Source organism: Skermania sp. ID1734 (genome assembly GCF_007489285.1).
Taxonomy (GTDB): Bacteria; Actinomycetota; Actinomycetes; order Mycobacteriales; family Mycobacteriaceae; genus ID1734.
The window spans coordinates 1-55,800 of record NZ_VLIY01000015.1 but is presented as its reverse complement, the minus strand read 5'-3'; the positions used below and the strand labels follow the sequence as shown (position 1 = coordinate 55,800).

The 55,800-nt window shown below is 65.6% G+C and carries 63 protein-coding genes and 2 pseudogenes (1 of these 65 only partly in view); 25 read left to right on the top strand and 40 right to left on the bottom strand.

The window, feature by feature from the left end; all coding sequences use genetic code 11:
• On the top strand, positions 1-133 hold the end of the coding sequence (locus FOS14_RS18405) for an SRPBCC family protein (RefSeq protein WP_143772276.1). It extends 332 nt beyond the left edge of the window; the window shows 133 of its 465 coding nt (coding positions 333-465); its start codon lies off the left edge, out of view; it ends in the stop codon at positions 131-133.
• Between the two features lie 3 nt (positions 134-136).
• Here FOS14_RS18405 and FOS14_RS18400 read toward each other — a convergent pair whose 3' ends face one another.
• Positions 137-934 carry an ABC transporter ATP-binding protein gene (locus FOS14_RS18400; RefSeq protein WP_143772275.1) on the bottom strand — a complete coding sequence of 266 codons (798 nt, stop codon included), beginning with the start codon at positions 932-934 and terminating at the stop codon, positions 137-139.
• Positions 931-1,605: a FadR/GntR family transcriptional regulator gene (locus tag FOS14_RS18395; protein WP_143772274.1), complete on the bottom strand. Its 675-nt coding sequence runs from the start codon at positions 1,603-1,605 to the stop codon at positions 931-933. The genes FOS14_RS18400 and FOS14_RS18395 overlap by 4 nt, the downstream gene beginning before the upstream one ends.
• 237 nt (positions 1,606-1,842) lie before the next feature.
• Here FOS14_RS18395 and FOS14_RS18390 point away from each other — a divergent pair, with 237 nt between their 5' ends.
• Positions 1,843-2,349 (top strand): hypothetical protein, encoded by a 507-nt coding sequence (locus FOS14_RS18390; protein ID WP_143772273.1) that lies wholly within the window; start codon positions 1,843-1,845, stop codon positions 2,347-2,349.
• On the opposite strand, the gene FOS14_RS18385 is transcribed toward FOS14_RS18390, so the two are convergent.
• The 7 genes from FOS14_RS18385 to FOS14_RS18355 are packed head-to-tail and all read right to left on the bottom strand — an operon-like array spanning position 2,346 to position 8,718.
• Positions 2,346-2,690 (bottom strand): metal-sulfur cluster assembly factor, encoded by a 345-nt coding sequence (locus tag FOS14_RS18385; RefSeq protein WP_143772272.1) that lies wholly within the window; start codon positions 2,688-2,690, stop codon positions 2,346-2,348. The two genes, FOS14_RS18390 and FOS14_RS18385, sit on opposite strands and share 4 nt — an antisense overlap.
• Positions 2,687-3,118 (bottom strand): Fe-S cluster assembly sulfur transfer protein SufU, encoded by a 432-nt coding sequence (gene sufU, locus FOS14_RS18380; RefSeq protein ID WP_143772271.1) that lies wholly within the window; start codon positions 3,116-3,118, stop codon positions 2,687-2,689. The genes FOS14_RS18385 and sufU overlap by 4 nt, the downstream gene beginning before the upstream one ends.
• A 5-nt stretch (positions 3,119-3,123) precedes the next feature.
• Complete coding sequence (locus tag FOS14_RS18375) at positions 3,124-4,392, bottom strand: cysteine desulfurase (protein WP_143772270.1); 1,269 nt, start codon at positions 4,390-4,392, stop codon at positions 3,124-3,126.
• A gap of 5 nt (positions 4,393-4,397) precedes the next feature.
• Entirely contained in the window at positions 4,398-5,174 is a 777-nt protein-coding gene (sufC, locus tag FOS14_RS18370) for a Fe-S cluster assembly ATPase SufC (protein ID WP_143772269.1), read from the bottom strand.
• 5 nt (positions 5,175-5,179) lie between these two features.
• Positions 5,180-6,388, bottom strand: a complete 1,209-nt coding sequence (sufD, locus tag FOS14_RS18365) for a Fe-S cluster assembly protein SufD (protein WP_143772268.1) — start codon at positions 6,386-6,388, stop codon at positions 5,180-5,182.
• Positions 6,389-7,843: a Fe-S cluster assembly protein SufB gene (sufB, locus tag FOS14_RS18360; protein WP_143772267.1), complete on the bottom strand. Its 1,455-nt coding sequence runs from the start codon at positions 7,841-7,843 to the stop codon at positions 6,389-6,391.
• Positions 7,840-8,718, bottom strand: a complete 879-nt coding sequence (locus FOS14_RS18355) for a metalloregulator ArsR/SmtB family transcription factor (RefSeq protein ID WP_143772266.1) — start codon at positions 8,716-8,718, stop codon at positions 7,840-7,842. Before FOS14_RS18355 ends, sufB begins: the two co-directional genes overlap by 4 nt.
• On the opposite strand from FOS14_RS18355, the gene FOS14_RS18350 reads away from it, so the two are divergent.
• Positions 8,717-8,941: a hypothetical protein gene (locus FOS14_RS18350; RefSeq protein WP_143772265.1), complete on the top strand. Its 225-nt coding sequence runs from the start codon at positions 8,717-8,719 to the stop codon at positions 8,939-8,941. The genes FOS14_RS18355 and FOS14_RS18350 overlap by 2 nt on opposite strands.
• Complete coding sequence (locus tag FOS14_RS18345; RefSeq protein WP_143772264.1) at positions 8,938-10,122, top strand: hypothetical protein; 1,185 nt, start codon at positions 8,938-8,940, stop codon at positions 10,120-10,122. Before FOS14_RS18350 ends, FOS14_RS18345 begins: the two co-directional genes overlap by 4 nt.
• Here FOS14_RS18345 and FOS14_RS18340 read toward each other — a convergent pair.
• Entirely contained in the window at positions 10,119-11,933 is a 1,815-nt protein-coding gene (locus FOS14_RS18340) for a patatin-like phospholipase family protein (protein WP_143772263.1), read from the bottom strand. The two genes, FOS14_RS18345 and FOS14_RS18340, sit on opposite strands and share 4 nt — an antisense overlap.
• 134 nt (positions 11,934-12,067) lie before the next feature.
• On the opposite strand from FOS14_RS18340, the gene mptB reads away from it, so the two are divergent.
• Genes mptB through FOS14_RS18320 form a run of 4 tightly spaced genes read left to right on the top strand, consistent with a single transcriptional unit; the run spans position 12,068 to position 16,467 of the window.
• A complete protein-coding gene (gene mptB / locus FOS14_RS18335) occupies positions 12,068-13,732 on the top strand; it encodes a polyprenol phosphomannose-dependent alpha 1,6 mannosyltransferase MptB (protein ID WP_370512260.1) in 1,665 nt (554 codons plus the stop codon).
• Positions 13,729-14,682 carry an ABC transporter ATP-binding protein gene (locus tag FOS14_RS18330; protein WP_143772262.1) on the top strand — a complete coding sequence of 318 codons (954 nt, stop codon included), beginning with the start codon at positions 13,729-13,731 and terminating at the stop codon, positions 14,680-14,682. The genes mptB and FOS14_RS18330 overlap by 4 nt, the downstream gene beginning before the upstream one ends.
• Complete coding sequence (locus tag FOS14_RS18325) at positions 14,679-15,455, top strand: ABC transporter permease (protein ID WP_143772261.1); 777 nt, start codon at positions 14,679-14,681, stop codon at positions 15,453-15,455. The genes FOS14_RS18330 and FOS14_RS18325 overlap by 4 nt, the downstream gene beginning before the upstream one ends.
• A gap of 25 nt (positions 15,456-15,480) precedes the next feature.
• Complete coding sequence (locus tag FOS14_RS18320; protein ID WP_143772260.1) at positions 15,481-16,467, top strand: heme A synthase; 987 nt, start codon at positions 15,481-15,483, stop codon at positions 16,465-16,467.
• A gap of 39 nt (positions 16,468-16,506) precedes the next feature.
• Here FOS14_RS18320 and FOS14_RS18315 read toward each other — a convergent pair whose 3' ends face one another.
• On the bottom strand, positions 16,507-16,836 hold the full coding sequence (locus tag FOS14_RS18315) for a hypothetical protein (protein WP_143772259.1): 330 nt from the start codon (positions 16,834-16,836) through the stop codon (positions 16,507-16,509).
• Between the two features lie 116 nt (positions 16,837-16,952).
• Here FOS14_RS18315 and FOS14_RS18310 point away from each other — a divergent pair, with 116 nt between their 5' ends.
• A complete protein-coding gene (locus FOS14_RS18310) occupies positions 16,953-17,918 on the top strand; it encodes a quinone oxidoreductase (RefSeq protein WP_143772258.1) in 966 nt (321 codons plus the stop codon).
• A gap of 17 nt (positions 17,919-17,935) precedes the next feature.
• Here the strand turns inward: FOS14_RS18310 and tkt (FOS14_RS18305) are convergent, their stop codons facing one another.
• Positions 17,936-19,996, bottom strand: a complete 2,061-nt coding sequence (gene tkt / locus FOS14_RS18305) for a transketolase (protein WP_143772257.1) — start codon at positions 19,994-19,996, stop codon at positions 17,936-17,938.
• A 219-nt stretch (positions 19,997-20,215) separates the two neighbouring features.
• On the bottom strand, positions 20,216-21,184 hold the full coding sequence (locus tag FOS14_RS18300) for a heme o synthase (protein WP_143772256.1): 969 nt from the start codon (positions 21,182-21,184) through the stop codon (positions 20,216-20,218).
• Between the two features lie 263 nt (positions 21,185-21,447).
• On the opposite strand from FOS14_RS18300, the gene tkt (FOS14_RS18295) reads away from it, so the two are divergent.
• From tkt (FOS14_RS18295) to pgl, 5 genes are read left to right on the top strand one after another with little or no spacing between them, the layout of a single operon-like run.
• The gene (gene tkt / locus FOS14_RS18295) at positions 21,448-23,556 is read left to right on the top strand and encodes a transketolase (protein ID WP_143772255.1); all 2,109 of its coding nucleotides are present in this window, start codon (positions 21,448-21,450) and stop codon (positions 23,554-23,556) included.
• Positions 23,557-23,562: 6 nt separating this feature from the next.
• Positions 23,563-24,681 carry a transaldolase gene (gene tal / locus FOS14_RS18290; RefSeq protein WP_143772254.1) on the top strand — a complete coding sequence of 373 codons (1,119 nt, stop codon included), beginning with the start codon at positions 23,563-23,565 and terminating at the stop codon, positions 24,679-24,681.
• Positions 24,682-26,232, top strand: coding sequence for a glucose-6-phosphate dehydrogenase (zwf, locus tag FOS14_RS18285; protein ID WP_143772253.1), 1,551 nt, complete (start codon positions 24,682-24,684; stop codon positions 26,230-26,232).
• An 18-nt stretch (positions 26,233-26,250) separates the two neighbouring features.
• Positions 26,251-27,159 (top strand): glucose-6-phosphate dehydrogenase assembly protein OpcA, encoded by a 909-nt coding sequence (opcA, locus tag FOS14_RS18280; protein WP_143772252.1) that lies wholly within the window; start codon positions 26,251-26,253, stop codon positions 27,157-27,159.
• Between the two features lies 1 nt (position 27,160).
• Complete coding sequence (pgl, locus tag FOS14_RS18275; protein WP_370512257.1) at positions 27,161-27,922, top strand: 6-phosphogluconolactonase; 762 nt, start codon at positions 27,161-27,163, stop codon at positions 27,920-27,922.
• Between the two features lie 6 nt (positions 27,923-27,928).
• Here the strand turns inward: pgl and FOS14_RS18270 are convergent, their stop codons facing one another.
• Together FOS14_RS18270 and FOS14_RS18265 are read right to left on the bottom strand one after the other, a co-directional pair.
• A complete protein-coding gene (locus tag FOS14_RS18270; protein ID WP_255450447.1) occupies positions 27,929-28,330 on the bottom strand; it encodes a type II toxin-antitoxin system VapC family toxin in 402 nt (133 codons plus the stop codon).
• Positions 28,331-28,343: 13 nt separating this feature from the next.
• Positions 28,344-28,592 (bottom strand): type II toxin-antitoxin system VapB family antitoxin, encoded by a 249-nt coding sequence (locus tag FOS14_RS18265; RefSeq protein WP_143772249.1) that lies wholly within the window; start codon positions 28,590-28,592, stop codon positions 28,344-28,346.
• A 319-nt stretch (positions 28,593-28,911) separates the two neighbouring features.
• On the opposite strand from FOS14_RS18265, the gene FOS14_RS18260 reads away from it, so the two are divergent.
• Complete coding sequence (locus tag FOS14_RS18260; RefSeq protein WP_143772248.1) at positions 28,912-29,421, top strand: hypothetical protein; 510 nt, start codon at positions 28,912-28,914, stop codon at positions 29,419-29,421.
• Here the strand turns inward: FOS14_RS18260 and ppc are convergent.
• The 8 genes from ppc to rapZ all read right to left on the bottom strand — a co-directional run bounded on the left by ppc (position 29,418) and on the right by rapZ (position 39,047).
• A complete protein-coding gene (gene ppc / locus FOS14_RS18255; protein WP_143772247.1) occupies positions 29,418-32,183 on the bottom strand; it encodes a phosphoenolpyruvate carboxylase in 2,766 nt (921 codons plus the stop codon). The genes FOS14_RS18260 and ppc overlap by 4 nt on opposite strands.
• 62 nt (positions 32,184-32,245) lie before the next feature.
• A complete protein-coding gene (gene secG / locus FOS14_RS18250; protein WP_143772246.1) occupies positions 32,246-32,482 on the bottom strand; it encodes a preprotein translocase subunit SecG in 237 nt (78 codons plus the stop codon).
• Positions 32,483-32,822: 340 nt separating this feature from the next.
• Positions 32,823-33,605: a triose-phosphate isomerase gene (tpiA, locus tag FOS14_RS18245; protein WP_143772245.1), complete on the bottom strand. Its 783-nt coding sequence runs from the start codon at positions 33,603-33,605 to the stop codon at positions 32,823-32,825.
• A gap of 147 nt (positions 33,606-33,752) precedes the next feature.
• Entirely contained in the window at positions 33,753-34,967 is a 1,215-nt protein-coding gene (pgk, locus tag FOS14_RS18240) for a phosphoglycerate kinase (RefSeq protein WP_143772244.1), read from the bottom strand.
• Between the two features lie 13 nt (positions 34,968-34,980).
• Positions 34,981-36,000: a type I glyceraldehyde-3-phosphate dehydrogenase gene (gene gap / locus FOS14_RS18235; protein WP_143772243.1), complete on the bottom strand. Its 1,020-nt coding sequence runs from the start codon at positions 35,998-36,000 to the stop codon at positions 34,981-34,983.
• 110 nt (positions 36,001-36,110) lie between these two features.
• On the bottom strand, positions 36,111-37,094 hold the full coding sequence (whiA, locus tag FOS14_RS18230) for a DNA-binding protein WhiA (protein WP_143772242.1): 984 nt from the start codon (positions 37,092-37,094) through the stop codon (positions 36,111-36,113).
• Complete coding sequence (gene yvcK / locus FOS14_RS18225; RefSeq protein WP_143772241.1) at positions 37,078-38,145, bottom strand: uridine diphosphate-N-acetylglucosamine-binding protein YvcK; 1,068 nt, start codon at positions 38,143-38,145, stop codon at positions 37,078-37,080. Before yvcK ends, whiA begins: the two co-directional genes overlap by 17 nt.
• The gene (gene rapZ, locus FOS14_RS18220) at positions 38,142-39,047 is read right to left on the bottom strand and encodes an RNase adapter RapZ (RefSeq protein WP_143772240.1); all 906 of its coding nucleotides are present in this window, start codon (positions 39,045-39,047) and stop codon (positions 38,142-38,144) included. The genes yvcK and rapZ overlap by 4 nt, the downstream gene beginning before the upstream one ends.
• 410 nt (positions 39,048-39,457) lie before the next feature.
• Between rapZ and FOS14_RS25305 the strand changes: the two genes are divergently transcribed.
• Positions 39,458-40,039, top strand: coding sequence for a hypothetical protein (locus tag FOS14_RS25305; RefSeq protein WP_255450446.1), 582 nt, complete (start codon positions 39,458-39,460; stop codon positions 40,037-40,039).
• Here the strand turns inward: FOS14_RS25305 and uvrC are convergent.
• The 3 genes from uvrC to FOS14_RS18200 all read right to left on the bottom strand — a co-directional run bounded on the left by uvrC (position 40,026) and on the right by FOS14_RS18200 (position 43,837).
• Positions 40,026-41,984 (bottom strand): excinuclease ABC subunit UvrC, encoded by a 1,959-nt coding sequence (gene uvrC / locus FOS14_RS18210; protein ID WP_143772239.1) that lies wholly within the window; start codon positions 41,982-41,984, stop codon positions 40,026-40,028. The two genes, FOS14_RS25305 and uvrC, sit on opposite strands and share 14 nt — an antisense overlap.
• Positions 41,985-42,128: 144 nt before the next feature.
• Positions 42,129-43,478: a permease prefix domain 1-containing protein gene (locus FOS14_RS18205; protein ID WP_143772238.1), complete on the bottom strand. Its 1,350-nt coding sequence runs from the start codon at positions 43,476-43,478 to the stop codon at positions 42,129-42,131.
• A complete protein-coding gene (locus tag FOS14_RS18200; protein ID WP_143772237.1) occupies positions 43,475-43,837 on the bottom strand; it encodes a PadR family transcriptional regulator in 363 nt (120 codons plus the stop codon). Before FOS14_RS18200 ends, FOS14_RS18205 begins: the two co-directional genes overlap by 4 nt.
• A 146-nt stretch (positions 43,838-43,983) precedes the next feature.
• On the opposite strand from FOS14_RS18200, the gene ggt reads away from it, so the two are divergent.
• A complete protein-coding gene (gene ggt, locus FOS14_RS18195) occupies positions 43,984-45,909 on the top strand; it encodes a gamma-glutamyltransferase (RefSeq protein ID WP_143772353.1) in 1,926 nt (641 codons plus the stop codon).
• A 5-nt stretch (positions 45,910-45,914) separates the two neighbouring features.
• A complete protein-coding gene (locus tag FOS14_RS18190) occupies positions 45,915-46,562 on the top strand; it encodes a hypothetical protein (protein WP_143772236.1) in 648 nt (215 codons plus the stop codon).
• A gap of 25 nt (positions 46,563-46,587) precedes the next feature.
• On the opposite strand, the gene FOS14_RS18185 is transcribed toward FOS14_RS18190, so the two are convergent.
• The 4 genes from FOS14_RS18185 to FOS14_RS18170 are packed head-to-tail and all read right to left on the bottom strand — an operon-like array spanning position 46,588 to position 49,621.
• Complete coding sequence (locus FOS14_RS18185) at positions 46,588-47,403, bottom strand: methyltransferase domain-containing protein (RefSeq protein WP_143772235.1); 816 nt, start codon at positions 47,401-47,403, stop codon at positions 46,588-46,590.
• Between the two features lie 9 nt (positions 47,404-47,412).
• Positions 47,413-47,874, bottom strand: coding sequence for a PH domain-containing protein (locus FOS14_RS18180; protein WP_143772351.1), 462 nt, complete (start codon positions 47,872-47,874; stop codon positions 47,413-47,415).
• A 5-nt stretch (positions 47,875-47,879) separates the two neighbouring features.
• Entirely contained in the window at positions 47,880-48,356 is a 477-nt protein-coding gene (ribH, locus tag FOS14_RS18175) for a 6,7-dimethyl-8-ribityllumazine synthase (protein WP_143772234.1), read from the bottom strand.
• Positions 48,353-49,621: a bifunctional 3,4-dihydroxy-2-butanone-4-phosphate synthase/GTP cyclohydrolase II gene (locus FOS14_RS18170; protein WP_304944901.1), complete on the bottom strand. Its 1,269-nt coding sequence runs from the start codon at positions 49,619-49,621 to the stop codon at positions 48,353-48,355. The genes ribH and FOS14_RS18170 overlap by 4 nt, the downstream gene beginning before the upstream one ends.
• 276 nt (positions 49,622-49,897) lie before the next feature.
• On the opposite strand from FOS14_RS18170, the gene FOS14_RS18165 reads away from it, so the two are divergent.
• From FOS14_RS18165 to FOS14_RS25550, 6 genes and pseudogenes are all read left to right on the top strand, one after another.
• Positions 49,898-50,101, top strand: a complete 204-nt coding sequence (locus FOS14_RS18165; RefSeq protein ID WP_143772233.1) for a hypothetical protein — start codon at positions 49,898-49,900, stop codon at positions 50,099-50,101.
• Positions 50,076-50,291, top strand: coding sequence for a hypothetical protein (locus FOS14_RS18160; protein ID WP_143772232.1), 216 nt, complete (start codon positions 50,076-50,078; stop codon positions 50,289-50,291). Before FOS14_RS18165 ends, FOS14_RS18160 begins: the two co-directional genes overlap by 26 nt.
• Before the next feature lie 328 nt (positions 50,292-50,619).
• Positions 50,620-51,471 (top strand): annotated as a pseudogene (locus tag FOS14_RS18155) (tyrosine-type recombinase/integrase).
• Between the two features lie 56 nt (positions 51,472-51,527).
• Entirely contained in the window at positions 51,528-51,683 is a 156-nt protein-coding gene (locus FOS14_RS25555; RefSeq protein ID WP_185981824.1) for a hypothetical protein, read from the top strand.
• Positions 51,620-52,057, top strand: coding sequence for a hypothetical protein (locus FOS14_RS18150; RefSeq protein ID WP_143772231.1), 438 nt, complete (start codon positions 51,620-51,622; stop codon positions 52,055-52,057). Before FOS14_RS25555 ends, FOS14_RS18150 begins: the two co-directional genes overlap by 64 nt.
• Positions 51,955-52,335 carry a tyrosine-type recombinase/integrase gene (locus FOS14_RS25550; protein WP_143772230.1) on the top strand — a complete coding sequence of 127 codons (381 nt, stop codon included), beginning with the start codon at positions 51,955-51,957 and terminating at the stop codon, positions 52,333-52,335. Before FOS14_RS18150 ends, FOS14_RS25550 begins: the two co-directional genes overlap by 103 nt.
• On the opposite strand, the gene FOS14_RS24805 is transcribed toward FOS14_RS25550, so the two are convergent.
• The 10 genes from FOS14_RS24805 to FOS14_RS18105 all read right to left on the bottom strand — a co-directional run bounded on the left by FOS14_RS24805 (position 52,332) and on the right by FOS14_RS18105 (position 55,556).
• The gene (locus tag FOS14_RS24805) at positions 52,332-52,481 is read right to left on the bottom strand and encodes a hypothetical protein (RefSeq protein WP_185981823.1); all 150 of its coding nucleotides are present in this window, start codon (positions 52,479-52,481) and stop codon (positions 52,332-52,334) included. The genes FOS14_RS25550 and FOS14_RS24805 overlap by 4 nt on opposite strands.
• A gap of 18 nt (positions 52,482-52,499) precedes the next feature.
• Positions 52,500-53,120 carry a hypothetical protein gene (locus FOS14_RS18140; protein ID WP_143772229.1) on the bottom strand — a complete coding sequence of 207 codons (621 nt, stop codon included), beginning with the start codon at positions 53,118-53,120 and terminating at the stop codon, positions 52,500-52,502.
• A gap of 340 nt (positions 53,121-53,460) precedes the next feature.
• Positions 53,461-53,595, bottom strand: coding sequence for a hypothetical protein (locus FOS14_RS25300; protein WP_255450445.1), 135 nt, complete (start codon positions 53,593-53,595; stop codon positions 53,461-53,463).
• Between the two features lie 13 nt (positions 53,596-53,608).
• Positions 53,609-53,827 carry a hypothetical protein gene (locus FOS14_RS18135; protein WP_143772228.1) on the bottom strand — a complete coding sequence of 73 codons (219 nt, stop codon included), beginning with the start codon at positions 53,825-53,827 and terminating at the stop codon, positions 53,609-53,611.
• Positions 53,828-53,831: 4 nt separating this feature from the next.
• A complete protein-coding gene (locus FOS14_RS18130) occupies positions 53,832-54,350 on the bottom strand; it encodes a hypothetical protein (RefSeq protein WP_143772227.1) in 519 nt (172 codons plus the stop codon).
• A complete protein-coding gene (locus FOS14_RS18125) occupies positions 54,347-54,535 on the bottom strand; it encodes a hypothetical protein (RefSeq protein WP_143772226.1) in 189 nt (62 codons plus the stop codon). The genes FOS14_RS18130 and FOS14_RS18125 overlap by 4 nt, the downstream gene beginning before the upstream one ends.
• Positions 54,536-54,559: 24 nt before the next feature.
• A complete protein-coding gene (locus tag FOS14_RS18120) occupies positions 54,560-54,784 on the bottom strand; it encodes a hypothetical protein (protein WP_143772225.1) in 225 nt (74 codons plus the stop codon).
• Between the two features lie 3 nt (positions 54,785-54,787).
• Positions 54,788-55,111 (bottom strand): hypothetical protein, encoded by a 324-nt coding sequence (locus FOS14_RS18115; protein ID WP_143772224.1) that lies wholly within the window; start codon positions 55,109-55,111, stop codon positions 54,788-54,790.
• A complete protein-coding gene (locus FOS14_RS18110) occupies positions 55,108-55,353 on the bottom strand; it encodes a hypothetical protein (RefSeq protein ID WP_143772223.1) in 246 nt (81 codons plus the stop codon). Before FOS14_RS18110 ends, FOS14_RS18115 begins: the two co-directional genes overlap by 4 nt.
• The gene (locus FOS14_RS18105) at positions 55,350-55,556 is read right to left on the bottom strand and encodes a hypothetical protein (RefSeq protein ID WP_143772222.1); all 207 of its coding nucleotides are present in this window, start codon (positions 55,554-55,556) and stop codon (positions 55,350-55,352) included. The genes FOS14_RS18110 and FOS14_RS18105 overlap by 4 nt, the downstream gene beginning before the upstream one ends.
• Positions 55,557-55,637: 81 nt before the next feature.
• On the opposite strand from FOS14_RS18105, the pseudogene FOS14_RS18100 reads away from it, so the two are divergent.
• Positions 55,638-55,800 (top strand): annotated as a pseudogene (locus tag FOS14_RS18100) (IS256 family transposase); the annotation flags it as partial.

Here is a 55,800-nt window from a genome sequence, read left to right as displayed (position 1 = left end):
TCGGCTGCACAACCTGCTGCCGCTGCGGCTGTACTGGCTGGTGGCCGGTTGGACGCGCGGAAAGACCAACCGCGACAACATGGCGGCCACGCTGAATCGCATCAAGTCAGTGGTCGAGACTGCCGAGCAATGAATTTCACACCCGAGCAGGTTCGGCGCCGGTAGCCGACCAGCGACCGTTTCGCCGTTCGATCCGAATCGGGTGGCCGAATGCCTGCGATACCGTCTCGGAGGTCAACGCCTCGGCCACCGGACCCGCAGCAACGGTGCGGCCCCCGGCGAGTACAACAGCATGCGTGGTCGATGCCGGCAGCTCTTCCAGATGATGGGTGACCAGCACCGACGACAGCTCGGGCCGCAATGACCGCACGTCGGCAAGGATGCCGAGCAGGATTTCCCGCGCGGCGAGGTCGAGCCCGGTGGTCGGCTCGTCGAGCAGCAACAGCCTGGGTTCGGTGATCAACGCGCGGGCGATCAGTGCGCGACCGCGCTCCCCTTGCGACAGCACAGACCACAGGCTCGATGCACGCGCCGCCAATCCCAACGCCTCGATCAGCTCATCGGCGCGGCAGCTCTCGGCTGCAGTCGGCGACCACCGCTTCGGCAAATCGGCCGCGGCGAGCAACCCGGTGAGCACCGCCTCCCGCACGGAGAGGTACGGCTCGATCCGGGTACGCGGATCGACGTGGCCGATATGCGTTCGCAGCCAACGCATATCGACCCTGCCGAGCCGATGCCCCAGCACTGCTACGGTGCCTTTGGTCGGGTGGAGCCGGGCACCACACAGCGCAAGCAGTGTGGACTTGCCGGCACCGTTGGGACCCAACAGCGCCCACTGCTCGCCGGGGCGCACGTCGACGCTGACCGCCTCGATGAGCGAACGGCCTTGCCGCACAACGGTCACCTCACATACCGACAGCACCGTGTCACTCATGGCAGCGACTCCAATTCGTTGGCGACACCGAGCAGGTGATCGCGCGCCAGCGCCTCGGCGCGGTGGGAATCGCCGGCGAGGATCACCTCGACGAGCGCCGCGTGCGCGTCCGCGTCCTGCTGGGTGGCTGGCATCAACTCGAGTAATTCGGTCATCGCCTCGACAAGCCGTGGCTGCAGACTGTCGAAAAGCGCAAGCAGCAGCGAGTTGTGCGCGGCCTGGACAACCTCGCGGTGAAAGCGGATGTCGGCGCCCGCCAGTTCCGCGGGAGCCGCGGTGACGAGTCCGTTTCGGACGACCAGCGCGCGGCGGATCCGCGCTGCGTCGTCCCGGTGGTGGCAGGCTGCGGCAAGCGCGGCGGCGCGCGACTCGATGGCCACGCGCACCTGGACCAGTTCGGTAATGGCGCTGATCTCGGCAAGCCGATTCCACCCGTCGATCCCGGTCGTCGACGACACGAACACGCCGATCCCCTGCCGTGAGCTGAGCACGCCGCGGGCAGCCAACTGACGGATTGCTTCCCGGATGGTGGATCGCCCCACGTTCAACTCGGCCGCGAGGGCCAGCTCACCAGGGATCTGGTCCCCCACTTCCCAGCGACCATTGCGGATCTCATCAAGCAGTGCTTGGGCCGCCTGCTGCGAAAGCGGTACCCGCGTCAGCGCTTCCATCTTAACTCCTCAGGTTGTCTGACAAGTTACGGCAGGTAGCTACCGTTGGCAATTTCGCGGCGCTATTGCAGGCCGTATCCAGGCGGAATACCGTTCATTCATGCGTGGCCGAGGCCGGGACCGATGGCGCCGGTTTACGCGCCGATTCCATGCGCATCGCGCGCATGTCGGGGGTTTCGCTGTCGAATCGGCTTGCGGTATGTGCAACCGCAGCTCACCACACCCCAGGAGTCCGAAATGAACGTTTCGAAGCGGTTCCTGCAGTTGTTGCTGGCGACGGCGCTCGCCGGCCTCTACTTCCTTGCCCTGCCGGTCGCCCAGGCCGATCCTGCCAATGACTTGACCGGGATGATTCCGACCGGCTACAGCAGCGATTCCTGCAAGACCGTCGATCCGCCCGCCTCCCGCGCCGTCGCCACCGTTGACTGCTTCAACAACAGCGATCCGGGCGGCGCTGCGGCAGCACGGTATTCGCTGTATCAAAACACCGCAGACGTCGCCTACGGGTTCCAAAGCAGCACCGGCGACGACCAGTTGGTCAACTGCCCCGGCCAGGACACCTCACCGGGCACGTGGCACTACAAGAACGCACCCGACCAAACCGCCGGACAAGTCGCATGCGGGATCTACCAAGGCAAGAACGAGGTCATGTGGACCAACGATCAGAAACTGTTCCTCGGCACAGCGCAAGGAACCGACCTGAACGCGCTGTACTCCTGGTGGGAGAACTCAGCGCGGGCCTAGACCGTGAATCCGAGGGCGCGCAACTGTTCGCGGCCGTCCTCGGTGATCTTGTCCGGCCCCCACGGCGGCACCCACACCCAGTTGATCTGCAGATCGTTGACTATCCCGCTACGCACCAGCGCGTTGCGGGACTGATCCTCGATGACGTCGGTCAACGGGCACGCCGCCGAGGTCAGTGTCATGTCCAGCATGGCGGTGTCCTCGTCGTCGGAAACCGAAATGCCGTAGACGAGTCCGAGGTCGACGACATTGATGCCGAGCTCGGGGTCCACGACGTCACGCATTGCCTCCTCGATGTCATCGAGTAGCTTCTCGCGCTGAGTGTCGGTCGTCTCGCTCACTGATGCCTCCCTACAGCATCTTTGAATGCCATCCAGCCCAGCAGCGCGCATTTCACGCGTGCCGGATACTTGGACACGCCGACGAACGCGATGCCGTCGCCGATCACGTCCTCGTCACCGTCAATTGTGCCGCGGCTGCTGATCATTTCGTTGAATGCGTCGACGACCCCGAGGGCTTCGCCGACCGGCACGCCGATCACCTGATCGGTGAGCACCGATGTCGATGCCTGGCTGATCGAACAGCCCTGACCGTCGTAGGACACGTCCTCCACGATGCCGTTGTTGATGCGTACCCGCAGGGTGACCTCGTCACCGCAGGTCGGGTTGACATGGTGCACCTCGGCGCCGAACGGCTCGCGCAGCCCGCGGTGATGCGGATGTTTGTAGTGATCCAGGATCACATCCTGGTACATCTGCTCCATTCGCATGACGCTCAGGCTCTCCCGGAGGAGGTCGTACCGAAAAACGACTGCGCCCGGCGGACCGCTGCGACCAAGGCATCTACCTCGTCGAGGGTGTTGTACAGCGCGAACGATGCACGCGCGGTCGCGGCGATGCCGAACCGGCGATGCAGCGGCCACGCGCAGTGGTGTCCGACGCGCACGGCGACGCCCTCGTCGTCGAGAATCTGGCCGAGGTCGTGGGCGTGGATGCCGTCCACAATGAAGGAAACGGCGCCGCCGCGGTCCACATTCTCGGTAGGCCCGATGATGCGCAGCCCGTCGATCTCACCCAGGCCGTCCAGCGCTGCCGACACCAGCGTGTGTTCATGCGCCGCAACCGCTTCCATGCCGATCGCGTTCAGATACCGCACCGCTGCGCCGAGCCCGACCACCTGTGAGGTCATCGGCACGCCGGCCTCGAAGCGCTGCGGTGGGGCCGCGTAGGTGGTCGCCTCCATGGTCACGGTCTCGATCATCGACCCGCCCGTGATGAACGGCGGCATCTCCCGCAACAGCTCCGCACGGCCGTACAGCACGCCGACACCCGACGGCCCGAGCATCTTGTGCCCCGAGAACGCCGCGAAATCGACTCCGAGCGCGCGGAAGTCGACCGGCATGTGCGGCACCGACTGGCAGGCATCCAGGACCACCAGTGCGCCAACGGCTTTGGCGCGACGCACCAATTCCTCGACGGGCGCGACGGCGCCGGTGACGTTGGACTGGTGGGTGAAGGCAACGACCTTCACCCTGTCGGTGAGTTCGAGCGAGTCGAGATCAATCCGGCCGGAGTCCGTTACGCCGTACCACTTCAGCGTCGCACCCGTCCGGCGCGCGAGCTCCTGCCACGGAACGAGATTGGCGTGGTGTTCGAGTTCGGTGATGACAATCTCGTCGCCGGGTGCCAACACATGCGCAAACCGGTTGTCGGAGAACGCATACGTGACCAGGTTGAGCGATTCCGTCGCGTTCTTGGTGAACACGATTTCCTCGTCGGACACGCCGACGAACGCGGCGATGTCGGCCCGGGCGCCCTCGTAGGCGTCGGTCGCTTCTTCGGCAAGCTGGTGCGCACCGCGGTGTACCGCGGCATTACAGGTCAGCAGAAACTCGCGCTCGGCATCGAGAACCTGCACCGGTCGCTGTGAGGTGGCCCCGGAATCGAGGTACACCAACGGTTCTCCGTCGCGCACAGTGCGGTTCAGGATCGGGAAGTCGGCCCGAACCTTGGTGATGTCGAGGATGTCGAGTTCTGCTGTCATGCGGGTTACGCTCCAGCGGTTGCGGTTTGGGTGAAGCTAGCGTATCCGTTGGCGTCGAGTTCCTCGGCGAGCTCCGGGCCGCCCTCGGCGACGATACGACCACCGACGAACACGTGGACGAACTGCGGCTGGATGTAGCGCAGGATCCGCGTGTAGTGGGTGATCAGCAGCAGGCCACCGTTTTCGCGTTCCTTGTAGCGGTTCACGCCCTCGGAAACGATGCGCAGCGCGTCCACGTCGAGGCCGGAGTCGGTCTCGTCGAGAATGGCGATCTTGGGCTTGAGTAGGTCAAGCTGCAGGATTTCGTGGCGCTTCTTCTCACCACCGGAGAAACCCTCGTTGACACTGCGCTCGCTGAACGCGGGGTCGATTTCGAGCTCCGCCATGGCGGTCTTGACTTCTTTGACCCAGTGCCGCAGCTTGGGCGCCTCGCCGCGCACGGCAGTGGCGGCGGTGCGCAGGAAGTTCGACATCGACACGCCGGGCACCTCGACCGGGTACTGCATGGCCAAAAACAGGCCCGCGCGGGCCCTTTCATCGACGGTCATGGCCAGCACGTCCTCGCCGTCGAGGGTGATGGTCCCCTGGGTGACCGTGTACTTCGGGTGGCCTGCGATGGCGTAGGACAGCGTCGACTTACCGGATCCGTTGGGGCCCATGATCGCGTGGGTCTGTCCCGACTTCACCGTCAGGTTGACGCCCTTGAGGATCTTGATGGGCTCGGCGTTCTCGTCGGGGTTGGCGACTTCGACGTGCAGGTCGCGAATTTCCAGAGTGGTCACTTGATTCAGGCTCCAATCGCTGCCAGTTCGGCCTCGATGGCTGCCTCGAGGCGTTCGCGGACGTCCGGGACCGCGATCTTGTTGATGATTTCGTGGAAGAAGCCGCGCACGACCAGGCGGCGCGCCACATCTTCGGGAATGCCACGAGCGCGCAGGTAGAACAGCTGCTCGTCGTCGAAGCGCCCGGTGGCGCTGGCGTGGCCGGCGCCGACGATCTCGCCGGTCTCGATCTCGAGGTTGGGCACCGAGTCGGCGCGGGCACCGTCGGTGAGCACCAGGTTGCGGTTCACCTCGAAGGTGTCGGTGCCCTCTGCCTCGGCGCGGATGAGCACGTCGCCGATCCACACGGTGTGGGCGTCAGGAGTGGAGCCTGCGGAACGACCATCAGACACATGTTTGTCCGAGCCGGGATCGCCCTGCAGCGCACCCTTGTACAGCACGTTCGACTTGCAGTGCGGCTTGGAATGATCCACGAGCAGTCGCTGCTCGAAGTGCTGACCGGCGTCGGCGAAGTACAGCCCGAGCAGCTCGGCGTCGCCACCCGGCCCGTCGTAGTGCACGGTTTCGGTGATCCGCACCAAGTCGCCACCCAAAGTCACATTGGTGTGCCGGAACATCGCGTCGCGGCCGACTTTGACGTGCTGTGCCGCGGTGTGCACGGCGTCGTCGGCCCAATCCTGCACCGCCACAACGCGAAGCTGCGCGCTGTCGCCCAGAACGAACTCGACGTTTTCCGCGTAGGTGCCGCTGCCGCGCTGGTCGATGACCACCGTCGCGTCGGCGAAGCGGCCCAGCCGGATCTGCAGGTGGCCAAACGCCACCTTGTCCGCCCCGGGACCGGTGACGGTCACGACGATCGGCTCGCGGATGGTGGCCTCGTTGGGCACCTCGACGATCGTGGCTGTCGTAAACGACGAATATGCCTGAGCAGCAACCCGGTCGGCGGGTACGCCAGCCTCGCCGAGCCGGGTGTCGGCACGATCCACCGTCGCCACGGCAACGCCATGAACGTCGGAAACCTCCACTGTGGCTTCACCATTGGCGACCGCGGTGCCGTCATGGAGCCCGCGCAAGCGACGCAGCGGAGTGAACCGCCACGCCTCGTCGCGACCCGACGGAACTTCGAAGGCACTCACGTCGAACGACGTGAAAACCTCACCCTTGTTGACAGCTGGGCGCGCTTCAGCCGCGACCGCCACGTTCTGTGCAGTCACTTAGCCGACCGCTCCTTCCATCTGCAGCTCGATCAAGCGGTTGAGTTCGAGCGCGTACTCCATCGGCAGTTCCTTGGCGATCGGCTCGACGAAACCGCGAACCACCATGGCCATCGCCTCGTCCTCGGTGAGGCCGCGGCTCATCAGGTAGAACAGCTGGTCCTCGGACACCTTGGAAACGGTGGCCTCGTGACCCATCGTCACGTCGTCCTCGCGAATGTCGACGTAGGGGTAGGTATCCGACCGGCTGATCGTGTCCACCAGCAGCGCGTCGCACTTCACGGTCGAGCGCGACCCGTGCGCACCCTTGTGCACTTGAACCAGGCCGCGGTACGACGCCCGGCCACCGCCGCGCGCCACCGACTTCGACACGATGGTCGAGGACGTGTGCGGTGCCAAATGCAGCATCTTCGCGCCGGTGTCCTGGTGCTGACCCTCGCCGGCGAACGCCACGGACAGCACTTCACCCGTGGCGTGCTCCCCGGTCATCCACACGGCCGGGTACTTCATGGTCACCTTCGAGCCGATGTTGCCGTCGATCCACTCCATGGTCGCGCCAGCCTCGGCCTTCGCCCGCTTGGTCACCAGGTTGTAGACGTTGTTCGACCAGTTCTGGATGGTCGTGTAGCGGCAGCGCCCACCCTTTTTGACGACGATCTCCACGACCGCCGAGTGCAGCGAGTCCGACTTGTAGATCGGCGCGGTGCAGCCTTCGACGTAATGCACGTAGGCGCCCTCGTCGACGATGATCAGCGTCCGCTCGAACTGGCCCATGTTCTCGGTGTTGATCCGGAAGTAGGCCTGCAGCGGAATGTCGACGTGCACGCCCGGCGGCACGTAGATGAACGAGCCGCCCGACCACACCGCCGTGTTGAGCGCGGAGAACTTGTTGTCCCCGGCCGGGATCACGCTGCCGAAGTACTCCCGGAAGATCTCCGGATGTTCCTTCAGGCCGGTGTCGGTGTCGAGGAAGATCACGCCCTGGGACTCGAGATCCTCACGGATCTGGTGGTAGACAACTTCGCTCTCGTACTGCGCGGCCACACCCGCGACCAACCGCTGCTTCTCGGCCTCCGGAATGCCCAGCTTGTCATAGGTATTGCGGATGTCCTCGGGCAACTCGTCCCAGCTCGCGGCTTGCTTCTCCGTGGAACGGACGAAGTACTTGATGTTGTCGAAGTCGATACCGTCGAGGTTGGAACCCCAGTTCGGCATCGGCTTGCGATCGAAGATGCGCAACGCCTTGAGACGGTTTTCCAGCATCCACTCCGGCTCGTTCTTCTTCGCCGAAATGTCGCGGACCACCGCCTCGGAGAGACCGCGCTGTGCGCTTGCGCCCGCGACATCCGAGTCTGCCCAGCCATAGCCGTATCGGCCGAGCGAAGCAATCGCTTCCTCCTGCGTCAGCGGCGCGGTTTTGGTCGGATCCGTGACCGTGGGGTCGGTGACCGTCATCGGTGCTCCTTCCGGAGGCTCGTCGGTGCCGGGGCGGGCTGAGCCCCGGGCGTTGGGGAAGTCTTGTCCAGTTGCATCAGCGGCACGTGCGTCGTACAGGCACAGTCACCGTTGGCGATGGTGGCCAGCCGCTGGACGTGGGTGCCGAGCAACTCCCGAAAAGCGTCGAGTTCCGCCTCGCAGAGCTGCGGAAATTCCTCGGCAACGTGCGATACCGGGCAGTGGTGCTGGCAGATCTGCACACCGGCGCCGACCTGACGGGTCGAGGCGGCAAAGCCTGCGCTGGTGAACGCGTCCGCAATCTCGTCGGCCTTGGCGGCGAGTTGCTCCGGTTCGTGCTGGGCTACCGGTGTCACGTCGGCGACGATCGCCTGGACCCGTGCGCGGGCGAAGTCCTCGATGGCAGTCTCGCCGCCGATCGCCTGCAGCTGCCGCATTGCGGCACCCGCCAGGTCGTCATAGGCGTGGCCCAACCGGCCCCTGCCCTTGGCGGTGAGCTGATACCGCTTGGCCGGGCGTCCGCGTCCTCGTTGTTGCCAGCGCGGCGGGGTTACCAGCCGCGCCTCACCCGACTCGATCAGCGCGTCGAGGTGTCGCCGCACGCCGGCGGCGGTCAAGCCAAGCTTGTCACCGATCTCCGTGGCTGAAACCGGCCCGTCCGCGAGCAGCAGATCGACGACAGCCGCACGGGTCTGACCCTCGTGCGTGGCATCGCCGTGCGCGTCGGCAAGCACAGAACTCCCGCGGGCCGGGAGCTCGGGAGCGGTTTTCACAACACCAGTGTGACGGAATTCCGCGCGCCGTTCCACCAAGGGTGCCCTCACTAACACCGAATTGGCTGCGACGGCCTTCCGGAACCGGTTTGATTGACCCATGAGAGTCACCTCGAGCACCAGGCTGGCCTCGGAATTGCGGCTGCAACCATCGGCGCAGTCGGCGTTGCGTCAGCTCAGCCTCGAAGACATCGCCAAGCTCAACGAGTTGATCGAGGCCGCTCGGGTGCGGCACCGCTCGGAGATGCGCAGCGCGATCATCGAGTCCGTGAAATTTTTGCCGATCGGCAAGCTCTACGACTTCGCGACGAGGGGGCGCAGATGAGCCGGCTCGCCGCCGACGCCGAACTGGTCAAACTGGCGAATCTGTTTGGCGTCGACCAGTCCGAGGTTGCGTTCCTTTCCCCGCTCGACGCCGAGCCATTGCGGCTGCTGCGGGAGGCCGTCGCCGAACATTTGTTGGAAGAGGACCGGCCGCTGTTGCGCCGGCTCGCCCGCATCGCCGAACGCCTGCCGAGCCGGGCCGGTGGGTGGCTCGCCACCCACATCAGTCCGGTCATCTCGGCGGGCATCGTCGTCGACATACCGGCTCGGCGAGGTGCGCTGCTGGCCAAGCACGTCGACCCGGTGCTGCTGGCCGACGTCTGCGTGCACCTCGACCCGCGGCGAGCGCGTGACCTCATTCAGCTGCTGCCGGTCACGAAGATCGTCGACATCGCCCTCGAACTCGATTCGCGCGACGACTTCGTCACGATGAGCCGGTTCGTCGACTTCCTGTCCGACGATACGATTCTGGCAGTTGAGGAAGCGATTTCCGACGAAACAAGGCTGCTGCGCATCGCATTCCTGATGGAGTCCAAAAACCGCGTAGACCACATTTTCCGGATGCTCCCCAGTGAGCGCATTCAGCGCTTGCTCATGCGCATCCAGGAGGACCCTGAGGGTCTCATTGCGGAGTTCCTCTCGCTGCTCGTGCATGTCAGCTACGGATTCAAACGCGAGCTCGGTGACATCCTCGCCGCCCAGGATGACCAGTTGATCGACGCCTACATCTCTGCCGTGGACCGGCGGGATCTGTGGGCCGACGTTCTGCCTGTCGTCTCGGCAATGTCACCGCAATCGCAGGAACGGGTGGTGCAGCTAGCACCGCTGCGTGACGAGGCCGTCCAAGCAAACATCCTGCGCACCGCCGACAAGTTCGAGATGTGGGGTCTGGTGCTGCCGCTGGTGGCGCAAATGGGCGACGAGAACCGCTCGGCTGTCGCCCGAATCATCGCCAAAATGCCGGAATCCTCCATGCGAGTCGCGGTCGACGCTGCGCTGATCGGCGAACACTGGGGAATTCTGCTCAATCTCGTCTCCCGGATGCCGGCGAACAAGCAGGCTGAGTTCACCGGCATCGTCTACGGCCTCGGCCAGGTCGATCCGAATCTGTGCGAACGGATCATCAACGAGGCTAAGGCGCTCGGCATCGATACGAGCCCGACAGTCGGCGCGTCCGCCTAAAGCAGGGTCTCCTTGATGGCGGACAGTTGCGCGCTCGCATGGTCGTAGCCGAGCGCGATCAGATCATCGAGCCGCTTCCAATCGAACATGCCGAAGTCATCGACCGGCATACGGATGTACGCGTCGGCGTTGATCGCTGACTCCTCCACCGCGACCGAGCTGGTCAGCATGGCGGTGCGAACGAGAATTTCGGCCAGCGACGGGGTCTTGGTGGCGCCCTTCCAGTTCACCAGCGCCTGCAGGTCCGGTTCGCCGATTCCCGCGCCCGGAGCGCGCAGCGCGCCGTCGGTGCTGACGTTGCAGGCCACCACCACTCCCCGTTCGAGGCGACGCATGACGTCGATGGGCAGGTTGTCGACCACCCCGCCGTCGCACAACAATTCGCCCTCGTAGGCGACCGGCGGTGCGACGCCGGGCACACACATGCTCACCGCGATCCAGCGGTAGAGCAGCCCGCGGTCGCAGACCAGCGCCTGTCCAGTAGTCAGGTTCGTGCCGATGCAGAAATAGGTTCGGCGCAACTCCTCGATCATGCGGTCACCGAAGATCGAATGCAGCCGCGCCGCGAACCGCTCTCCCTTGATCAGCGAGGTCCGCGGCAGCGAGTAGTCGTTGAGATAGTTGGCACGCACGAATGTCTCGCGACAGATCTCGGCCATGTCCATGCTGTTGAAACCGCACGCCGACAGGGCCGCGATGAATGCGCCCATGCTCGTGCCACCGGTGACGTCGATGGGAATGTTCATCTCTTCCATCGCGCGAATCAGTCCGATGTGCGCAAAACCGCGTGCTCCCCCGCCGCCCAGCACCAAGGTGACGCCGCGACTGGTGACCTGCCGCGCCAACGAGTCGAGTTCGCTTGGCGCCCAAGGATGTACAAAATAGTGGGCGCGCGCGCCGGTGATCTCGCGCCAGGCCATCGTCTGTGGCGAGGGGTCGCCCTCCGGACGCAGCAGCACCAACTCGACCGGTGCCGCCATGCCGTTGGCCTGCAGTTCGCTCAACGCTGGAATGGGCATCGGGTTGGCGATGGCCTCCGCCAGCACCAGCACCCGATCCGCGTTGTGCAGGCAGCGCGTGGCCCACGCATCGCGACCGGAATCGGCGGCGAAAACCAGATAGTCGTGGCGGCGGTCGAGGTCGTCGAGCCAATCGTTGATCCGCGCCGATGCCTCGACATCGCTCAGCGGCGCTCGTGCGGTTCCCTCCCCGAGGGCAGCGTCGACATGCTCAGCGGTGATGAGCCGCGCGGCCGGCCAGCCCGAGAGGCGATGGACCATCGTCTCGGCAAGGACGCGCACCGGTACGTCGCCGCTGGACGGAATCACGGCGAAGGTGCCGTGGGCGTTGTTGGATCGCGACTGCCGGCCACGCTTGACTGCCAGCGGAAGTTGGGTGATCGCCCGCCGCAGAAACGCTCGGTGCCCGATCGGATGGGCGTCCATGAGTTCGAGATAGGACGGCGCATCGATGCCGAGCACGACGCTGTCGCGCAGCGCCTGCACGGTCGCCGTGCGCGGTCCGCCGGTCAACAGATCCGTCGCTCCGACTGGATCGAGTCGATCGAGATACCCGATCACAGCTCCCTCCGCGGTCACCCGCAGCCGCCCGCGCACGAGGAAATACATCGTGGTGGTCGGATCGCCCTCGCGATACAGGATTGCGCCGCTGGTCAACTCGTCCAGCGAACCGCGCTCGCACAGCTGGGCAATTCCGGTTTCCCCCAATGCAGCCAACTCCGGCGAACGGGCAAGGATTTTGACCAGCTCAGCGGTTGATTCGATCCCCGTGGTGTTGGTGGCGTCACTCACGCGCTCAGAGTAGTGATCGACGGTCGATCGGTACGGGCTTTCAGCGGACCCGACTACGCTGCTTCAGTGTGATGGCGGTGGTGGGCAGTAGGAACGCTGCCGAGACGCACGCGGTCGGGCACGAACCCGACACTGTGCGCAGCCGACTGCTCGCCCGAACCCGCCGGATCTTCGGCCTCGACGTCGCTCCGGAACATACCGTCGCGATCCTGCACGGTGACGAACCCGAGGCGCCCGGGCTCAATGCCCGCGAGTTGGTGGCGCTGCGCAACATCCGCTGGTTCGGCGCGACCGGATCCGTCCTGATGGCCATGGGCGCCTTGGGTGCGGGAGCACAACCCGTGCTGCAGAACCCGGTCTATGGCATCCGGGTGCTCAGCCTGCCGTCGCGGATGCTGACCACCGCGCTGACGATGACGATGACCGGCACGGTCATGGTGGTGCTCGCCTGGTTGCTGCTCGGTCGCTTCGCCATCGGGACGACCGGCGCCGACGCCCCGCCGCGGCGACTGAGCCGCAGCCAACTCGACCGCACCCTGCTGCTGTGGATCATTCCGCTGGCGGTGGCGCCGCCGATGTTCAGCCGCGACGTCTACTCCTATCTGGCCCAGAGCGAGATCGCCGCACGCGGAATGGACCCCTATGCGATCGGACCCGGGCCCGCACTCGGCGTCGATCACGTGCTCACTCGCACGGTCCCCACCATTTGGCGCGACACACCAGCGCCGTACGGCCCCCTGTTCCTCTGGATGGGCAAGGGCATTTCCCTGCTGACCGGGGATAACATCGTCGTCGGCATCTTTTTGCACCGACTGCTCGCCCTGGCCGGTGTGGCCATGATCGTGTGGGCGCTCCCGCGGCTGGCGCGGCGGTGCGGGGTCGCGAGTGTGAGCGCGCTCTGGCTGGGCGCCGCGAACCCGCTGTTGCTGTTTCACCTCGTTTCCGGCGTGCACAACGAGGCACTGATGCTGGGTCTGATGCTGGCCGGATTCGAGATCGCCCTGCGGGCAGTGGAGTCGACGCAGCCCATCGCCGGGCGACAAATGTGGTACCTGGTGGCCGGGACTGGGCTGATGGCGTTGTCGACGACCATCAAGATCACCTCGATCGTGTCACTGGGTTTTCTCGGCATGGCGCTCGCCCGGCGCTGGGGTCGCAGCCTGCGTTCGTTGGCCATGTCCGCTGCATTGCTCGGTGTGATTTCTGCCGCAGTGATATTCACGGTCAGTGAGGTCAGCGGACTCGGTTTCGGCTGGATCCACACCCTCGGGACCGCCAACGCAGTGCGGAGCTGGATGTCGCTGCCGACCTCCATAGGCATCATCACGGGATTCGGCGGAGTCCTGCTCGGGCTCGGCGACCACACGACGGCCGTACTGAACCTGACCCGGCCGATCGCCGCGCTGGTAGCGGCGTTTATCGGACTGCGAATGCTGATCGCGACCTACACGGGACGCTTGCACGCCGTCGGAGCACTCGGCGTCGGGCTCGGTGCCATGGTTCTGCTGTTCCCGGTGGTCCAGCCCTGGTACCTGCTGTGGGCGGTGATTCCGCTGGCCGCCTGGGCGACACGCCCGGCGTTCCGCATCCCGACGATCGCGTTCTCTTCGCTGGTCAGCGTGATTCTCATGCCGAACGGCGCCGAGTTCAAACCATTCACCATTGTGCAGGCGTCGATCGCCACGGTGATCGTCTGCGGGACCCTCATCCTGGCGACCCGCAACCGGCTGCCCTGGCGGGTCGACGCGGGGGCGGAAACGGCTGATGCCGCCCGCGGGGCTTACGCTGAATCCTCGTGACTGCGCAAGTTTCCCGATCGGCGGTGTCGGACCCCCCTGCCGTGAGTCTGGACGGCGTGGTCAAGAAGTACGGCTCGCTGACCGCGGTCGATGGTTTGTCGCTACAAGTGGAGCGCGCTCAGGTCCTCGCCCTGCTCGGACCCAACGGGGCCGGCAAGACCACGACCGTCGAGATGTGCGAGGGGTTCGTCAGGCCCGACGCGGGCACGGTCCGAATCCTCGGGCTCGACCCGATCGCGGACTCGGCGGCGCTGCGGCCGCGGATCGGCGTCATGCTCCAGGGCGGCGGCGCGTACCCCGGCTCGCGCGCCGGCGAGATGCTGCATCTGGTGGCGTCGTACTCCGCCAACCCGCTCGATCCCGAGTGGCTGCTTCGTTCCCTCGGACTGCTCGACGCCGCGAAGACACCGTACCGTCGCCTTTCCGGCGGCCAACAACAGCGCCTCGCGCTGGCATGCGCCTTGGTCGGGCGACCCGAGCTGGTCTTCCTCGACGAGCCGACCGCCGGCCTCGACGCCCAGGCGAGGCTGCTCGTGTGGGAACTCATCGACGCGCTGCGCCGCGACGGCGTCAGCGTGCTGCTGACGACGCACATGATGGACGAAGCGGAGCAACTTGCCGACGAACTGATCATCATCGACCACGGCCGGATCGTCGCTGCCGGAACGCCCACCGAGATCACCACCCGCGGAGCCGAAGGCCAGCTGCGCTTTTCCGCGCCACCGAAACTGGACCTCGAATTGTTGACCGCCGCGTTGCCCGAGGGGTACGCGCCGCGGGAGACGACCCCCGGCTGCTACCTCGTGGAGGGCGACATCAACCCGCAAGTACTGGCAACCGTCACCGCCTGGTGCGCGCGGATCGGCGTGCTCACCACCGACATGCGGGTCGATCAGCGCCGACTGGAGGACGTATTCCTCGACCTGACGGGCCGGGAGCTGCGCGGATGACCGAGACCACCAGGTTCGCCCCGGGCACCTTCGCGCCCGATCCGCGCCCCAGCGCGCCGCTGCGCATGCTGCGGGCACAGAGCACGCTCGAGCTGGTGCTGCTGCTGCGCAACGGCGAACAACTGCTGCTCACCATGTTCATCCCGATCACCATCCTGGTGGGTCTGACCCTGCTGCCGTTCGGCGCCTTGGGCAGCGATCGCGTCGACACGGTGGTGCCCGCGGTGATGATGGTCGCGGTCATGTCCACGGCGTTCACCGGCCAAGCCATCGCGGTCGGGTTCGACCGCCGCTACGGCGCGCTGAAGCGGCTCGGCGCGACGCCGTTGCCGAAGTGGGGCATCATCGCCGGCAAGAGCGTCGCGGTGGTCATCGTCGTCGTGGTGCAGGCAGTGGTGCTCGGGGCAATCGGATTTGCGCTCGGCTGGCGACCCAGCATCGGCGGCCTGCTGCTCGGTGCCGCGCTGATATTGCTCGGTACCGCGTGTTTTGCCGCGCTGGGTTTGCTGCTGGGCGGCACGCTCAAGGCTGAAGTCGTGTTGGCACTGGCCAACATCGCCTGGTTCGTGTTGCTCGGCATCGGCAGTGTGATCTTCGCCCCAAATCTGCCCGAATGGCTCCGGATCGCCGCTCGGTTGATCCCGTCGGGCGCGCTCGCCGAAGCGCTCAAACAGGCCCTCGACCTGACGGTGGACTGGTATGGCATCGTCGTCCTGGCCGTCTGGGGTCTGCTCGCCGGGTGGGCCGCGACCCGCACCTTCCGGTTCTTCTAGCTGCCCACTCCTCTACCATCGAAGCGTGCTTTATCGCGGCTTCCTCCGGATCGTCGACCGGCTGCCGCTGCCGTCGCCGCACGTCCAACGACTCATTGCGCTGGCAGTCATCGTGTCGCAGGCCGGCATCTCGATCACCGGCGCAATCGTTCGGGTGACCGCATCCGGGCTCGGCTGCCCCACTTGGCCGGAATGCTTCCCAGGCAGCTTCGTCCCGGTGCCGCACGCCGAGGTCGCCGGCTTCCACCAAGCCATTGAGTTCACCAACCGCATGTTCACCTTCCTGGTGGTGATCTGCGCGGCGCTCGTCGTGCTCGCGGTGACCCGCGCCCGCCGCCGTCGCGAAGTGTTCGTCTTCGCCTGGCTGATGCCGGCCGGGACCGTCCTGCAGGCGGTCATCGGCGGCATCACCGTGCGCACTGGGTTGCTGTGGTGGACCGTGGCCGTGCACTTGCTCGCGTCGATGCTGATGGTCTGGCTGTCGGTGCTGCTGTACACGAAGATCGTCGCGCCCGACGATGGGGTGGAGACCTCGACCGTGCCGACCCCGCTGCGCTGGCTGTCCGGCCTGGCCGGCGTGGTGCTGAGCTTTGTGCTCGTCGCAGGCACGATGGTCACCGGCGCCGGCCCGCACGCCGGAGACCAGAGCGCCACCTACACGGTCCCGCGGCTGAATATCGAGATCGTGACGCTGGTGCACGCGCACGCCGAACTTCTCGTCGGTTACCTTGCGCTCGTCATCGGGCTGGGTTTCGCCCTCTATGCGGTCGACGCGTCTGCCGCCGTCAAACGGCGGTTTCAGGTGCTGATTGTGCTGATCGTCGCCCAGGCTGCGGTTGGCGTGGTGCAGTACTTCACGCACGTCCCGTCGGCGCTGGTGGCGATTCACGTCGGCGGCGCCGCGGCCTGCACCGCCGCGACCGCGGCGCTGTGGGCAGCGACCCGCACCCGGGAGCCGCTGCCGGAAACCACCACTGCCGCGACAGTTCCTGCGACCTACCCCTGTGCGTGAAATTTCACCGTCACCGGTGAAATTTCACGCACAGGCGGATTATCGCGGCTTCGGGAACTTGGTCTGGTTGGCGACCCAGCCGGCCATCTTTCGCCAGTGACCCTTGCGCGGGGTGGCGACCGCGGTGACATCACGAACCCAGTCGGTGATGGTCACGGCATCGAATTCATCGACCGCAGCCCGCGCCTGGGCCATCGTCGCGACCACGCGATCGCCGAGCACGCCATCGGCACCCACGAGGGTGATCCGCACGCCGACGCGGCCCAACGGCTGCAACACCGCCTTCGCGGTGCCGCCATGATCGGCCAAAAACTTCTCGATTGACTTCACGACGCCAGCGGGCGCCTTCGTCACGGCTTCGGTCGTCATAGCGGACAACGATACTGGTTGTTCGATGCGCCTCACGTGTGCGGCTATGGCTGTTCCGCGACGACCACACTGCACCTCGGAGCGTCCGAACACTCCCGTCGGGTAGAACAGAACTCATGCGAGCCATCCAAGTGAGCGAACTCGGCGGTCCTGAGGTCCTTTGTCCCGTCGAGGTTCCGGAGCCAGCGTGCGGCGCCAACCAGGTCCTGGTGCGGACCGATGCGATCGGCGTGAACTACATCGACACCTACATCCGCACCGGCGCCTACCCGCGCGAACTGCCCTACATTCCCGGCTCAGAGGGCACCGGAGTGGTGACCGAGGTCGGCGCGGACGTCACCGACCTGAAAGTCGGCGATCGGGTGGCGTGGGCCGAGGCCGAGGGAAGTTACGCGGAAATTGTTGCCGTGGACGCCGCAAACGCGGTGCCAGTGCCGGATGCCGTGGGCAAGCCGGAGGCCGCGTCCGCCCTGCTGCAGGGAATGACCGCGCACTACCTGCTGAATTCCGTGTACAACGCCCAACACGGCGACACCGTTCTGGTGCACGCCGGTGCCGGCGGAGTCGGGCTGATGCTCACCCAACTCGCCGCCGCGCGCGGGATCCGGGTGATCACCACCGTGTCCACCGACGAAAAGGAGGCGCTGTCGAAGGAGGCCGGTGCGTGGCAAGTGCTGCGCTACGGCGACGACCTGGCCGATGAGGTGCGCAAACTCACCGACGGTGAAGGCGTCGCGGTGGCGTACGACGGCGTCGGCGCGGCAACGTTCGAGGCAAGCCTCGCGTCGGTGCGGATCCGCGGCATGGTTGCGTTGTTCGGCTCAGCCAGCGGCAAGGTGCCGCCCTTCGACCTGCAGCGGCTCAACGCGGCGGGCTCGCTGTTCGTCACCCGGCCGACCCTGGCGCACTACACCCGCACCGCTGAAGAACTGCGCTGGCGAGCGGGCGATGTTTTCAACGCCCTCGCCGACGGCACCCTACGCGTTCGGGTTGGCGCTACATATCCCCTAGCAGACGCCGCGCGGGCGCACCGGGATTTGGAGGGGCGTAAGACAACCGGATCGATCGTCTTGCTGCCCTGAGGCACAGTCGATCGGGTTTACCGCCCGGCGACCTCACGCGCTGCCTCCACGACCTTCTCGGGCGTGAACCCGAACTTGGTCAGCAGCTCTTTGAGCGGCGCCGACGCGCCGAACGTCTCCATGCCGATGACCTTGCCGTCGAGGCCGACGTAGCGGTGCCAGCCGTGCGTGGACGCTTGCTCGACCGCCACCCGCGCTCGCACCGACGGCGGTAGCACGCTGTCGCGATACTCCTGGGGCTGCTGGGCGAACAGTTCCAGGCACGGCATGCTGACCACGCGCGCGCGAATACCGTCCTTGGTGAGCTGCTCGTAGGCCTCGACCACGAGGCTGACCTCGCTGCCCGTCGCCATGAGGATCACCTCTGGGTCGTCGTCGGACGCCAGCACATAAGCGCCCTTCGCCAGCCCGGAGGCCGGCGCATAGACAGAGCGGTCGAGTGTCGGCAGATTCTGGCGAGACAGGATCAGGGCGACCGGCTCGTGCTGCAGTCCGGCGATGAGTCGCCAGGCCTCGGCCACCTCATTGGCATCGGCCGGGCGAATCACCAGGACGCCAGGGATGGCGCGCAACGACAGCAGTTGCTCCACGGGCTGATGCGTCGGGCCGTCCTCCCCCACGCCGATCGAGTCGTGCGTGAAGATGTTGATAGTCGGAATTTCCATGATGGCCGACAATCGGATTGCGCCGCGGGCGAAGTCGGAGAAGATCATGAACCCTGACCAGAAGGCCCGGATCTTCGACAGCGCGAGCCCATTCGTTATTGCGCCGGAAGCGAATTCGCGCACGCCGAAGTGCAGGTTGCGGCCACCGTAGTTGTCGGCCTGCAAATCCCCGGCACCCTCGAAGGTCAGGCGTGTTTTGGTCGACGGTGACAGGTCCGCTGCGCCGCCGATGAGCCACGGGTAGTTCTTGGCCAGCGCGTTGAGCACCTGTCCCGAGGATGCGCGCGACGCGATGCCCTTGGGATCCGCCGGGAAAGTTGGAATGTCGGCATCCCAGCCATCGGGCAGTTCCCGGCGCTGCATGCGCTCGATCTGGTCGGCCAGATCCGGGAATTCGCCCCGGTAGCGCTCGAACGCCGCCTCCCAGTCGGCATGCAGCTTTGCCCCGCGCGCGCCGATGCCGTCGGCAAAGTTCTCGTACACCCCGTCCGGGATGTAGAACTGCTCGTCGGGCGGGAACCCGTAGAACTCCTTGGTGGCGCGCACCTCGTCGACGCCGAGCGGTTCCCCGTGTGCGGCCGCGGTGCCCTCTTTCGTGGGCGCGCCGTAGGCGATGTGGCTGTCGACGATAATCAGCGTCGGGCGGTGCTGTTCGTTGGCAAACGTCTGGAATGCCCGGCCGAGCATGTCGAGGTCATTGGCGTCGCCGACGCGCGTGACGTTCCACCCGTAGCCGACGAACCGAGTGGCCACATCTTCGGTGAACGCGATGTCCGTGGCGCCTTCGATCGTGATCTTGTTGTTGTCGTAGATCCAGCACAGATTCGACAACTTCAGGTGTGCGGCAAGGGAAGCCGCCTCGGAGGCAACGCCTTCCATCATGCAGCCGTCTCCGGCGAGGGCATAGACATTGAAGCCGAACAGGTCGTGGCCCGGGCGGTTGTAGGTGGCCGCCAGCCACTTGCTCGCGATCGCCATCCCGACGCTGGTGGCCACCCCGGTGCCCAGCGGGCCGGTCGTGCACTCGATGCCGGAGGTCCAGCGATACTCGGGGTGCCCGGGACACTTGGAGTCGAGCTGGCGGAACTTCTTCAGGTCGTCGAGCTCAACCGAGGGCTTGCCCACGGTCTCGTACTTGGCGTCGACCGCCTGCACACCGGTGAGATGCAGGATCGAGTAGAGCAACGTCGAGGCGTGACCGGCGGACAGAACGAAGCGGTCCCGGTTGGGCCAGATGGGATCGGCCGGGTCGAACCGCAAAACGCGCTGCCACAGCGTGTACACGACGGGCGCCATTGCCATCGGGGTGCCCGGATGCCCGGAGTTGGCCGCCTGAACCGCATCGATACAGAGCGTGCGAATGGTGTTGACGCTGATCGAATCGATTTCCGGACCCGCAACCACTGCCGTCATCTGAGGTGTTCCTTGCTCGTGTCGAAGATCACAACTCCACGGCAATCCTTACAGGCCCGCATCACCTACGCGCGGGAAACAAGCAAACGGTTCGCAGATTGCGACCAGCGAGAACGGGGCTTGGCTCCTCGTCGATACAACTCGCGTTCCGCGCGCGGGGAGCGAAGTGTCGAGGTGCGGAGCGAACTGCGCCGATGACGAGCAAACGTCAGTCAGAAGTCAGCTGAAGTAGCCCGCAATCGTCGGCCAGCCCAGAACAGAATCCACGGCCAGACCGCAGAAGACCACCGCCAGGTAGTTGTTGGACTGCAGGAACAGTCGCAGCGGCTGCACCGACTCACCGCGCCGCACGCCCGCGTACAACTGGTGGGCCATCAAGAGGAACCAGGCGCCGGACACCAGGGCGACGGCCGCATAGATCACGCCGGTCGCCGGAACGAGCGCGAGCGTGGCCAGCACGGTGAGCCAGGTGTAGACCACGATCTGGCGGGTAACCTGCCGCTCGGTCGCCACCACGGGCAGCATGGGCACGCCCGCGGCTTTGTAGTCCTCTTTGTAACGCATCGCGAGCGCCCAGGTGTGCGGCGGTGTCCAGAAGAAGATCACCGCGAACAGCACCAGCGCCGGCCACCCGATCGACCCGGTGACCGCCGACCAGCCGACCATCACCGGCATGCAGCCCGCGGCACCGCCCCACACCACGTTCTGCGATGTGCGCCGCTTGAGGCCGAGGGTGTAGACGAAGACGTAGAACAGGATCGTGGCGACCACCAACAGCCCGCTGAGCAGGTTGGCACGCCACCACAGCCAGGCGAACGACGCTACTCCGAGTGTCAGGCCGAAGATCAACGCGTTTCGGCGCGGCACGACCGCGCGCGCCAACGGACGCTTCGCGGTGCGCTTCATCACCTTGTCGATGTCGGCGTCGACCACGCAGTTGAGGGTGTTGGCGCTGGCCGCGCCCATCCACCCACCGAAGAGCGTGCTGATGATCAGGACGATGTCGACGGATCCGCGATCGGCGAGCAGCATCGAGGGAATGGTCGCGACGAGGAGCAGCTCGATGACCCGCGGCTTGGTGAGGGCCAGGTACGCCAGTGGCGTCGCCAACAGCGGATGCATCGGCGCGGACGGCTGGGTTGGCACGGCCGTACCCAGACCGTGTCCGCTCTGCTGCCCTGTCCGCACACCTTCTCCTAGCCACACGCGTGCGACACGCGCATCGAATCGGGGCTGATCCGCTGCACCCTATCGACGCCTGCGGCGCAGCTACTACAGATGATGGTAGACGGCGCGACACCTTCAGATTGCCGAACCCCTACCCGATCTCGCGCCTGCTCATGACGCGCGGATGAACAGACACGCGCAAAGCCGCAATTGCGCGGGCAACGTGTCGGCCACACAACTAGGGTGGACGTAGCAGATTATCGCCAGAAGGAGAACCGCAACCCGTGCCGATCACTGATGAGATCCGCAAGCTGACCGAACCGCACTACCCGTCGGATTGGACCGACCTGGATAAGCGCACGGTGGACACCATCCGGGTTCTCGCCGCCGATGCGGTACAGAAGGTCGGCAACGGTCACCCCGGCACCGCGATGAGCCTTGCCCCGCTCGCGTACACGCTGTTCCAGCATGTGATGCGCCACGATCCCAACGACGCCGACTGGGTCGGCCGCGACAGGTTCGTGCTCTCCTGCGGACACTCGAGTCTCACGCTGTACATCCAGCTCTACCTCTCCGGCTACGGACTGGAACTGAAAGACCTCGAAGAGCTGCGCACCTGGGGTTCCAAGACTCCCGGCCACCCCGAGCACGGCCACACCCGAGGTGTGGAGATCACTACCGGCCCACTCGGCCAGGGTCTGGCGTCGGCTGTCGGCATGTCGATGGCGTCGCGTCGCGAGCGCGGGCTGTTCGACCCGGACGCCGCGCCCGGACAGAGCCCTTTCGACCATTACATCTACGTGATCGCATCCGACGGCGACATCGAAGAAGGGGTCACTTCCGAGGCGTCGTCGCTCGCCGGGGTTCAGCAACTCGGCAACCTCGTGGTGATTTATGACGACAACAAGATCTCCATCGAGGACGACACCACGATCGCGCTCGGCGAGGACACCGCCAAGCGGTACGAGGCCTACGGCTGGCACGTACAGGTCGTCGAGGGCGGCGAGAACGTAGTCGGCATCCAGGAGGCCATCGACAACGCCAAGGCCGTCACCGACAAGCCGTCGTTCATCCTGCTGCGCACGATCATCGGCTATCCAGCGCCGAACAAGATGAACACCGGCGCCGCGCACGGTGCTGCCCTCGGTGACGACGAGGTCGCGGCGGTGAAGAAGGCGCTCGGCTTCGACCCGGAGAAGAAGTTCGACGTCGCCGAGGAGGTCATCGCGCACGCGCGCAAGGTCGGCGAGCGTGGCGCCGAGGCACACAAGGCCTGGCAGGAACAGTTCGACGCCTGGGCACAGCGGTGCCCGGACAACAAGGCGCTGTTCGACCGCCTGCACGGGCGCGAATTGCCCGACGGCTGGTACAGCGGACTGCCGACCTGGGAGCCCGATGCGAAGGGCCTCGCCACCCGGAAGGCGTCGGCCAAGGTGCTCGAGGCGCTCGGCCCGGTGCTACCGGAACTGTGGGGCGGCTCCGCGGACTTGGCCGAGTCGAACAACACCACCATCCCCGATTCGGCGAGCTTCGGCCCGGAAAGCATCTCGACCGGGATGTGGAAGGCCAACCCGTACGGTCGCGTGCTGCACTTCGGTGTCCGAGAGCACGCGATGGGGTCGATCCTCAACGGAATTGCGCTGCACGGGCCCACCCGCCCGTTCGGCGGAACGTTCCTGGTGTTCAGCGACTACATGCGACCAGCGGTCCGGTTGGCCGCGATTATGCAGTGCCCGGTCGTTTACGTCTGGACGCACGACTCGATCGGTCTGGGCGAAGATGGCCCGACCCACCAGCCGATCGAGCATCTCGCCGCGCTGCGAGCCATTCCGGGGCTCAACGTTGTTCGGCCCGGCGACGCGAACGAGACGGCGCATGCGTGGCGCGCCACGATCGAGCAGGGTCGCGACAAGTCGGCCCACCGTCCGACGGCGCTGGCGCTGACCCGGCAGAACCTGCCCGTGCTGGAGGGCACCAACTACGAGGGTGTCGCGCGCGGCGGCTACATCCTGGCTGAAGCCAGCAAGCCCACTCCTGACGTCGTGATCATCGCGACGGGCTCGGAGTTGCAGATCGCGGTTGCGGCCCGCAATTCCCTCGAGGCCGATGGCATCGCGACCCGGGTGGTGTCGATGCCCTGCGTGGAATGGTTCGACAACCAGGATCAGAGCTACCGCGACGAAGTGCTGCCGCCGGCGGTCAAGGCGCGCGTCGCAGTGGAGGCCGGCATCGCAATGCCGTGGTACCGGTTCGTCGGCGACGCCGGCGAAATTGTTTCGATCGAGCACTTCGGTGCCTCGGCCGATTACCAGACGCTTTTCCGCGAGTTCGGCTTCACCGATTCCCACGTCGCCGCAGCGGCCCGCAAATCTATCGAAAACTTGAAGGGGTGACCTGACATGAGTCAGAACGCAAACACCACGGCACTGTCCAACCAGGGCGTATCCATCTGGCTCGACGACCTTTCGCGGGAACGGATTCAATCCGGCAACCTCACCGAGCTGATCGAGACCCGCAACGTGGTAGGTGTCACGACCAACCCGACGATCTTCCAGGGCGCGCTCAGCAAGGGCGACGCCTACGACGATCAGGTCAAAGAGCTTGCCGCGCGCGGTGCTGATGTGGACGCCGCCATCCGCACGATCACCACCGACGACGTGCGCAACGCCTGCGACGTGTTCGCGCCGATCTTCGAGTCCAGCGGCGGCGTTGATGGCCGCGTGTCCATCGAGGTGGACCCATTCCTCGCGTTCGACACCGACAAGACCATCGCGCAGGCCATCGAATTGTGGAAGATCGTCGATCGGCCGAACGTGTTGATCAAGATCCCTGCCACCAAGCCCGGGCTCCCGGCGATCACCAAGGCCATCGCCGAGGGCATCAGTGTGAACGTCACGCTGATCTTCTCGGTCGAGCGGCACCGCGAGGTGATGGACGCCTACCTCGCCGGGCTGGAAGAGGCCAAGAACTCCGGCCGCGACCTGAGCCGCATTCACTCCGTCGCATCGTTCTTCGTCTCCCGGGTGGACACGGAGATCGACAAGCGGCTCGAGAAGCTCGGCAGTGCCGAAGCCCTCGCGCTGCGAGGTAAGGCGGGTGTTGCCAACGCCCGGCTCGCGTACGCGGCCTACCAGGAAGTCTTCGAGGGTGCGAACACCCGCTTCGACAACCTGAAGTCGGAGCGCGCCAACCGTCAGCGCCCGCTGTGGGCCTCGACCGGCGTGAAGAACCCGGACTACTCCGACGTCATGTACGTCACCGACTTGGTGGCGCCGAACACGGTGAACACGATGCCGGAGAAGACGCTGCAGGCGGTCGCCGACCACGCCGAGATCAGCGGTGACACGGTCAGCGGCCGATCCGCTCAGGCGCAGGCGTTGTTCGACCAGCTCACCGACGTCGGCGTCGATCTGCCGGACGTGTTCGCGACCCTGGAGAGCGAGGGTGTCGACAAGTTCATGAAGTCCTGGCAGGAGTTGCTCGACGCCACCGCCGAGCAACTGCGCGCCAAGAACTGAATGTCCGACGACACCGAGGTTGCAAGGGCCGCCTGGCGTAACCCGCTGCGCGACGAGCGGGACATGCGGCTGCCGCGAATCGCTGGTCCTTGCAGCCTCGTCATCTTCGGTGTCACCGGCGACCTGGCGCGCAAGAAGTTGATGCCGGCGGTGTACGACCTCGCCAATCGCGGGTTGTTGCCGCCGGGCTTCACGCTGGTCGGTTTTGCCCGCCGCGATATGGCCCATGAGGACTTCGCAGCGATCGTGCACGACGCAGTGAAGGAGCATGCGCGCACTCCGTACCGGCAGGAGGTCTGGGACCGCCTGGCCGAGGGAATTCGCTTTGTGCAGGGCACCTTCGACGACGACAGCGCCTTCGACCGGCTCAGCAAAACGCTGGCTTCGCTCGACGCCGAACGCGGCACCGGCGGCAATCACGCCTTCTACTTGTCGATTCCGCCGGGCGCGTTCCCGGTCGTGCTCCAACAACTCGCCGATTCCGGACTGGCCACTCCCAAGAACGGCGCCTGGCGACGGGTGGTGGTGGAGAAGCCCTTCGGCCACGACCTGGAGAGCGCCCGCAAACTCAACGCCCTGGTCAACCAGGTCTTTCCGGAGGAGACGGTCTTCCGCATCGACCACTACCTCGGCAAAGAGGTGGTGCAGAACATCCTCGCGCTGCGGTTCGCCAACCAATTGTTCGAGCCGATCTGGAATGCCCATTACGTCGACCATGTGCAGATCACGATGGCCGAAGATATCGGCCTCGGTGGCCGCGCCGGGTACTACGACGGCATCGGCGCCGCCCGTGACGTCATCCAGAACCATCTGCTGCAGTTGTTGGCGTTCACCGCGATGGAGGAGCCGGTCAGCTTCGCACCGGGCGAACTACAGACCGAGAAGATCAAGGTGCTCTCGGCCACCAAACTTGTTGAGCCGCTTGATGAGACGACCGCACGCGGACAGTACGCCGCCGGTTGGCAGGGCGGCCAGCCGGTGGTTGGGCTGCTCGAGGAGGAGGGCTTTTCGCCGGAGTCGCGCACCGAGACCTACGCGGCCATCACGCTGGCCGTGGACACTCGACGCTGGGCGGGGGTGCCGTTCTACCTGCGCACCGGTAAACGGCTAGGCCGGCGCGTCACCGAGATTGCGGTCGTGTTCAAGCGGGCGCCACATCTTCCGTTCGACGAAACGATGACCGAAGAGCTCGGTCAGAACGCTCTGGTTATCCGGGTCCAGCCGGACGAGGGCGTCACCATGCGATTCGGCTCCAAGGTGCCGGGGTCGAGCATGGAGGTGCGCGACGTCAACATGGACTTCAGTTACGGCGCCGCGTTCACCGAGTCCTCCCCCGAGGCCTACGAACGGCTGATCCTCGACGTGCTGTTGGGCGTGCCGTCCTTGTTCCCGGTGAACGCCGAGGTCGAATTGTCCTGGAAAATACTGGATCCCGTGCTCGACCATTGGGCGGCCAACGGGCGGCCCGAGTCGTATGAGGCCGGGACGTGGGGGCCGAAGTCGGCTGATGAAATGCTCGCCCGCACTGGACGTGTGTGGCGGCGGCCGTAGACAGGGAGAACTAGCGAGATGATCGTCGACCTGCCCCAGACCACCACCTCGGCCGTCGGCAAGACGCTGATCGAACTGCGCGAATCCAACGGTCTAGTCACCTCCGGAAGGGTTCTGACTCTGGTCATTTGTACCGATAACGCGGCCGACACCGAGGACGCCATCGACGCGGCGAACGAGGCCAGCAAGGAACACCCCTGCCGGATCATCGTGCTGTCCCGCGGCAACCGCAGCGACGCAACGAGACTGGACGCCCAGATCCGGGTAGGCGGAGACGCCGGAGCGTCCGAGGTCATCGTGCTCATGCTCGCCGGTGAACTCACGGAACACGAAAGCAGTGTGGTCATCCCGTTTCTCCTGCCCGACACCCCGGTGGTGGCGTGGTGGCCCCGCAACGCACCGCCTGTGCCCGCCGAGGATCCGGTAGGCCGGCTGGCAATCAGACGAATCACCGACGCGACGCTCGCCGATGATCCGTTGCAGACGATCAAGACCCGTCGCGCGAGCTACGCGGCGGGCGACACGGACCTGTCGTGGGCACGGGTGACGTACTGGCGGGCGCTGTTGACGTCGGCGCTCGACGAGGCTCCGTTCGAACCGGTCCAGCGCGTCGTCGTCTCCGGCCTACGGGAGGAACCGGCGCTCGATGTGACGGCGGGCTGGCTGGCAAGCCGCCTGAACTGCCCGGTCACCAGGAAGTTCGGCGACCTGTTCGTCGAACTGCAGCGCGAAACCTCGTCCATCACGCTGAGCCGGCCGCAGACCGGCCGCACAGCGACGCTGTCGCGCACCGGGCAGCCGGATCGTCGCCTTGCGTTGGCGCGTCGGGAAACTCGCGACTGCCTCGCCGAGGATCTCCGCAGACTTGATCCCGACGAGATTTACGAGTCGGCCCTCGAGGGCATGGAGAGCGTGCAATATGAGTGATATGACCGCGCCCACTGTGATTGTCGAGACCTACCCCGACACCGACGCCCTGGTCGCCGCCGCCGGCCAGCGCTTCGTCGAGGCCATCGAGTCGGCCCAGGCCGAACGCGGCTCGGCGGCAGTCGTGTTGACCGGGGGCGGCACCGGCATCGGACTTCTGAAATGGGTTCGGGAGAACCCGGGCAGCATCGACTGGCGCAAGGTCGACATCTACTGGGGCGACGAACGATTCGTCCCGCATGACGACCAGGAACGCAACGAGCTACAAGCCCGCGAGGCTCTGCTCGATCATGTCGACGTCGATCCGGCGCGGGTTTTCCCGATGGCGGCTTCCGACGGCGAGTTCGGCAACAATCCAGAGGCAGCCGCGGCCGGGTATGCCCGGGTCTTGTCCGAGCAAGCGCGCGGCACGGACGTGCCGCTCTTCGACGTGCATCTGTTGGGTATGGGCCCGGAAGGCCACGTCAACTCACTGTTTCCGAACTCCGACGCCGTGCGCGAACACGAGCACATGGTGGTTTCGGTGCTCGATTCCCCCAAGCCGCCGCCGGTGCGCATCACCTTGACGCTGCCCGCGGTGCGGCATGCACGGGAAGTGTGGCTGGTGGTGTCCGGTGCGGGTAAGGCGGACGCGGTGGCTGCCGCGGTCGACGATCACGCCGTCCCGGAGGACGTTCCGGCCGCAGGTGCGCATGGACACCTCAAGACTGTCTGGTTGCTCGACGAGCCGGCGGCGAGCAAGCTGGACCGGAACGGCAAGTAGTCACATTCAGTCAAATGGCTTGCGCCACATAAGTTTGGGGAATCGCGCAAATCCTCGGTCGTTGGTGATCCAGGTCGCGCCATTTTCGATTGCCAAGGCGGCGTGATAGGCATCAGGGACGATGTTTCCCTTTGCCGCGGTTTCGGCGCAGAGTTCGGCGAACAGCGCCCAGTGCCGAGGTCCGGGTTGGAGCGGAACCGCCGAAGGTGCAGCCCGGATGGCCGCGCAATAGTCGAGCGCCTCCTGAGTTGAGCTCGGGCGTTCAAAGATCCGATGGTTCGTCAAGATGCGAACAACCCCGGCAAGAACCAATTCGCTGACGCCCACCGGCTCCACACCACGGAGCGCCTCCACCAGCCAATTCCGATACTGCGCATGATGGGCGCTGTCCTCGTTCAACGCATACACGAAAACGTTGACGTCAGGACAGATCATTGTCGCCTAACACGTTCGCGAGCGACTCCTTGTCCTCCAAATCCACGCCGGGTTGCAACCGGCCGAGATTCGCCGACGGCAACCGCCACCCCGTCTGCTCAGCGGAAACGCTCTGTGCCTTCAACAGGACACGCAACGCGTCATCGACCACGGCACCAAGGCTGCGAGACGTGCGTGCGGCGAGCATTTTCGCCTGTGTCAGCAGTTCATCGTCGATGTTGACGGTCGTCCGCATAAATCGCATCATATCATCATCACTCCGCATCATGATGCGTCGCGGTATCTCCGGTGTCCGTCGGGCCGCGCCAAGGCGGCGCACTGCGGTCCGCTCCCTCGGCCCGCGCGCACATTCCGCGAGTCCCCGGACCCGACCGCGATCGCGCCCGCAATCCCTGCCGCCATCCCGCATGACACCCTGAGCGCTGCTGCATTCCAACACCTTTCGCCCGATCGCCTGGTTGTGCTGCTTACCGGATTTGACGTGGGCCAGCGGCAATCGGTTCCCCGTAGCGCACTCGGGCGTGTTCAATGAATGTGCGAAGGAAGGAGCCCACGTGACCGTGACGTCCCCCATCGGCGAGGTCCGACCCGAACATGACCGGGCTACTGGCAGCGATCTGGTCATGCTGCACTACGTGCGCGGTTTCGCCATCCCGATCGTCGACGTATGGGAACGACTCACCGAATCCGCGACGCTTCCCACCTGGTTCGGCACAGTCGTCGAAGATTCAGGCGGCGAAGATTCAGGCCGCGACCTGCAGGTCGCGCTCGACGATGACTGCCTGCAAAAAACGGTGTCGATACGCGTCCAGCACTGCGAGGCGCCGCATCGCGCCGACCTGCAACTCCACAACGCAATCCTGGAGATCACCCTGCACCAAGTAGGTGTGGTGACCACTCTGGAAGTGGTGCGACGCCACCTGCACCCATCGGACCTGCCCGTCACCGGCCCGCGCCTGCAGTTCTACCTCGACCGCCTCGACGCCGCGCTCAACGACGCGCCACTCCCCCGTTTCGACGCCTACCAAGGCCTCGAAACCGAATACCACTGGGTGAGCGACTAACCGCTGTTTCGCAGGGCCGCGGCCAACCCGTTCATCGTCAACAGGATCCCGCGCTTGACGAGTTCCCGATCATCGCCGGCGCGATACTGACGCAACAATTCCACCTGCAGGTGGTTCAGCGGTTCCAGATACGGGAAGCGGTTGAACACCGCCCGCGCCACGGCCGGGTTGTCGGCCAGCAGGTCGGGCTGGCCGGTGATCGCCCGATACATGCGCACCGTCTTGTCGTATTCGACGCAGATCATGCCGAAGATCTTTTGCCGCAACGCTTCATCCGGCACCAGTTCGGAATACCGCGCCGCCAGACCGAGGTCCGCCTTGGCCATGACCATGGCCATGTTCGACATCATCGAACGGAAGAACGGCCAACGCTGATACAGCTCGGAGAGTTGCGCCAGTCGGTTCTCGTCCTCGCCGATCCAGTCTTCGAACGCCGTGCCGACGCCGTACCAGCCCGGCAGCATGACGCGAGATTGACTCCACGACATCACCCACGGAATGGCGCGCAGATCCGACACCGAACTCGTGGGCTTGCGCGACGACGGCCGGCTACCGATGTTGAGCTCGCCGATCTCCGCGACCGGGGTGGACATCCGGAAGTAATCAACAAATCCGGGGGTTTCGTGCACCAACTCCGCGTACGCCGAACGTGCTCGTGCGGCCAGGTCGTCGAAGATCGCATATGCGGGCTCGGCCGCGTCGCCGAGGCCCTCGACGTCGAGCAGGGTCGATTCGAGGGTGGCCGCGATAAGGGACTCCAGGTTGCGGCGGGCCAGCCGTGGCTCGGCAAATTTTGCGGCGATGACCTCGCCCTGTTCGGTGATGCGTAACGACCCCGTCACCGCGCCCGCCGGTTGGGCGAGAATCGCCTCGTAGCTGGGTCCGCCACCGCGGCCGATGCTGCCGCCACGACCGTGGAAGAGCCGCAACCGAATTCCGCTGCTGCGCGCGGCCTCAACGAGATCGAGCTCGGCCCGGTACAGTGCCCAGTTGGCGGCGAGGTACCCACCGTCCTTGTTCGAATCCGAGTAGCCGAGCATCACCTCCTGGTTGTCTCCACGCGAGCGCACCAACTCCCGGTACACCGGCACATCCAGGGTCGCCAGCAGCGTTTTCGCACCGTTCTGCAGATCCTCGATTGTCTCGAACAGCGGCACCACCCCGACTTCGGACCGAGGTGGCTCGCCGTTCACACCCGGAACGAGGATGCCTGCTTCCTTCAGCAGGATGGCCGCCTCGAGGATGTCGCTGACGGACGTGCACATGCTGATGATGTAGTTCGGGATCGCTCCAGGGCCGAGCGTTCGGACAGCGTCGGCGGCCGAGCGCACGATCGCCAACTCGTTGGTCGTCAGCTCGCTGAACGTGGCGTCGGGCCCGGTCAGCGGTCGGCGTGTCTCCAGCTCGCGGGCCAGCAGCCGTACCCGTTCCTCTTCCGGCAGCGACGTGTAATCCGCGTGGACGCCAGCCCAGGCGAGCAACTCGGCGACGACAGTCTCGTGGATGGCCGAGTTCTGCCGCATGTCCAGACCGCTGAGATGAAAACCGAACGTCTCGATCGACTGCCGCAGCCTGGCGAGGCGGGCATCAGCGAGAATCGCATCGCCGTGCCTGCGCAACGAGGCATCGACAACATCGAGGTCCGCCAGCACCTCCTGCGGCGACGAGTACGGCGGCAGCGACGACGGCAGCGCGTGTTCGGGCTGGGAATCCAGAATCCGCTCGCCCGTCGCGGTGAGCCGGGCCCGGATGCCCCGCAGCGCGCGGCGGTAGGGCTCGTCGGCATGGCCGGCCGCGACATCTCCGGCCGCATCCGCGAGCGCATCGAGGTCGTACGTGACGGTGACAAGCCGCGCCGACATGGACAATTCCTGCTCGAGATGCGACAGCTCCGTGAGGTGGTGGTCCATCGCGACGAACGCCGCCCGGTGCGTCGCACGGTGTACGACGTCGGCCGTGACAAACGGGTTGCCGTCGCGGTCACCACCGATCCACGAGCCAGGACGCAACATCGGCTGCTGCAACAGATCCGCCTCCGGCCAGCGCTTCCGCAACTGCTCACGCACGCGCGCATTGATGTCCGGGATGACGTCGAGCAGCGACAGATCGAAGTAGCGCAGGCCGACCTCGATCTCGTCCTGGATGCGCAGGCGGTGAAGACGAATCAGCGCGGTTTGCCACAGCGTAAGAATCTGTCGACGCAACCGCACCTCGACATCTTCTTGTTCACTTTCATCAAGATCGGTGCGTTCCCGGAACCGCATGAGTTCCGTGATGCGGGCCTGCGTTTCGAAGACAGTGCGGCGGCGAGTCTCGGTCGGGTGAGCCGTGATCACCGGCGACACCAACGCGTCGCGCAGCAGGTCGGCGACGGTGTCCGACTCAAGGCCGGCAGCGTCGAGTTTCGCGTAAGTGGCGGCGAGGCTGCTGTCCTGGGGCGGCTCACCGGCCCGCACGTGGATGGCGCGGCGCCGCTCCCGGTGCAGGTCCTCGGCAAGGTTGGCCAGGAGCGAGAAATGGCTGAACGCTCGAATGACCGGAATGGCCTTGCCGATGACAATGCCGTCGAACAGCTTCGCCAACTCGGCGCGGTCGATCTCGGACCGCCGCAGCCGGAAAGACTCGACGCGCGCCTTCTCGACGAGGCCGAAGACCTCCTCGCCTTCTTGTTCGCGGACTATTTGTCCGAGAATGCCACCGAGGAGGCGGATGTCTTCACGGAGCGGCTCGGTGGCTTCACGGCCCGGATCGGTCGCAGTCATGCCGAGAAGTATGACTGGTTTGCACCGGACGTTCTCTCAGGCCTCCGCTGCCTGTCGTGAGCTCAGCCCCCGAGCTTGATTTCCAGACCGATCCCGAGAATGGCGATGAGCCAGACGATCGACGTGAAGATAGTGATCCGGTCGAGGTTCTTCTCCACCACAGTGGAGCCCGACAGGCTCGACTGCACGCCACCGCCGAAGAGGCTGGACAGACCGCCGCCCTTAGCGCGATGCAGGAGCACCAGCAGCACCATCAGCACGCTGGTCACCACCAGCAAGATATCCAGGAACAGTTCCACGGGGTCTTCTATCTCCTCACAGGCGTCGCCCGCCCACGATACACGGGCAGGCAACCCGGTACAGCACGGCGAGCCACGCCACACGCGTATACACACACGGCGGGGTGGGCTGGCGGCTTGAAGATGTACACACCTGTGTGTGTACATCCTGGGGCAGGCGGGCGGCTTGAGATGTACACACCTGTGTGTGTACATCCTGGGGCGGGCGGGCGGCTTGAGATGTACACACATGTGAGTGCACATCTCAACGCACGCTTGGGCAGCGGCCCTCTGTCCCCGCTGAACCTACAGCGGGCCTCCGGCCGCAGTGCCCGATCGGCGTCCTACGAGCCCGCTGAACCTACAGCGGGCCTCCGGCCGCGATCGCCGAGAGGGTCGCGAACTCGTCCGCCTTCAACGACGCCCCACCGACCAGTGCTCCATCCACATCCGGCTGGGCCACCAGTTCACCGACGTTCTTCGCGTTGACCGAACCGCCGTAGAGAATCCGCACCCCGGCCGCTACGTCGGCATCGGCGAGCTTGACCAACTCCTCGCGAATCGCGCCACACACCTCCTGCGCGTCCTGCGGCGTGGCCACCCGCCCAGTGCCGATCGCCCACACCGGCTCGTAGGCAATGACAACATTGGCGATGTCCTCGGCGGACAGCCCCTTCAGCGACCCGCGCAACTGTTCGAGGTTGTACTCGACCTGATTGCCGGACTCGCGGACGTCAAGCCCCTCACCGATGCACACGATCGGCGTCATCTCGTTCTTGAGCACGGCCTTGGCCTTGGCCAGCACCGTCGCATCGTCCTCGTGGTGATACTGGCGCCGCTCCGAGTGACCGACCACTACGAAGGTGCAGCCCAGCTTGGCCAGCATGGAGCCGCTGATCTCGCCGGTGTAGGCACCCGAGTCGTGTACCGACACATCCTGCGCGCCATAGGTGAGCAGCAGCTTGTCCCCCTCGACGAGGGTCTGCACGCTGCGGATGTCGGTGAACGGCGGAATCACCGCGACATCGACCCTGCTGAAGTACTTCTCCGGCAACGCAAACGCCAGTTTCTGCACCAGGGCGATGGCCTCGAGGTGGTTGAGGTTCATCTTCCAGTTGCCGGCGATGAGCGGTTTACGACTCATCCCTTCACCTCCGAACTTGATGGTCGGTTCAGGACTCGCTCCGCTCCTCGCGACTTCGTCGCTGCGATGCTCACTCCCCCTTCACCTCCGAGTCCGTTGGTCGGTTCAGGACTCGCTCCGCTCCTCGCGACTTCGTCGCTGCGATGCTCACTCCCCCTTCACCTCCAGTACCGCCAGACCCGGCAGCTCCTTGCCCTCCAGGTACTCCAGCGACGCCCCGCCACCGGTGGAAATGTGCGAGAACCCGTCCTCGGGCAACCCGAGCTGACGCACCGCGGCCGCCGAGTCGCCGCCACCGACCACGCTGAACGCGCCCTTGCCGGTCGCCTTCACAATCGCCTCGGCCACCGCACGAGTACCGGCCGCGAACTTCTCGAACTCGAACACGCCCATCGGGCCGTTCCAGAAGATCGTCTTGGCCGCACCCAGCACCGCACCGAACCGCTTGGCCGACTCCGGGCCGATGTCCAGACCCATCCAGCCGTCCGGAATTTGGTGCGCATCGACGGTTTTCGCCTGTGCGTCGGCCGAGAAGCTGTCCGCGGCCACCACGTCGCGCGGCACGTGGATGACGTCGGCGTAGCGGTCGAGCAAATCCTTGCAGGTATCGATCATCTCTTCCTGCAGCAGTGAATTGCCAACCGGATGCCCTTGCGCGGCAAGGAAGGTGAAGCACATTCCGCCACCGATGACCAACGTGTCGACCTTCGGCGCCAGCGCCTCGATGACGGCCAGTTTGTCGGAAACCTTGGATCCGCCGAGCACCACGGCATACGGCTGATCCGGCTCGCTCGTCAGCTTGGCCAGCACGCCCACTTCTTCCTCGACCAGCGTGCCCGAGTACGACGGCAGCAGCTTCGCCACGTCATAGACCGACGCCTGCTTGCGGTGCACGACACCGAAGCCGTCGGAGACGAAAGCCCCGTCGTCGCCGACCAATTCGACGAGCGCGGCGGCGAGCTTGCCACGCTCCGCGTCGTCTTTGCTGGTTTCGCGAGGATCGAACCGCACGTTCTCGAGGAGCAGCACGTCACCGTCGGTGAGGCCCTCCGAGCGCGCCAACGCGTCCTGGCCCACCACGTCACCCGCGAGTTGGACATTACGTCCCAACTCGGCGGCGAGCCGCTCCGCAACTGGCGCCAGCGACAACTTCGGATCAACGGCGCCCTTCGGCCGGCCCAAGTGCGCCATGACGACAACCTTGGCACCGGCCTCGACCAACGCCTTCAGCGTCGGAACGGAAGCGATGATGCGACCCGGGTCGGTGATTTTGCCGTCCTCGAGCGGGACATTGAGGTCGGAGCGCACGAGAACGCCCCGACCCTCGACACCGGAGTTCAGTAGGTCCTGCAGGGTCTTCACGGAAGCGGGCTCCTTAGAGCGATTTGCCGACGAGACCGACCAGGTCGACCAGTCGGTTCGAGTAACCCCACTCGTTGTCGTACCAGGAGACCACCTTCACCTCGTCATCGATGACCTTGGTCAGCGGCGCGTCGTAGATGCTCGAGTGCGGGTCCGTCACGATGTCGGAGGAGACGATCGGGTCTGTGTTGTACTTCAGAATGCCCTTGAGCGGACCCTCGGCGGCCGCACGCATGGCGGCGTTGATGTCGTCCACCGAGGCCGACTTGGCGAGGTTGGCGGTCAGGTCGGTGACCGAACCCGTCGGCACCGGCACCCGCAGTGCGTAGCCGTCGAGCTTGCCCTGCAGCTCCGGCAGCACCAGCCCGATCGCCTTCGCGGCGCCGGTTCCCGTGGGCACGATGTTCAGCGCGGCCGCGCGGGCACGGCGCAGATCCTTGTGCGGGCCGTCCTGCAGGTTCTGGTCCTGCGTGTAGGCGTGGATGGTGGTCATGAGGCCACGGACGATGCCGAACTCGTCGTTGAGGACCTTGGCCAGCGGACCGAGGCAGTTCGTGGTGCACGACGCGTTCGAGATGATGTTCTGGCTGCCGTCGTACTTGTCGTCGTTGACGCCCATGACGATCGTGATGTCCTCACCCTTAGCCGGCGCGGAAATGATGACCTTCTTCGCGCCGGCCGCAAGGTGCCCCTTGGCCTTGGCAGCGTCGGTGAAGATGCCGGTCGACTCGACGACGACGTCAACACCCAGGTCGCCCCACGGCAGTTCCGACGGACCGGCCTTGACCTCGAGGGCCTTGATCTTGCGGTCGCCGACGACGATGGTGTCATCGCCTTCCAGCGAAACGTCGTGCGGCAGGCGGCCGAGAATCGAGTCGTACTTGAGCAGGTGCGCGAGCGTTGCGTTGTCGGTCAGGTCGTTGACCGCCACGATCTCGATGTCGGTGGTGCCGAGCGCCTTTTGCGCCTCGATCGCCCTGAAGAAGTTTCGTCCGATACGGCCGAAGCCGTTCACGCCTACCCGGACCGTCACGATTGGCTCCTTATGAATTTCCGTGTGTGTCGTAATTACCCTAGTCGACGGCTAATCGCCCCCTGACAGTCATTGTCAGTGGTGTGATCTATCCATCGGGCGCGGGGGCTTCAGGCCTCGTCGAGCAACTCAGCAGTAACCGCCGACTCGGTGTCGGGGATACCGCGCTTCTTGGCTTCCTTGTCGGCCATCGACAGCAGGCGTCGAATGCGTCCTGCCACAGCGTCTTTAGTCATCGGCGGATCGGCGAGCTGGCCCAGCTCCTCGAGCGACGCCTGCCGGTGCTGCACGCGCAGGGTGCCGGCCGCCGCGAGATGGTCGGGCACCTCGTCACCCAGAATCTCCAGGGCGCGCTCCACCCGCGCCGCCGCCGCGACGGCCGCCCGCGCGGACCGTCGCAAATTGGCGTCATCGAAGTTGGCGAGCCGGTTCGCGGTCGCGCGGACCTCGCGCCGCATCCGGCGCTCCTCCCAGGTGAGCCTCGTGTCCTGTGCTCCCATTCTGGTCAGCAGAGCGCCGATCGCCTCGCCGTCGCGCACCACCACCCGATCGGTGCCGCGCACCTCGCGGGCTTTTGCGGTGATCCCGAGCCGCCGTGCAGCGCCAACCAATGCCAGCGCTGCCTCCGGTCCCGGACAACTCACCTCCAAGGCTGACGAACGCCCCGGCTCGGTGAGTGAGCCGTGCGCCAGGAATGCGCCGCGCCAAGCTGCTTCCGCATCGGCGATGCTGCCGCCCACCACCTGGCTGGGCAGGCCCCGGACCGGCCGCCCACGGACGTCGAGCAATCCCGTTTGCCGGGCCAGCGCCTCGCCCTCCTTGGACACCCGCACTACATAGCGAGCGCTCTTGCGCAGGCCGCCGGCGCCGAGAACGTGCACGTCGGACGCATAGCCGTAGAGCTCCAGAATCTCCCGGCGCAGCCGCCGCGCGATGGAGCCGAGGTCCACCTCGGCCTCGACCACCACCCGTCCGGCGACGATGTGCAACCCACCTGCAAAACGGAGCAGCGCAGACAACTCGGCGCGCCGCGCGCTGACCTGGTTGACCACCAGCCGGCTGAGTTCGTCCTTAACCTCAGCTGTCATCGCCACGACGCGCTCCCCTTTCCACCAATACCGACTGTCCGTCACCCGACATACCTATCGGCGGCGACATCCGTCGCTTACCGGTTATCCGTCCCGCTAACGGGCGCAGGACCGCAGCCAGCTTGCCCGGATGATGTTGACTCACGCCGGGCTCGGCGACGTCGGCGAAAGTGACCTGTGCCCCGAGCGCCCGCGCCGCCCGGACCAGGTGCTCACGCTCGCGACCCTCCGGCACCGACCCTGAATCCACGATCACATCATCGACCACGAAAGTCGGTGCGTGTTGCGACAATACGTGTAAATGTCGTTCTGCGGAGAATCCTGCCGTCTCGCCCGGCTCGGCGGCCAAATTCAGCACCAACACCTTCCGGGCGCGCGTGGTTGTGAGTGAGTCCAGCAATTCCGGTACCAGCATGTGCGGGATGACGCTGGTGAACCACGACCCCGGCCCGAGCACGACCAGTTCGGCGTGATCGATCGCAGTCAGCGCATCGGTGCAGGCCGGCGGATCCGCCGGGATCAGCCGCACCCGACGCACCTTGCCGGGCGTGGTGGCGACGGCCACCTGGCCTCGAATGCAGCGGCTGACGCGCGGATCAGCCTCCAGGCCGGACACGTCGGCTTCGATATCGAGGGCGATCGACGCCATCGGCAACACCCGCCCACTGATCTTCAGCAGCCGGGCCATCTCGTCGAGCGCGGTGACGGGGTCGCCGAGCACCTCGTTCAGCCCGGCCAGGATCAGGTTGCCCACTGAATGCCCGGCCAGTGCTCCGGTCCCGCCGAAACGATGCTGAATCGTCTTGGTCCACACCGAAACTGCATTGTCGTCGGCAGCGAGCGCGGCCAGCGCCATGCGCAGGTCGCCAGGCGGAATCACACCCAGCTCGGATCGCAGCCGACCGGACGAGCCGCCGTCGTCGGCCACGGTGACCACCGCGGTGACGTTGCGGGTCAGCCGCCGGACCGCACTGAGGGTGGCATACAGGCCGTGCCCACCGCCGAGCGCGACGATCGCTGGCTGGTGATCCGTGTCGTGGGGATATCCGCTGCTCATTCGCGCCCCAGATCGCGGTGCACCACTCGCACCGCATGGCTCTCGTCGCCGCTTACCAAGTCTGCCAATGCCTCCGCAATCGCTACGCTGCGGTGCTTGCCCCCGGTACACCCCACCGCGATCGTCATATATCGCTTGCCTTCTTGAAGGTAGCCATTCGTGGTCAGCTCGACCAAATGGTTCGCGGTCCGCAAATACTCCGCGGCGCCGTCGCGGGACAGCACGTAGTCCCGGACGACAGCCTCGCGGCCGGTGTGCTCGCGGAGTTCGGGGATCCAATGGGGATTGGGCAGGAAGCGCACATCCAGCATCACATCGGCGTCCATCGGAACCCCGTATTTGAAACCGAACGATTGCACGGTGACCTGTAGGGCGTCCGGCGTCGCGCCGCCGTAGGCCTCCTCGATCTTGCGACGCAGTTCGTGGATCGACAGGGCGGTCGTGTCGATCACCAGATCGGCCGCCGATTTCACGTCGGCCAGGATCCGGCGTTCCTCCGCGATTCCGCCCGACAGGGTGCCGTCGAGGCTCTCACTCTGCAGTGGGTGGCGGCGTCGGACGTGACTGAACCGGCGAATCAGGACGTCGTCGGACGCCTCGAGAAACAGCAGGCGCATGTGCACGGACTGCGACTCGAGTTCCTTGACCACCCGGTTGAGATCGCTGGTAAAGAACCGGCTGCGAACGTCCATGACCACGACGAGCCGGCGGATCGGCGGGTCGATTTCGAGCCCCAGGTTGATCAACCGCGGGATGAGCTCCGCGGGCAGGTTGTCGGTGACATACCAGCCGAGGTCTTCGAACACCTTCGCAGCCGTGCCCCGTCCGGCGCCCGAAAGTCCAGTCACCACAACGACATCGACGCCATCGGCAGCCTGCTGCACACGCTCTTGCTGGTCCACTGCGGCCGCCCTGGTCCTTACCTGTTCTCCGTGTCGCGGTTACTTCGACGCAACCCTACCGTTGACATACGGTCGACGGGTGCAGAGCGTGCTTCAACACCTCCTGACTGTTTCGCCGGCGCCCGCGCCCCTCGACTCGGTGGCCCACGCGTGGCGACACAGCGAACACCATGAGTTCGACCTGCCGATCGACCGAGCGATCATCGGCGGCTTTCACGCCGACCGCCTCGGCTATGCCTTCGCGGCCGGATATCGGTGGGCACTCGCGGCGCTGCTCCCCCGAGCCGGCGAAGCGGCGACCGCGATGTGTGCGACCGAAACCGGCGGTGGTCACCCCGCCGCCATCCAGACCACCCTGACCCGTGACGGCGCCGGCTGGCGCCTCGACGGCGTGAAGTCATTCGTCACCGGTGGGTCCGCCGCCCGCCCAACTCGCGGTTGTCGCGACCGTCGGGACGGATTCCGCGGGGCGCAATCAATTGCGCGTGGTGTTGATCGACTCGGCTCGGTCGGGGGTGACGCTCACGGATCGCCCGCCGCTGCCCTTCATTCCGGAGGTGCCGCACGCGGAGGTCGTGTTCGAGAACGTCACGGTCGACGAACGCGAGATCTGCCCGGGCGATGGATTCGCCCGCTACCTCAAGCCTTTCCGGACCGTCGAGGACCTGCACGTGCTCGGGGCGACGCACGGCTGGCTGGTACAGGTGGCCAGGCGATGCCAGTGGCCGCGAGACATAGTGCAGCGGCTGGTCTTTGGTGCGTCGGCGGTCCGCGGTTTAGCCCTGGCCGAACCGAGTGATCCGACGGTGCACATCGCGCTCGGCGGGCTGTTCGACACGTTCGAAGCCCTCCTCGCCGACCTCGATCCGTTGTGGCACAGCGCCGACGACCAGACGCGTGAGCGCTGGGCGCGCGATCGTCAGGTGCTCGCAATCGCCGGATCGGTGCGGGCCAAGCGGTTGCACTCGGCGTGGCAGGCTATTCAGCGCTGAGTGCGGCGAGCACCGCCTTGGCGGTGTTCAACCCGATGCCGGGCACCTCGGCAATCTCCTCCACACTCGCCTTTTTCAGGTTCGCTACCGAGCCGAAATGCATGACGAGCGCGGTCCGACGGGTCTCGCCCAGTCCACGGATGGAATCGAGCGCGGATGCTGTCATGCGTCGTGATCGCTTGCTGCGGTGGAACGTGATCGCGAAACGGTGCGCTTCATCGCGCACGCGCTGCAACAGGAACAGTGATTCGCTGTTGCGCGGCAGGATCACCGGATCGGGTTCGCCTGGTACCCATACCTCTTCGAGCCGCTTGGCCAGTCCGATGACCGCGACGTCGGTAATGCCGAGATCGTCGAGTACCTCAGCCGCCGCCGCGACCTGCGGGGCACCGCCATCGACGACATACAGGTTCGGCGGATACGCGAACCGCTTTGGCTTGCCCGTCTTTTCGTCGATGACCGACGGTTCTTCGTCGCGCCGCATACGAGCGAACCGGCGGCGCGTGACCTCGGCAATACTTCCGACATCGTCCGAACGTCCCTCGCCCGCCGCCTCTTTGATCGCATAATGCCGATAGTCAGACTTGCGCGGCAGTCCGTCCTCGAACACCACCAGGGACGCCACCACATCGGTGCCCTGCACGTGGCTGATGTCCACACATTCAATGCGCAGCGGCGCGCTGTCGAGTTCCAATGCCTCCTGAATGCCCTGCAGCGCCGCAGATCTGGCGTTGAAATCGCTAGCCCGTTTGAGCTTGTGCTGCGCCAGCGCCTCCATGGCGTTGCGGTGCACCGTCTCGGCGAGCGCCTTCTTGTCCCCGCGCTGCGGCACCCTGATGTGCACCGTGGATCCGCGCAGCCCGCTCAGCCACTGCCCCACCTCGTCGACATTGCGCGGCAACGCCGGGACGAGTACCTCCCGCGGCACCACCGAGGCTGGCCGGTCGAACTCGTCGACATTCTCTGCGTGCGCGGCCTGTTCGCCGTAGAACTGGGTCAGGAACTGCTCGACCAATTCGGGCAGGTCACCGCCGGAGCGTTCGGCCACGCCGGGTTCGACGGCCTCGCCGGCCTTGTCGACAACCCAGCCGCGCTGCCCGCGCACCCGTCCCCCGCGCACGTGGAACACCTGCACGGCCACCTCGAGGTCGTCGGTGGCGAAGGCGACCACGTCGGCGTCGGTGCCGCTGCCCAGGACCACGGCCTGCTTCTCCAGCGCCCGGCGTAGTGCGCCTACGTCGTCGCGGAGCCGGGCGGCCGTTTCGAAGTCGAGTTCGGTTGCGGCCTCTTGCATCCGGTTTTCGAGTTGGCGGACCATCCGGTCGGTCTTGCCGGCGAGAAAGTCGCAGAAGTCGTTGACGATCTCGCGGTGCTGCGCGGCGCTCACCCGCCCGACACACGGCGCCGAACACTTGTCGATGTATCCGAGCAGGCACGGCCGCCCGATCTGGCTGTGCCGCTTGAACACTCCGTTGGAGCAGGTGCGTGCCGGGAAGACCCGCAGCAGCAGGTCGAGCGTTTCCCGAATCGCCCACGCGTGCGCATAGGGACCGAAGTAGCGGACGCCTTTGCGGCGCGGTCCGCGGTAGACGAACAGCCGCGGGTACTCCTCGTTGAGGGTCACGGCGAGCACCGGATACGTCTTGTCGTCGCGGTAGCGGACGTTGAACCGCGGGTCGAACTCTTTGATCCAGTTGTATTCGAGCTGCAGCGCTTCGACTTCGGTGGAGACGACGGTCCATTCGACGCTCGCGGCCGTGGTGACCATTTGCCTGGTGCGTGGATGCAGTGACGCCACATCCGCGAAGTAGTTGCTCAGCCGCGCCCGCAAGCTCTTTGCCTTGCCCACGTAGATGACCCGGCCATGGACGTCGCGGAACTTGTAGACACCAGGTTCGACGGGAATCGAGCCCGGGGCGGGCCGGTAGGTGGCGGGGTCTGGCACGACTACCAGGTTAGTCATCCGGACCGACAGGATCGCCCCGCCCACTCCCCGCGTTGATCACGAGCAAATGGCGCGAAGTTTGCCCCGATTAGCGACCATTTGTTCGGTGTCGTGGCAACCGTGTGCAGCTCGGGGCCGGCCTCGCTAGGCGAAGTCGAACACCGGCGGAAACAGCCCCACGACAAGTGCTGCCCAGGCCCCGAAGACGGGCAGGTAGCGCGTCTGCCAGCGCTCGGTGGCGCTGAAGCCGTGGCGGGCGCGGACGAAGCCGAAACCGAGCCAGGCGGCCCAACCGAGATTGACGAGCAAGACGAGATTCAACCCGAGCGCCGCCGCCTTGTTTGCGGTCATGCCGAACTCGGCGATCCGGCTCAGCATCGCCGCCAGCATGAGTGCGTCGAGCACGAGCGCGAGCACGACGAGGACCAGTTGCAACCGATCGAACATGTCCGGCGGCAGGTGCGGATCGCGTGCCGAAATCGCATACAGCAACAGCCCCAGTACGACGACCAGGATGAGATCCATCAGGATCAACAGGCTGCGGTCGACATCGATAACGCTGCCTGTGGTTGCGAACCCGCCAACCAACACGGCCAGCATCAGGATCGTGATCGGCGTGAACACCCGAGTGAGAACCGGCGCGATGTTTTCCACAACGTTCTGCTTCGCTTCGACCAGCCACGCCGCGACAATCACGGCTCCGGCCGCGCCGAAGGGCAGCACCCAATCCTCTATCGCCCCATTGGCATCGAGACCCAGCGCGGTGAAGGCGCCAACGGTCAGACCCGTCAAGACGCCGCCGCCGAGCGCCAGCAGGGTCAGGTAGACAAACCATTCACCGGTGAACCGGACAAAGTCCATCCGGCGACGGTCCGACCGCCACTCGCCGCCGACATAGGCCAGACCGACGGCAAACCACAGGGCGATCGGCGCATGGATCGACGCGATCACCACGGTGGATCCGCGCGGATCGAACGGGAAGGCGTTCAACAGCACCGCCGCCAGCACAAAGGGCACCACCAGCACCGCGGCAACGCGCGGATTCAGTCGACGCTTCCACGTGAAGTATCCGGCGAGGAAAGGCAGCACGAACAGGCTGGCGTTGCGCGCGAACAGGTCGTCGTGCAGCACTGCCCAGCCGACCTTCACCGCGATGGCCGCTGCGACAGCCAACGCGAGAACGACGAAGAGCTCGCGCCGGGACCCGCGATCGGCGCGGTCGGAGGCGGCGGGCACGAGCACAAGCTGCTTCCAGAGCCGATCGGAATGCTCACGCGCGAACTCGCGGGAGATGGTATCGACGCTGCCCATCCGCTTCACCGCAACCAGGAACGCCTCGTCGGCCTGTAGCCCGAGTGCCGACAGGTCCGAAATCTGGTCGCGCAGATGGTCTTCCATCTCGTCGGCGTCGGCTGCCGAGATGGCATGATGTCGTTCGACGTAGCCACGCCACTGGCCGATCTGCGATTCCAGCACTGCGTCGGTGTCCGTCACGACCAACCACCCGCTGGCGCCGGCGGCAACTGGGCGCAGCGCCACACCTGATCCAGCGCATCCGCCACGACGTCCCATTGGCTGCGTCGTTCAGCGAGCGCTCGCCTGCCCGCATCGGTGATTTCGTAGTGCTTGCGTCGCCGCCCGGCGTCGGAGCTCCCCCAGGACGCAGACACGTACCCGGACCGTTCCAAACGGTGCAGCAGCGGATAAAGCATTCCGTCGGTCCACTGCATGCGCCCGCCGGAAAGCTCTTTGACGCGTTTGAGAATCGCGTAACCGTAGGACTCGCCGTCGGCGAGAATTCCGAGCACCAGCGGCGTCGCAGACGCGGCCACCAAGTCTTTGTCGATATACATAGAACTCCTATGCCTAGTGCCCCAAGGCTAGCAGCCCTATGCATGCCCGCGCGGTGATCACGAGCAAAAGTCCCATTCTTACGCCGTACAGCTCGCCGTTTGCTCGTGATCACCGGGTTAGCGTGGGGAACGTGACACTCGTCAGCATGGCGAAGGTGAGACTCAGCAGCTTCGGCCTGGCCACTGTGCTCGCCGTCGCGTGCCTGACCGCATGCTCGAGCAGCAGCAGCAGCAGCACCAGCAGCCAGGCCTGCACCGAGACCGGCAAGGCCACGATGCTCACTGTCTCGAGGGCCAGCGGCACCACCGACCTGGCCACCAACCCCGAGATCGCGACCGGCTACCGCTCCGGAATGACACCGGTGCGCACCCGGACCTACGCGGTATCCACGGCAAATCCGGTCTCGACGTTGGCAGCGTGCAAGGTCCTCGACGCCGGCGGCACGGCAGCCGACGCCCTCATCGTCGCCCAGACCGTACTGAACCTCGTGGAGCCAGAGTCCTCCGGCATCGGCGGCGGCGCGTTCCTGCTGTATTACGACGCCAACACCAAACAGGTCGATGCCTACGACGGCCGCGAGACGGCACCACAGTCCGCAACCGAGAATTACCTGCGTTGGATCAGCGACACCGATCGCCGTGAACCGCAACCGAACACGCGCGCCAGCGGTCGTTCCATCGGCGTTCCCGGCGTACTGCGGCTGCTCGAGCTGGCGCACCACGACCACGGCAAACAACCGTGGCACGACCTCTTCGACCCGGCAATCAACCTTGCCGACAACGGCTTTGCGATCAGTCCCCGGATGGCCGAACAGATCGCCGAGTCCGCGTCGTCGCTGGCCGCCGACCCGACCGCACGCGCCTATTTCCTCAACGCCGACGCAACACCGAAAAAGGCCGGAACCACGATCACCGACCCAGCGCTGGCGAAGACCCTGGGCGCCATCGCCACCGACGGCGCCGACGCCTTCTATCACGGCGCCATCGCCCGCGACATCGTCGACACGACAGCCACAACATCCGGCGGGCGCACGCCCGGCCAGATCACGTTGCAAGACCTCGCGGCCTACCAGGCCAAGAAGCGCACGCCGGTGTGTGAGCCGTACCGCGGCCACCAGATCTGCGGAATGCCGAACCCGTCATCAGGCGGCATCACGATCGGCTCGATCATGGGAATCCTGAGCAACTTCGATCTCGCGAGGCTGCGACCGACCACGATGGACGTCAACGGCGGGCGCCCGAACCCCGAGGCCGTGCACCTCATCTCCGAAGCCGAACGGTTGGCCTACGCGGACCGCGACAAATACATCGCGGACTCGGATTTTGTGCCGCTGCCTGGCAATTCACCGCAAACGCTGCTCAACCCTGACTATTTGAAGAAGCGTGCTGCCCTTATCAACCCAGACCACTCGATGGGCACCGCACAGCCTGGCGACCTTGGCCCGGTGCCACTCGCACCGGCACCGCAGCAGCCTGAGCATGGCACCAGCCACATTTCGATCGTCGACAAATACGGCAATGCCGCGTCGATGACCACCTCGATCGAGTCTGCGTTCGGTTCGTTCCACATGGTCGACGGCTTCCTGCTGAACAATCAGCTCACCGACTTCTCGGCGCAGCCGACCGCGCCGGATGGCACACCCATCGCCAACCGGGTCCAACCGGGCAAGCGGCCCCGCAGTTCCATGTCGCCGACGCTGGTGTTCGACGACCACAAAAATCTGCAGCTCGTCACCGGTTCACCGGGCGGCGCGGTGATCATCCAGTTCGTCGTGAAAACCCTGGTGAACCTGCTGGATTGGGGTCTCGATCCGCAACAAGCGGTCTCCGCAGTCGATTTCGGCGCGGCCAACACGCCGGTGACCGGAGTCGGCGGCGAGCATCCGGATATCAATGCCACCGACAACGGCGACCACGATCCCCTCGTGCAGCGGTTGCGGCAACTGGGGCATCAGGTTTCGGTGGCACCGCAATCCAGTGGGCTCAGTGCGCTGCAACGCGACAGGGACGGGTGGATCGGCGGCGCGGACCCGCGTCGGGACGGCATTGTGCTCGGGGACACGGCAGGATAGCGGATATGGCGCCGACGAAACTTGCCGCTGCGACAGCACTATTGGCCATCGTGCTCGCCGCCTGTTCGGGCAACACCCAGCAGTCCGCGAGCCCGACGACATCTGCAACGTCGAGCAAGCCGACCGGCACGGCTTTCCCGACATCGTCGGTCAGCAGCACCCCGATCAACTCACTCCCAAGCCTCGACGGCTGCGTCGAAGACGGCCTGAACGTCGCCACCTGGAACACGCTGCCCGACGGCGGCGGGCCGGACCACCCCATCACCACCGGCACCGTCTCCGACGTAGTGCCGAAGCCGGGCCGGTGCTTCGATACCGTGACGTTCCAGTTGGACACGTCAGATCCGGTCGGGTATCGCGCCGCCTACGTTCCGCAGGTCACGCAGGCAGGATCAGGGCGGGTGATTCCCGTCGACGGCGGCGCAGAAGTGCAGGTGTCGATCAAAGCGCCGGCCGCCGACATCGCGAAGTTCCACAACTTCACCTTCACCGCCGGCGACGACTATCAGTCGCTTCGTCAGATCGTGTTCGCCGGTTCGTTCGAGGGGGTCACCACCTTCGGCATTGGGACGGCGAGCCAGACACCACTCGCGGTGGAATCACACAAGGACTCGGCGGGCAAAACTCAGGTCGTGCTGTATTTAGCGCACTAGCAACAACTTTGGCGCGATGTTTGACCTAGCCTTTTGTTGCCAACACCGCGAACATGGTCACCGACATATGAAAGTCACCGCGCGCCACGCCGGCGCGCAAATCTGCGAGGAGTCGTGCCGCCTGCTCCTCGGCGAGGATGCCGCTTTCGATCGACTGCGCCATCATCATCTGAACGAAGGGGCCCTCGACCACCGATGCGGGCCAAATCAGCGCCTGTGATCCGACGTCCTCGACTGTGAGGCCGGCCGCGGTGAGCAGTCCGGGAAGACGGCGCCCCGATCGCGGGTTGGTCATGTTCGCCAACATCATCTCGGCGACCGCTGCGGCGATTTCCCGATCGAGAGGATGCAGAATCGCTGTCTCCCAGTCAGTGTCGGTGACGACTGTGCGTCCACCCGGCCGCAGGACCCGCGCGATCTCCGTCGCCGCGAGTTCGGGTTCGTTCAGGTGCTGAAAGACTCGCTCACAGCGCACGATGTCGAAGGCGCCGTCCGCGAACGGTAGGTCGCTGGCGAGCCCGGACACGAAACGGGCCCGCGAACTGGCTTGCGCCGCGCGCTCTTCCGCAACCGTGCGCATCCAGTCGTTCGGTTCGACACCCACTGCGTCGCCATCCGGTCCCACCAAGTCTGCCAGGTGTTGCACCTCGGAGCCGGTGCCGGAGCCCACGTCGAGCGCACGTTCGCCGGGCCGAACCGCCAACGCTGAGCGTTCCCAGGCCCGCAGCCGCTGAATGCCTGGTAGACCCGCTTGCAGGTCAAGGACTTCGACCAGTCGGTCAACGGCTTCCTCAGCGATCTCGTCGGACCGAAACGACAGTCTCTGCGGAGGTTGCGTCATGTCGGCAGGCTACGCCGGAGGCAAGCCCTGGCTCGAGCCGGCATACTTGCGACCCAAGGCGCGGAAGCGCTGCACCGCCTCCACCGCGCGTTCCTTGTCGTTGGCCTGGATCGCCATCACCGCTACGTACTCGTCGTCGGGCAGTTCGATCCGCGCCCACGACGCGCCATCGGGAAAGGACAGACCGCGCACGACGTTCCACTCGAAGAACTTCTCGCTGATCACGTTTCGCACCGAGACGCCGCGGGCATTGGCACGCAGCCGGGGCCGGGTCAGCAACAGCACCGCTCCGCCGAGCAGCAGACCCAGCAACACCATGGCGACCTGATCGGCGGTCCGGAAATAGACACCGGTGGCGTTGTGCCGCAGTAGAACACCGGCCACCACCATCACCACGATGATCACCGCGGCAATGATGGTGGCAAAGCGCGCCGTACGGTGCGGTCGTGCCTCGAACTCCCAGTCGGTCATGCTCATCACTTACCTGCTAACTTCCGCAGCGTGATCGCCGAGTCGATCGCCGCCGCGCACGCGTCGCCACCCTTGTCCTCGGCGGAATCCGGCAGCCCGGCTCGGTCGAGCGCCTGTTGCTCGGTGTCGGTGGTGAGTACGCCGTTACCCACCGGGGTGCTCTCGTCGAGCGAAACGCGCGTCAGTCCGGCCGTGACGGCGTCGCAGACATACTCGAAATGCGGTGTGCCACCGCGGATCACCACGCCAAGGGCCACCACCGCATCGTGGTTGCGGGCCAAAGCCTGTGCCACCACCGGCAATTCGACCGCACCGGCGCAGCGCACCACCGTCACGTCGGGGACTTGCGCCTGCTTCGCCATTCGCTCGGCACCCGCGAGCAGCGCGTCACAGATCTCGGTGTGCCAGCGCGCCGCCACGATCGCCACCCGCAAGCCCTTCGCCTCGTCGAGCTGCAGCTGCGGGACGCCCTCGCCACTCATCGGACGGAACCGCCGAGGTCGAAATCGTCGAGACCGATGAGGTCGTGCCCCATCCGGTCTCGCTTGGTGCGCAGATAGGTCAGGTTTTCGGTGTTGGCCCGCACCGGCATCGGCACCCGCTCGGTGATGTGCAGCCCGTAGCCATCGAGACCAACCCGCTTGGCGGGGTTGTTGGTGAGCAGCCGCATCGAGGAAATTCCGAGGTCCACCAGTATCTGCGCGCCGATGCCATAGTCACGGGCGTCCGCGGGCAGACCCAACTGCAGGTTGGCATCAACGGTGTCGGAGCCGGCGTCCTGCAACTGATAGGCCTGCAGCTTGTGCAGCAGCCCAATCCCCCGCCCCTCGTGGCCGCGCATGTAGAGAACGACGCCGCGACCTTCCTGGGCCACCATGTCCAGGGCCGCATCCAGTTGCGGTCCGCAGTCGCAGCGCAACGACCCGAAGACGTCGCCGGTTAGGCATTCCGAGTGCACGCGCACCAACACGTCCGCGCCCTTGCCGTCGGGGCCGGGCAGATCACCACGCACCAGGGCTACGTGCTCGACGTCGTCGTAAATGCTCTGGTACCCGACCGCGCGAAACTCGCCGTGTCTGGTGGGAATGCGGGCCTCGGCAACGCGGACCACATGCTTTTCATGCTTGCGTCGCCAGGCGATGAGGTCGGCGATGGAGATCAGGGCGAGGTTGTGTTCGTCGGCGAACACGCGCAGCTCGTCGGTGCGAGCCATTTGGCCCTCGTCCTTCTGGCTGACGATTTCGCAGATCACCCCGGCCGGGCGCAGGTCCGCCATGCGGGCCAGGTCGACGGCCGCCTCGGTGTGACCGGGCCGGCGCAGCACGCCGCCGTCCTTGGCGCGCAGCGGCACGACGTGGCCGGGCCGGCGGAAATCGTTCGCGGTGGTGTCGGGGTCGGCGAGCAGGCGGGCGGTCGCGGCCCGGTCGGCCGCGGAGATCCCGGTCCCGATGCCATCCCGGGCATCCACGGTGACCGTGTACGCGGTGCCGTGCTTGTCCTGGTTGGTCGCGTACATCGGCGGCAGACCGAGCCGGTCGCAGTCGTCACCCATCAGCGGCACACAGATATAGCCGGAGGTGTAGCGGATCATGAACGCCATGAGCTCGGGCGTCGACATCTCGGCGGCGAAGATCAGGTCGCCTTCGTTCTCCCGATCCTCGTCGTCGACCACCACAACGGCTTTACCCGCGGCGATGTCGGCGACGGCCCGCTCAATGCTGTCGAACAGCGATTTCGTCCCGCTCACGCCGCGCTCCGTTTCCGTTGACTCGCTGATCTCGACGGTCCGGTTCCGGTCGCGTTCCGCTCCTCACGCTGGCGCGCTGCGATGCCCTAGCGACCTTGACCTCCCGATAAACAGTACGACGCATCATCCACGGGCCTGTAGTCGCTCGACGTACTTGGCGATCAACAGCGCACCAAACGCTGTACAGGCCGGTGTAACCGCTGTACGTCACGATGCACTGTAGACGCAATTATTCTCGAACGCTCAGGTGTCCCCTAGCCCGCTAGGACACCCTTTATGCACACGATAGACCGGCCGCTGACCCGCGCCGAGCTGCTGCCCGCCATGACCAAAGTCACCGATCTGTGCCGGCGGGAGGGTCTGAGCCGCGTCACGTTTCTCGACGCCGCGACCATCGCCGACCGTCTCGCCCGTGGCGAGATCGATCCGGCGGGTGCGCTGCGGTTACTGCGTCATGTCGAATCGTCGCGGTCGACGTAGACGCCTCTCCCCTGGCGAGACCGAAGCCGTCGAGCACGCCTATTCCGATGCGCTCGACTACGCGACCCGCCAGGGCGATGCCGACCCGGACAGGTTCGCCCGCCGATACGCGGGACTCGTCCGCTGGTCCCTCATTACGTCGCGTGACATTCAATCCCTAGCCGACTTCTACGCCGAACACCACAACTAGGCCAACATCCCTGCGAGACAACAGAATAGGGCGGTTTTCTGCCGGTCCCGCCCCAGCAGCAACACAAAAGATCGGTCCGGTGATTCACAGTCCAGCGAACGGCGCTGGCAGCCCGAAGCAGAGTGCGCACGACGCGACGGGTTCAACGCGGGATCTTCCACGGCCAGTTGGTGGGAGGTCTAGAAGTCGTTGGCCAGTCCGGTCTGGCGAATCGTGGAACGGGGGCGCAATTGGGGAAGGGGCCAAGCACAGGCACCAGTAGGCGCGCAGCGCCTCCCTCGCGGCCGGACGGCCCGAGAGGGCTACTACCCACGATGACGGAGGAACCATGACCACTGCACTGCGACTTGTCTCCACCGGCGGCACAGACGGGACCGAGCTACCGCCGCTGAGCAGATGGGAGCTCCACCAGCGCGGCGCCGGCAAGGGCGAGAGGTGGGTCGAGGAATCAGTGCGCACATTGAGGGCGGTGGAACGGTTCGCAGGATCACCCATCGAATACGTCACAGCCGTGGACGTGTCACGGTTCCTGGCGCGTCCACACCTTGCAGCCCGCAGCAGAAACACCTACTACGTACAGATCAAACGATTCTTCGACTGGTTCTCCGCCAACGGTGGGCACAACACCACCGCGACCCTGCCAGCGCCACGGCTACCGAGGTCAACTCCCCGGCCGATCAGCGACCAACAACTCGACCGCCTGATCGCCACTCGCATGCATCACCGGACACGGGTGATGATCCTGCTCGCAGCGTATGCAGGTCTGCGGGTCCACGAGATCGCGAAGGTGCGCGGCGAGGACTTCGACCTCGAATCCCGAACATTGCGGGTGGTCGGCAAGGGTGGCCACGCTGAAACCATTCCGCTGCATCCGCTGATCGTTGACGAGGCTCACCTGATGCCGAAACGGGGCTGATGGTTCCCATCGAACGCGACCCGGCCTGGCGAACATCTCAAGTCGCGCAGCGTATCCGAGATGATCGCGGGTGCGATGGCTCGCGCGGACATCGCCAACGGTACAGCTCACCGCCTGCGACACTGGTACGGCACTCGCCTGGTCGAGACCGGCGCGGACCTGCGCACCGTGCAAACACTGCTCAGGCACGCGAACCTCGCCACCACAGCGGTCTACACCCGGGTGTCGGATCCGCGGCGCGCTGACGCGATCAACCGGATTTGAGCGGGGCGCAATGAGCAGCTCCGATCCGATCCTGTCGCGGTGGGCTACGCACATGTATGCGGAGGGCCGCGCGAAACGCACTGTCCAAGACCGGGTTCCAGACCGACCACGGCCCGCTACTCGACGCCGGCACCAGCGAGATAGCGCAGTGGCTCGGCCGCCCGGAACTGGGCAACCTCGCCCGGTCACCCGCGGCCAGTTCGAGCGGTTGATCGCCACCAGCGACTCGGAACTGCGGGCGATGTGCCTGCTGCAAGGCCTCGCCGGGTTGCGCGTCGCCGAGGTCGCCAGGTTCCACGGCAACCAGCTCGACGCCGAGGCCGGCACTCTCACGGTCACCGGCAAGGGCGGATCGACGTACACGCTGCCGGCGCACCCGCTGATCCTTGCGCACGCCCGCAGAATGCCGGCGGGCTACTGGTTCATGGCCAACGGGCCCGGCGCGTCGGCGGCCGCTGCGTCAGCGAACGCACCCGACTTCGCATGCTGCGCAACAAGGTTCCCGGCACACCGCACTGTCTGCGGCACTTCTACGGCACTCACCTTGTCGAATGCGGCGCTGATCTACGCGTTGTCCAGGAGCTGATGCGCCACCAGTCGTCGCAAACAACGAGCATTTACACGTTGGTCAGCGACACGCGCCGCCGTACAGCGATCGACCAGCTGATGACCTTAGAGTCAGCGCGCTTCGACGTCGCCAATACAGGTGCCGCTGCATTCGACCGATTCGCCGCTGGCGATCACTTCACCACCGAACCCGGTCCGCTGCCACTTGTTGAATCAGCAACCGCTTTCCGCACTGGCTACAGTTGCGGCCGTTTTGACGCTCGGTCCACTCCGTTCGCGACATTCCAGACACCCTAGTCGTGGTCATGCGGGCGGATCTCGGCGAGTGTTTCGGCCGCCAACTGAGCGGCGCGCTCCTCGGTCAGTTCCTCGCCGTGGTAGATGAACGGCTCATCGGACTCGTCGAGCACCGGCTCGCCATGAAGATCCTTGAACGTCGCCATTGCATCCGGTCCTCGGGGTCAGAGCTTCCCGATCAGCTTCTGAATATTCGTCAGACCATTTTCGCTGATGCCGCTGCCAGCCAAATACCCGACGATAAAATCCGGGTCATAATCCGCACTTGCAGATAGCTTCCCAAGTGATCGCTTCGCGTCGCGCTTACCGTACACATCGCCGTAACCGTTGTTCCCGTTGAACACCAGATGGTCTAACTCGTCCTTCAACTCGGCTGCCGGCGGCGGCGTGATCTCGCCCGTCAACAAGTCAACTGCGCCGACAGCGGAGGCCCATCCACGCACCGGGAAAGAAGGGGTCTCCACCACGCACAGCGCGGTATTACGCGCGAGCTGGATGCTGTAGGCAAGTTCGCGGACATGCGGCACATACGCGAACACTGGGCCGGTTCCCGACGAAACCGAACGCGACCGCCGTGTCGTGTGGATCGCGCCGCGTCGCACCAAATCGGCCAGCGGCCCGCTATCGGCTTGACCGCTGAATGTGTTGGTGAGTAGTACAACAGGCAAGCTCAGCCGCTGCGCTTCATCCTCGATCCATTCGCCGGCCAAGGCAGATGCCTGGTCCCACGAACGCTCGTCGTAGGGCACCCATGCCGCGGAGTACTTGACCGGTTTCGCAATCACGGAATCGAATCTTACGGGCGGGCGCTTATCGCAGCTTTCGGCCGCCAGTCGAGGGTGGAATTTCGTCGAATCTTCTCCTCAGATTCGGTCGATCACCTGGTTGTTGGGTCGCAGATGCGGATATCTGTGAACTGTCCGCACGGAATTTTCGCCTCACCCAGGGCGGCCCGGCGCGGCGGCGAAGGGGCATGCCCCCACCCCGCGGCGGCGATCAGTTTGTGTCCGGGCCGCTGCCGTCTGGAAAGGCAGTGCAGACGGCAGCGGCCCGTATAGGTGTCGCGCGACTGCTGACGCGCCGAGATCCACACCACCGTTCATCTCGGCGCGCCGCGCTGCTGCGTCACCCAGCTCGGATGGCTACGGTGATGCTTGTCGTGCCGGTGCTGATCACCTTCACGTCTATGGTTTCGCTGATTGCGGGTGCTTTCCCAACGATGTTCGCTGACAGTTCCAGGTGCTTGATGATGTGAGCCATTTCGGGCGCTCCCTTATGGGCTTGGTGGCGGTGGGAGAACGCTGGTGATCGGCACGTGCGCGCCGTCGATGAGAACGGTCGGGGTCACGTCGATTTCCACGACACGGCCGTCGGGTGTGCGTTGCCGGCGGATGCCGATGGGCATGACGTTGGTGTCGAGGTAGCCGTCGGGTGTGCGCGGCAGATACGGGAAGTCGCCGTTGGGGCCCGGGTCGAGCGCGTCGAGCGTCATGGGTTCAGCCTTCACCGTCGAGGTCGGCGATGGTCTCGGGGCGTTCGGGAATTACTTCCGCGCATATTTCGTCGCTGCGCTGCCGATAGGTTGCCTCGGCTGCTTTGTTGACTGCGGTGATGAAGTCACCTCCGTCGAACCTTAAGCGGTCGCTGTCGGGCAAGATCTGGGCGGTGGTCTGTTGGGCGTCTTGGGATTGCCGGGCTTGGCTGCGGACGTGATAGCGGGCGATGCGGTGCCCGCGGTAGTCAGCGAACGCGGTGAATGCGGCGACGAGATCACGAGCGGTTACAGCGTCGCGGAAGGCTGTGAATGCGGCGTGTTCGCGTTCGGCCAGCTGCTGGTCGATCCTCCGATGGTCGGCGATGAATGCCAGGTCGTAGGCGCGTTGCGCCTCGGCGAGGCGTTGCTGTTCGGCGGTGCGCCGGCTTTCCAGCTCGGTCCTGGCCTGGGCGGCTTCGGCAAGGCGCTGATCAACGATCGCTTGCAGCTGGGCGTCGGTGGGCCGCGCGGTTTGGGTCATCGCTTGCTCTCCTGCTTGGCGAGTTCCTCGGCCGCCTTTTTCGCTTGTTCGTGGTAGCCCAGCGCCATTCGCGTGCGCGGGTTGAGACCGTCGATTGCGGCCAGTCGGTCCGCTTCGTCGTCGTAGTCGGGGTCGTACAGGCTCGCGCGGGAGACGAGAACTCGTTTTTGGGGGCTGATGCTCATGGTTTGTCAGTGCCCTTTCACGCTTCAGTCGTTGTAGCCGGCCGCGATGCGCGCGGTTGGGCTCGTCTGCTTGTTTGCCCGATGCGTTCCCCGGCTGGTGGGTTGCTCGCCGGCGAGGGCCTCAGCGAGCAGCGCGACGAGCTCGGCGGGGTCGAGTGCGCTCAGGTAGTCGATGACCGCGGCGCGCTGGTCGGCGTCGGCGCCGCTGCTGCCGTTCGTCGATGTTCCTGTGTTGCTGGTGTTGGCCATCGGTTATTCCTCGATCGGTATGAGCCAGCGGCCGCCTGTTTTGCGGCCGTGTCGTTGTGCGTGGCGGCGCGCGGTCCGCTGGCTGCAGCCGGTGCGGGTGGCGTACTCGCTGACGCTGATCTCACGATATGTGTTGGGCTGCAACGGTTGTTCGTTTCGTGTCCGATTGTCCGCCAGCGCTGCGTTGACCTGCGTTTTCAGTCGAGCGATGGTGTCCGACAGTGGGAGTCCGTTGCGGCGGCGCGCGTGTTCAGCGACGACGATGAGCCGTTGCACAACCAGCAGATCGTCGCGCTCGAGCAACAGCCCGTTGACGACGCTGCTCACGGCGACCCTGGCGGTTCGGTGCGCCACTGGCAGCGGACACGTTCCGGGCAACGGCCGCACAGCTGGGCGGCGGCGGCGCGGCGTTCGGCGACGCACTCGTCTTCCTCGCCCAGGCTGCGCGGTTCGTAGATCTGCCACTGCCCGCGGCACGCTGCCTGAGGTAGTGCCGGCAACTGGTCGAGCACCCGCTCCAGGAGCAGCATGGCGCCGGTCGGATCGAGAGGTGCGCGACCGCGGCTCATGACTGCTCCAGCTGTTCCCGCGGTGTGCGTTCGACGGCCGCGAGCGTCGCGCACAGGTTCCGGCACGCCCATCCGATGCTGTAGAGCCTCGACGACGCATCGAGCCGGTCAATTCGGCCAGCATCTGCGAGCAGCGCGTCGAGCTCGTCGCAGTAGTGCCCCATAGAGTGGTGTAACTCGGTGGCCGAGATCGTCTCCGACATCCGTGTCGTTGACGGATGTAGAGCGGCCACCGCGTGATCTTTCGAGTCAACCGTCTAAAGAATCCTCGAGGAGTCATCGCGATGACCGCACCCCATATTGTCGACCCTGCAGGCCTGCTTGGCCAAGCCCTATCTGACGCGTCGCCGGATCTGATGCGCGAGCTGCTGCAGACCATGATCAACGCACTGCTCTCCGCCGATGCCGACGCTGTGTGCGGCGCCGAGTGGAACGCCCGCTCGGCTG

Excerpts from the sequence above, each read along its gene's own strand:
- FOS14_RS24805 (WP_185981823.1), bottom strand. The coding sequence starts at position 52,481 with ATGGCGACGTTCAAGGATCTTCATGGCGAGCCGGTGCTCGACGAGTCC.
- FOS14_RS18160 (WP_143772232.1), top strand. The coding sequence starts at position 50,076 with ATGTCGAATCGTCGCGGTCGACGTAGACGCCTCTCCCCTGGCGAGACC.
- FOS14_RS18185 (WP_143772235.1), bottom strand. The coding sequence starts at position 47,403 with ATGACGCAACCTCCGCAGAGACTGTCGTTTCGGTCCGACGAGATCGCT.
- FOS14_RS25555 (WP_185981824.1), top strand. The coding sequence starts at position 51,528 with ATGCGGAGGGCCGCGCGAAACGCACTGTCCAAGACCGGGTTCCAGACC.
- opcA (WP_143772252.1), top strand. The coding sequence starts at position 26,251 with ATGATCGTCGACCTGCCCCAGACCACCACCTCGGCCGTCGGCAAGACG.
- FOS14_RS18130 (WP_143772227.1), bottom strand. The coding sequence starts at position 54,350 with ATGACCCAAACCGCGCGGCCCACCGACGCCCAGCTGCAAGCGATCGTT.
- FOS14_RS25300 (WP_255450445.1), bottom strand. The coding sequence starts at position 53,595 with ATGGCTCACATCATCAAGCACCTGGAACTGTCAGCGAACATCGTTGGG.
- tpiA (WP_143772245.1), bottom strand. The coding sequence starts at position 33,605 with ATGAGTCGTAAACCGCTCATCGCCGGCAACTGGAAGATGAACCTCAAC.
- FOS14_RS18110 (WP_143772223.1), bottom strand. The coding sequence starts at position 55,353 with ATGAGCCGCGGTCGCGCACCTCTCGATCCGACCGGCGCCATGCTGCTC.
- FOS14_RS18325 (WP_143772261.1), top strand. The coding sequence starts at position 14,679 with ATGACCGAGACCACCAGGTTCGCCCCGGGCACCTTCGCGCCCGATCCG.
- FOS14_RS18345 (WP_143772264.1), top strand. The coding sequence starts at position 8,938 with ATGAGCCGGCTCGCCGCCGACGCCGAACTGGTCAAACTGGCGAATCTG.
- FOS14_RS18180 (WP_143772351.1), bottom strand. The coding sequence starts at position 47,874 with ATGACCGACTGGGAGTTCGAGGCACGACCGCACCGTACGGCGCGCTTT.
- FOS14_RS18395 (WP_143772274.1), bottom strand. The coding sequence starts at position 1,605 with ATGGAAGCGCTGACGCGGGTACCGCTTTCGCAGCAGGCGGCCCAAGCA.
- ggt (WP_143772353.1), top strand. The coding sequence starts at position 43,984 with ATGGCGAAGGTGAGACTCAGCAGCTTCGGCCTGGCCACTGTGCTCGCC.
- FOS14_RS18105 (WP_143772222.1), bottom strand. The coding sequence starts at position 55,556 with ATGTCGGAGACGATCTCGGCCACCGAGTTACACCACTCTATGGGGCAC.
- FOS14_RS18315 (WP_143772259.1), bottom strand. The coding sequence starts at position 16,836 with ATGACGACCGAAGCCGTGACGAAGGCGCCCGCTGGCGTCGTGAAGTCA.
- sufB (WP_143772267.1), bottom strand. The coding sequence starts at position 7,843 with ATGACGGTCACCGACCCCACGGTCACGGATCCGACCAAAACCGCGCCG.
- FOS14_RS18165 (WP_143772233.1), top strand. The coding sequence starts at position 49,898 with ATGCACACGATAGACCGGCCGCTGACCCGCGCCGAGCTGCTGCCCGCC.
- FOS14_RS18120 (WP_143772225.1), bottom strand. The coding sequence starts at position 54,784 with ATGGCCAACACCAGCAACACAGGAACATCGACGAACGGCAGCAGCGGC.
- tal (WP_143772254.1), top strand. The coding sequence starts at position 23,563 with ATGAGTCAGAACGCAAACACCACGGCACTGTCCAACCAGGGCGTATCC.
- FOS14_RS18375 (WP_143772270.1), bottom strand. The coding sequence starts at position 4,392 with ATGACAGCAGAACTCGACATCCTCGACATCACCAAGGTTCGGGCCGAC.
- FOS14_RS25550 (WP_143772230.1), top strand. The coding sequence starts at position 51,955 with ATGCTGCGCAACAAGGTTCCCGGCACACCGCACTGTCTGCGGCACTTC.
- FOS14_RS18355 (WP_143772266.1), bottom strand. The coding sequence starts at position 8,718 with ATGGGTCAATCAAACCGGTTCCGGAAGGCCGTCGCAGCCAATTCGGTG.
- zwf (WP_143772253.1), top strand. The coding sequence starts at position 24,682 with ATGTCCGACGACACCGAGGTTGCAAGGGCCGCCTGGCGTAACCCGCTG.
- ribH (WP_143772234.1), bottom strand. The coding sequence starts at position 48,356 with ATGAGTGGCGAGGGCGTCCCGCAGCTGCAGCTCGACGAGGCGAAGGGC.
- pgl (WP_370512257.1), top strand. The coding sequence starts at position 27,161 with ATGACCGCGCCCACTGTGATTGTCGAGACCTACCCCGACACCGACGCC.
- sufU (WP_143772271.1), bottom strand. The coding sequence starts at position 3,118 with ATGCGAATGGAGCAGATGTACCAGGATGTGATCCTGGATCACTACAAA.
- ppc (WP_143772247.1), bottom strand. The coding sequence starts at position 32,183 with ATGACTGCGACCGATCCGGGCCGTGAAGCCACCGAGCCGCTCCGTGAA.
- FOS14_RS18390 (WP_143772273.1), top strand. The coding sequence starts at position 1,843 with ATGAACGTTTCGAAGCGGTTCCTGCAGTTGTTGCTGGCGACGGCGCTC.
- FOS14_RS18135 (WP_143772228.1), bottom strand. The coding sequence starts at position 53,827 with ATGACGCTCGACGCGCTCGACCCGGGCCCCAACGGCGACTTCCCGTAT.
- FOS14_RS18125 (WP_143772226.1), bottom strand. The coding sequence starts at position 54,535 with ATGAGCATCAGCCCCCAAAAACGAGTTCTCGTCTCCCGCGCGAGCCTG.
- FOS14_RS18350 (WP_143772265.1), top strand. The coding sequence starts at position 8,717 with ATGAGAGTCACCTCGAGCACCAGGCTGGCCTCGGAATTGCGGCTGCAA.
- FOS14_RS18400 (WP_143772275.1), bottom strand. The coding sequence starts at position 934 with ATGAGTGACACGGTGCTGTCGGTATGTGAGGTGACCGTTGTGCGGCAA.
- yvcK (WP_143772241.1), bottom strand. The coding sequence starts at position 38,145 with ATGAGCAGCGGATATCCCCACGACACGGATCACCAGCCAGCGATCGTC.
- FOS14_RS18265 (WP_143772249.1), bottom strand. The coding sequence starts at position 28,592 with ATGCGGACGACCGTCAACATCGACGATGAACTGCTGACACAGGCGAAA.
- FOS14_RS18200 (WP_143772237.1), bottom strand. The coding sequence starts at position 43,837 with ATGTATATCGACAAAGACTTGGTGGCCGCGTCTGCGACGCCGCTGGTG.
- FOS14_RS18310 (WP_143772258.1), top strand. The coding sequence starts at position 16,953 with ATGCGAGCCATCCAAGTGAGCGAACTCGGCGGTCCTGAGGTCCTTTGT.
- tkt (WP_143772257.1), bottom strand. The coding sequence starts at position 19,996 with ATGACGGCAGTGGTTGCGGGTCCGGAAATCGATTCGATCAGCGTCAAC.
- FOS14_RS18190 (WP_143772236.1), top strand. The coding sequence starts at position 45,915 with ATGGCGCCGACGAAACTTGCCGCTGCGACAGCACTATTGGCCATCGTG.